This window comes from Sphingobacterium sp. Lzh-3, from assembly GCF_046764375.1.
Lineage (GTDB): Bacteria > Bacteroidota > Bacteroidia > Sphingobacteriales > Sphingobacteriaceae > Sphingobacterium.
Window position 1 is genome coordinate 4,207,214 of record NZ_CP177226.1, and the last position, 57,671, is coordinate 4,264,884.

Below are 57,671 nucleotides of genomic sequence, written 5' to 3' on the forward strand. Positions count from 1 at the left end.
TTACCCTTGATATCTTTATACTTTTCAGCACGCCCAAAATGTGCATTGATTTCATCGTCATACACCATAAATTGATAAGAATCCATCAGCTTTGGTGTTCGTGTATGTTCGGAGAAACCGTAACTACCATCATAGGTGATCGTAGGTTTATCACCATTACCGCGTTTCGTAGTTACCAAAATAACCCCATTCGCAGCTTGGGCACCATATATTGCCGCCGAAGCATCTTTTAAGACTGAAATTGTCTCGATATCGCTTGGATTTAGCCTTTCTATTCCGCCGCGATTGGCCACACCATCAATGACATACAAAGGACTGTTGTTCCCCAAAGATCCCTTGCCGCGGATATAGATCTGCGATTGATCATTTCCAGGTTCACCTGAGCGATTATTTGCCACTACACCCGGCATTCTTCCTGCTAGGGAATTGGACAAATTCGGCGCAGGAGATCGCTGCAGCTCACTTCCTGAAACCTGGCTCACCGAGCCAGTCAATGTTGCTTTCTTCTGTGTTCCGTACCCAATGACCACAACTTCTTCAAGCTGTGCGAGATCTTCCTGGAGAACGACATCAATGGCCTGTCGCTGATAGGCAATCTCTTGGGAAAGGTATCCCAAATAAGAAAATTGTAAAATACTATTTTCTTTTTCAACAACCAGCGAAAATTGGCCGTCGCTATTCGACTGCGTCATTTTATCTGTACCTTTTATACGTACAGATACGCCTGCCAAAGGTTTTCCTTGCTGGTCTTTGATCGTACCGGAAGCGATCCTGTCCTGAACCTTCGCTATGGAACGAATAATGATACGGTTTTCGCTGACCATATCCATTTCCAAGGATTCTTTGGCCAAAATAGGCAACAAAAGATCGGTCCATTTTTTATTGCGGACGTCAACCTGTTTTATTTTAATCGCATTGATCGTATTATCGTTGTAGATAAAATTGATCTTGGTCTGCTCTTCAATGGAAGTCAATAGGTTCTTGAGTCGGATCTCTTCAAAACGTAAAGAAACTGTTTTCTGCGCTTTCGACTCTTTTGCAAATCCAGTGGCAACACATGCAAATAAGAAAATGATTACAAACTTGGCCATTAACAACCATTTTAGATAATACGAGATAGGCACATGATAAAGAACATGTGATTTTTTTTTCATAATTTTGGTATTTAAGAAATAATCGATTGGCATCCTACTTTCCTAGGGTCCGATGCCATTGGTTAAAACATTGGGTATTGCTCACTATGAGGGATACCCTTTTTTTATATTACTTTACATAAAGCGTATCATTTTGGGTATAATAATTTAGTTTAGTACCTGTGCGCTTGATGACATTCAAGACTTCTTCACAGGTTGTTTCGTCAAATATACCGGTGATGGGCTCTTTTGCGAGCCGCTCATTTTCGACGACAATGGGTTTACCGAACCAACGCTCCATCTTCTTCGCAACCACTTCAAAACCTTCGCCATTGAAAACCAATCTATTTTTCATCCAAAGTGTTTCAGTAACTTCGGCATCAACGAGATCAAGCTTTGCAAAGGTCACTTTTGGTTGCAGGACTACATGCTTGCTCCGATGATCATTCGTTGATACAGGTTGATTGATCACAGACACCTTATTACCCGGCAGGAGTTCATACAACTTCTCCTGCTTATTTTCCATAACCTTCAGTCGTACTTTCCCTTCGATCAGGGAGGTCGTCGTCATGTTCTCATCCGGAAGCGCACGAAGGTTAAATTTTGTTCCTAAGACCTGTACCTCCGCGTAGGCAGTTTTGATCTTCAAGGGTAAATTGGGATTCTTGGCAATAGCAAAATACCCTTCGCCAACCAATTCCAATACGCGATCAGTTTTACCAAATCCAGCCTTCAATCGCAATACACTTTCATTGTTAAGCCATACCTCCGAACCATCGCTCAATTTGATCGATTTACGCTCGCCCTTTCCGGTAGCAATCGTCTGCCATTCCGTATCTTCAGCTACCTTTTTATCATTTTTGACAAACCAAAAGGACAATACGCCAAAAACTATAAATAGGCTAGCCGCAATGGATAGTAGCTTAACTTTATGGCGACCTATAAATGGACGGGCGGTTACATCCTCAACAGCAGTAAGTTCTATTGGTCTTGACTTTTCATAGCTTATTTCAGCTTCTAGATCTTCTTCCCCATGCTTCTGCTCTAAATAGGCCAATAACTCCCGCTTACTTTTGTCGGCACGTAGCAAGTCGTCCAGCGCGATTCTCTCCTCCGTTGTGAGTTCTCCCGCTAGTAACTTAGCCGCTAAAAATAAAAAGTATTGTTCCTCAGATGAAAACATGTGCATTCGGTCTATTTGGAGTAGAGACACCAAAAGAAACCAAAACCCCCAATAGAAAAATTATTTTTTTTCTTTAATACAGGACCACAGCTTTTCTAAGGCAATTTGAATGTGTCTATCTACCGTTTTCTTGGATATCCCCATCATTTCCGCAGTTTCCAAATACGTTTTTCTTTCCTCTTTCACCAGTTTAAAAGCCTCCTTAGTTTTGGGTGGGAGTCCTTCAACAGCCCGTTGAATACGTTGTATGCTTTCTGTGGATATTAAAATCTGTTCCGGGGTATTTTTATCGATCAACGTATCCTGATATTCCGTTCCGTCGGTAAGTATGACCTGGCGAATGCGCAGAAGGTTAAGGCATTTGTTCTTAATCGCCCGAAGCAAATAGCCCTCGACATTTGCGATGTTCATCAGATCGGGCCCCAAATACCAAATTTTCCAGAGGACTTCAGAAACTACATCTTCGGCCAGCTGTTTATCCTTGATAAAAGAAATAGCATTGCTTTTCAAAACTCCATAATTAGCCACGAAATAGGCCTTGAAGGAGCTTTCATCTCGATCAATGGCAATATTCTTCTTATTTTCAGGAGATAAAGGTTTCAAATACATTGGTTACGTTGCTATTCGCATTGCAAGTTAAACAAATTCATTCCAAGAATGCAAAAAAAAATCGAAAGCTCAGTGCCGAGGCTTGCTCCTCAAGTAAACCCATTACATGTACCAATCGTGTATAAACGACGGATCAGACAACTCGAATTTTCCGCGCCAACGCGTTCTGCAGCATTGGTAAAGTCAACAAAAAAGCCGTTAGGAAAATCCAAAACGGCCTGATATATAGCGTAAAAAAAGTTTCCATTCAGATTATTCATGCAAAACCAAAATCGCTTTAACTGATCGGTTCAAAACTTCATTCACCGTACTACTTGCAAATAAACGGTAAATCATATTGTGGTTGCGTTTGACCAAACATAGAATATCGGTCTGATTGTTTTCAACAAAGTCAATGATCGCATGCGATGGACGTGTATCGTCTTCATCCACATAATTAAAGTTAATCGCTACATTAGGAAGCAACTGACGCATTTTTTTCTCCCCGTTACGCACCAGCTTTTCGTCCAAATCCCTTTCTGAGACGTGTAGAATTTCCAACTTCTTGGGCTCCGAAAGCTTTAAAATACGATTGAGCGCTTTGACATCGCGAACAGACAATTTAGTTGTTTTATAATCCGTCGCCAAGGTAATCACAGGAATGGGCGACAAACTACTGTCAGGTGGTACGATCAGGGTCGGAATCCGCAATTTTGTCACAGCCATGCTCGCATTACTACCGACAATTTCTTTAATACCCGTTGCACCGGTAATTCCCATGACCAAAAAAGAAACATCTGTATATTCAACATACTTCGTCACCACATTACGCAGATAACCAACTTCCACAACCGTTCTCACTCTAAGGTCATCGTATTTATTTTCCCGAACAACCTGATTGGTCCATTCTTGCAAAGCAGCACGTTTTCTAGCGTAATAATCTTCTATAAAGATCGCGTTATAAGTACTGTTGTTGATCCCTTCTGTCGGGTGTATGGCATGTACAACAGCAACTTCCATATTCAAACGAGAAGCCAAAGACAAGGCGTAACGCAAAGCATGACTTGCATTGATTGAAAAATCGGAGGCAACAAGAATTTGTTTCATTTTTTAAGTTTTTAATATTAACCTGTCAATAGCCATGTGTACGCATGCAATGGATGACAAAAACATTCAGATAACAATCAACTAAATAAAAAGATGGAAGAATACAAATAGTAATAATGCCAAGCCAATTGACACGGGTAAAGTAAGTACCCAGGCAAGACCGATACTTTTGAGTGTCCCTTTATTCAGATTGCTCTTTCCTCCAGAAGCGACCATTGAACCGGCAATACCACTTGAAAGCACGTGCGTTGTACTAACGGGCAAACCCAATACAGTACTGATACCAATTGTCGAAGCAGCAACAATCTCGCTTGAGGCTCCTTGAGCATAACTCAAATGTTCATTTCCTATCTTTTCACCAATCGTTACTACAATACGTTTCCAACCGATCATTGTTCCTAAGCCTAAAGCAACTGAAATAGTCAAGATGACCCATATTGGTGCAAAGTCGGTAAGACTTTTCAATTCGCCAAGCTTACGGTTGAGCTCCAATCGATTTTCAGGATTGATATCGATCTGTTTATTGCTCTCTAATGTAGTAATGGATTTAACTAAACCTTCAACCTCTTTTCTGAATTTAAAAGTCCCGGCTTTATCCGTTACACTTTTATCCATCAAATGCAACTTGACTTGCTCAATCTCCTGATTGACTTGCACAAACATCGTTCTCTCAGCCAAATTAGTTGATGCAATTGTCTGCAATACGATTTCCGTTTGGTCGAGCGTTTTTATGACTGCTGCATCTGGAATGGTGTGATTTATTGCAAAACGGGCAGGCAGAAATGCAATTAGGATTAACATAAATAACCCCACTCCTTTTTGACCATCGTTGCTCCCGTGAAAAAAACTGACCAAAGTACAGGTTAGTATCAAAATACCACGTACTAAAAATGGAGGTCTGTCATCCTCGCCTTGTGGAATGTGAAAAAGTGCTTTATAACGGACGACATGCTTTAAAAACAACATCAATAACACCGCTAGACCAAATCCAATCAAGGGCGATAAAATCAACGAAAGACCAATTTCTTCTGCTTTATGCCAATTGACGCCACTTCCACCATAATACCAGGTAAAGCCAATACCAGCCCCGATAAGAGCACCAATCAGGGTGTGCGAACTCGAACAGGGAATACCGAAATACCAAGTTCCCAAATTCCATATAATAGCAGCCAACAATACGGAAAGTACCAGACAAGCACCTACAGAAACCGGTAGTACCATCAAGGTATCCAAAGGCACCAATTTTAAAATTCCCATGGCTACAGCTATCCCTCCAGCAAAAACACCTAGAAAATTCCAAAGACCAGACCAAGGGATTGCAACAATGGGTTTAAGTGCTTTTGTATAAATCACCGTTGCAACAGCATTTGCCGTATCGTGAAAACCATTTACAAATTCAAACGCGACGACAGCAAATAAACAAAGAGCAAAGACAATAAGAAGTCCAGTACTTAGATCGGTTTCACCCAAAAGGGGAATCATGTTGCAGAAAATTTGCATATTATTCTTTCATAAAATTTATGGTTGCCCTTTCCTGAGCTATCCTTAAGGACAACTACTGGAAGAACAAGCGTTTCATTCAGATCAAAAGTAATTTTCACATGTTAACTTTGGATGAAGGAAACATTACCTTATACCGCAGGAAAGAAAAACTTAAAACACTGTTAACGAAGGTTGTTCATACAGTTGAAAAATAATAATAGGCCATATACCTCCTAGATGGTCCCCCTAATTACTTTTAAAAAAAATAAAAAGGATTATCAAAAACGCTAAAGATAAATACAAATGTTTATATTTAACTATACGAATAAAAGCAGACCATTTAACCATGAATTCAGACCCATTTGAAACTAGTAATGATTTAAAGTTTATCATTAAAAACCTGTATACACGAACGACCTGGTTTTTTAAATTTACGCAGGAAAACTACTATGGTAAATATGCCTGGCATTTGCTCTATATCGCTGCACTCGTCAGTCAGTTGGGAAGAATATCAAGTACAAAAACAACAATAGAAAGCTGGTCAGGATTGTTTTTTCAGATCATAACTTTAGGATCTGGATTGACAGTCCTCTTTTATATTATTGGAGCGTATATTCTTTCAGCTGTTGGCAAGTTTTTTAAAGGAGAAGCGCCTGCGGCCGATACCCTTCGTGTCATTTCCTATTCTTCTCTTCCCGCTGTTTTTTCTTTACTATTCTACGTTATTGGCGCGATTCTTTATGGTCTCCCATTCTTTACAAATTCATTTTGGCAAATCGATATTAATCCTGCTCAGACTATCTTCAAATGGTTCGTAAGACTAGTAAATGCTTTAGCTGGAATCAATATGATCGTATTCCTTGTCGTTGGTATTGCCACGGTTAATAATTTCAGCATCCCGAAAGCTATTCTAACCTTACTTACCCCTATTTTTATCCTTGTGGCCATTGTCTTCGCATTGTTATTATTTTAGTCAAAGTGCTTACGGCAAAAACAAGTCTGTTCACCGAGTTAAACCGACAATCCGCCGAAAAATAGAAGCCATTGATCAAGCCAGTGGGTAAATTCGATAAAAATAAATTTATCATCGAACTCATTATGCCCAAAATCCATTCATTAAACTATTTCGTAGAAGTCTCTACAACCTTGCAGCGTATCACCCGTCATACCCTATTCTCATTTCTCGCTATTGTTTTTATACTCGCTTCAGATCGCGTACATGCACAATCGTCAGACTGGTCAACAAAGGATATCGTATTCAAAAGTGAGGGGATTAAGTTGTCCGGTTCAATGCTACAACCCCGTAAAGCTCACGCAGCCATTGTCCTCGTGCATGGCTCAGGAAAAGAAGCCAGGATGCTGGAGTTTGCCTCATTTTTAGCGAAAAATGGCATTGCTGTATTTACATATGACAAGCGCGGAGCAGGAAAATCTGAGGGAACTTATGCTGGTCCTGAAGTCGGTACCAATAATATCGATTCCGCTAATCTCAATCTACTCGCCAAAGATGCACGAGCAGCGGTACAAGTATTCCATCAGCAACTGGAAAATCCGAACATTCCAATGGGATTACTGGGATTTAGCCAGGCGGGTTGGATCATTCCCTTGGCGACTCAGCAAAATCCGTTGGTCGACTTTTTTGTATTGTATAGTGGTGCTGTTATCCCTGCACGTGAACAACTCCGATTCCAGTTCTTCACCAATGGAAGAAATGATTTTTGGGATAAACATACGGAAGCCGAGGCTCGTCAACACATCGAGAATGATCCAGATCGTTATCAATTTACAAATACCGATCCAATGGCATCGCTCAAAACGATAACAACGCCCGGTCTCTGGCTTTTTGGATCCAGAGATATCCAAATACCTGTAGGATTATCTATAGGAAATCTAAATGCGCTAAAAGTTCAAGGAAAACCGTTTGAGTATTGTCTATTTCCTTTACTAGGGCACAACACAAGCCTTTCAGCATCCGAAGAACCAAGTGCTATTGCGTTGGATTGGATCAAAAACAGGATTATTTACTTCCAATCCCAACGAACCGATTAACTTTGAATCCCAAACTGAAACAAAATCCAGGCTTGTAATCCGCTTCGTTTTAACAACGTATAAAACTAAAGGGGTTTCCATATAATATTGTATGGAAACCCCTTTAGTTTTATAGTAATTCTATTTTTCTGTAGCAACTTGCGTTCCTCTGTTCAAAGTTCGACTGGTATAAATAATATATAAGGTACCTAATATCGTTGGCATAACCCAAACTAGCGTGGAACCAAGCTGAATGCCTGCAACTAAAAACGCAGTGACTGATGCAATCAAAGCGCCTACCATACGACCTAGGTGACTCACCAGCCAGGCATTTTTCTTTTCTTTGAAAATTTTGAATAACTGAAAATCCCGAATACTCATAAATGCGCCAAAACCACCAAAAAAGACATATAAAACAGAATTTGCCACCTGTTGTACCAATCCAATTAAACCAAGACATAACATACCGGCCGATACAAGTAGCATTGTGCCGGAAATCAGTTTGTCTTTCCAATCGGCCTGTTGTTTAATTTTACTGCGTAAAGTCAATGCGCGATTACCTGCTAGGATGAGATAGATGGTAAAGATACCGATCAAAAATAAAAATATGTTTTCGTGGCCCGGCATCCTCGCAATAACGAGTGAAATTAAAGAACTAATCACCATCGCATAGGAAAATATAATCCCCATTTTCTTGTGCCCTGCTCCCCCCTTTTTTACAGCCACACTTATCAGGCCGGTAATCAATCCTATCCCACCAAAAAATGCGTGAACGTAGATCAATGTCTTAATTGTTTCTTCCATAGTTCTTCTTTAATAATTGTTTATAGCTAATAATGGTATTTAGGCAAAAAGGCCAATGGTTATGCCTTGTTCAAAATAGATAGACAAAAACAACGCTATAATGCCGTTTGCGACAATAGCCCAAATGTAAAAAAAACCTTTAATTATCTATACACTTAATTAAAAATCATTCCTTCTCCTCACGAACGAGAAAATCATAAGAGTACCAGAATTTCAGATGCCCATAGGAATCGAGACCTCTTAAGCTATAGCTAACGGGGTAATCAAAGCTATTTTGTTGCAGTTCCAGTTCATTTTTATAATCAGCCACAAGTTTTTTAATTGCGTCTAAACCTGTCGCACGTCTAATAAAACTTGTTTGACGTCCGCCACGCAGATAAACCAATACGTCGGATCCTTTTAATACCGTTTCGTCGGTTTTCGTCAGAAATTGATTGTACAGCAATTTTTCCAATACATTTTTAAGATCACCACGTGGAAAATCACTTTCTCCCATCATGATCGAGTGTGTACCGTAGTTGACTGACGAAACATAGTAGGGATTATATCCTGTCTTTTTTAACTTTCCAAGTTCATCCTTGTTAAAAGCCTTTGCATAATCCGCGGGGTCTACATGGAGACTAAAAGTAATATGTTCGCGACGCAACAGCAGGCTATTTGCTCTTTTTATCGTGGTGGAATCCTGGTGACGGACCAATTTCAAGACACTATCTACATCAGGGCTATTATTAAGATGGTAACGTATCGCCCTATAATCGAAAAATGCCCCTACTGACGACTGCTCCAAAACAGCCGGTTCGCCCTTGCTTTTCTTCGCAAAAGCTCGAACAGCATCAAATCCAGGAATGGTACGAATAGCAGCTAATGTTGGCTGCGTAGATGAAATTGCGCTTTTGAAAGGTTTAAAATGATTGCGAAGAGAGGCTAGTTTTAGCTGGGGAGTGGTATCTTTTAATCCCCAAACTGTCCCCAAATAGAAGTTCTTGTCTGTAGTACCATCCACGTAGATCTGACTAACCGAAAATCCGACGGAACGTCCTACAAATTGATATCTTTTCGCTGTAGCTCCACCATCGATCTCCATGGAGTCAAAGTCAGCCTCTTCTTTGTCACAGCTGGACAAAAAACAAATGCTTAGTAACAACAGGAAAAGATATTTCATAATTTAAAAAATTAATCGTCAGCTCTGGTGCAGCACTTCGATCTCATCTACCCGTCGGACAATGGCCTTTAGATTCTTCTCAAATATATACAAAATTCCTAATCCAACATACATAAAAATAAGAATAACAATACGATACAAAGCTAAAGGAATATAATTAACGATCCATTCCGAAGAAACCAACCCAATGATCAAAACCATAATCGGTATCGTTAAACCAAGATAATTGCGATAAACGTAGTATTTGCTCCCTCTAGGCCGATGCCGCAACACGTATACAGGAATATAAAAAACCAGTGTACCGATCATCCCTAATTTTAATCCCGTCCAAAAAGCATCTGCATCGAGCGGCACAAAATAATAGAACAATGTGAAGTACAGGATATAAATTGCACTATGCCAATGCTTGACGAATTGTAAAAAATCAGCAGGAAATTTATTGATCTGTTTACGTTCCAGATTCAATTCATAACTGGCTGCGATGCCTCCAAAGCCCGAAGGTCCAAAATTGGCATAGGCGAGATCAACGGCTCGATTGAAAGATATATTGGCATCTGAAGACATCAGTTCCTCTACCTTACAAGCAAAGTGATCCAAAATTTCAAGCTGAACATCAACATAAGGATATCCTTTAGAACGAATAAAATCCATTAGAACACCCAATTCCGCTTTGGTCAATTTCTTTTCTGTCATGATACAATTGGTTTAGTGTTCAAGATAACCTGCAACTTCTCCACAAAGGTCAACGCATCTTTCATTTTACTTACTTGAGCTTTTTTTCCCTTCACGGTCAAGGAATAATACTTTCTTGCTCTTCCATCGACTACTTCGATTGTTGTATCCAGGAGTCCTTCCGCTTCTAGCTTATGTAATGCCGGATAGAGCGCTCCCTCTGTCAGGATAAACTCCCCTTCGGTTAAGAGTTTTACCTGTTGAGTCATTTCGTAGCCATACATTCTTTTTGTTCCAGACAATAGCTTTAGAATAATCGTCTGTAAAGTGCCTTTTAATAACTTCGTATCTTTCATTTTTTCCTCTTAAACAATTAACTAAATATACCTAATTTTCTTATATATACAAAATATAAAAAAACTATGATACAGTAGGTTGTATTTTAACCGTCCCCATCAGCTATGGCCCCTGTACAGCCTTTTGACTGGACTGCTTCTGCCCTGCTTTTGGAAATAATCGACCAAATCTCTATGAATCACCTAGCGTTCACCTAGTGTTTACCTAGTTCACTAGGCAAACACTAGATCTCAGGTAAGTGCCTGCCAGATACAAGAGCGAACAAAGGCACTGGCAAGAGCGAACAATGACATAAGCAAGGATGAAGCGAAAAAGCCGCCAGAGCTGGGAACTCTAAACGGCTTTGCACTAACAATTATATATAGAATGATATGATTATCCTGCTTTCAGGAGATCAACAATTAAGCGATCCCTATTTTCATTCAACGACGGATAAAACTGATTTAAGTCCACCAATAGGATGGGCATCCCTCTATTTTCCGGTTTATACAATACGTTATCCACCAGGTCTCGACAAAAAACCAGCGACTCATTATCCGTAAATACTTCTTTTGACCTTTTGAGAAAACTATCAAAAAAACGTCTTGGATTATTGATGATTTTAAGATGTTCCTGGTTTGGAAAAACCGTACTAGAGAGATCTAAGCCACGAGAAAACACAACGTCCTTCAGTTCAGCATGACCAAAATTGACTAAGGGTGTCTTTAATGGTTTTGCTTTTTTGAGAATAAAAAGATTGGTGGAGTATAAATCTTCCGTAAAAGGAATGCCATAGAACCACGAAGAATTGATCTTTCCTTTAAAAACTACGTGCACCAAAGCAGTACCGTCAAAGGTTGTTTTGTCAAATGTATTGTGAAGAAATGACGACTTTTCAATTTTTAGATTTCCGATGATGGCTTTTGAAAAATCATTCGCTTCGAATGTACTTTCCACCCAAAGCCCAGATTCCTGAAAGACAACAGACTGAAAATTACAGTCCACAAACGTACATCGAATAAACTTGCAATCACGAAACATGGAGTTCATGAAATTTTTTCCCTTTATCGTACAGTCGATAAAGGAGCAGTTTTTTAAAACTTTGTGATTGAATTCAAAACTTTCAATCTCACTTTGCTGGAATATTTTATTAGTCAGTGCCATGCTAAATTTATTAATAGGCTAAAATTTCATAGTAGTTGCATTGCAAATGGATCTTTAACGGCCAAAATCTCCATTTATACAAGGATGACAACGGGAAAGACAAAACGTCCTAAAGAAATTTTGACTTTTTTTATTTTTTTCTTTCCAAGTCTCAAACCACCAAAAAAGATAGAATCTAGACAGCGATGAAATATAGCAATATGCTAACCAGTAAACAAAAAAAGCCGTAAGAACGGGGAGTCCTTTACGGCTTACTACCTATGAAAAACATTCACCTTAAGTATAAGGCACTATCTACTATGACAATTAAAATTAAAATGCCCCACATACACCTACAACACAACAAATTAGCGAATTAATACCGCCTATTTCCTTCTTTGAAAAAGCTTCAATCTACATTTTAGCATTTCTTGGAACCAAATATAAAGTACTAGACCAGAGATTCAGCCCACCGTTTACAATTCGCCAAAAATGATTTACGATTCGCCTGTTGTATTATTTTAATCAGCTGGTTAATTAGCCCTTTAACCTCAAAAGAAAAAAAAGTATATTGGTAGACACAATTAAAACTGTTTATGAAATTGATAAAAAATATTTTGACGGTGCTTGTACCGCTTACCTTATTCAGTGGCACGGCCTTTTCCCAAACCAAAGAGGAGCTTAAAAAAAAATATGAAAATAGCAGTATAGATGAAGAACTCAAGAAGAAGATGGCTACGGAATATGTCTATCCCGACAGTCTCATCTTACCTCCTTTACATTATACCAATTCCTATTATGTATTGGACTCTGCCGTCAATGATTTCCATTCTATTTCCATTGATATTATTGTAAAAGATGACATCCCCGACCACTATTCATTTTATATTTCACCCTTTAATATATCCCTAAATAATATCCTTTTATATTGTGGTATTCAATCGGCTGGTGGCGGTATCAGTGTTAAGACAGGCAAAGAAGAGGATATCAAATTTAATGGCATCTTTTCCCGTTGGTTTGAACGGACAAAAAAGGCATTAAAAACTACAGGATATTATGCCAGTTCAGATGCGGAGGGTGATTTTATCAGTGTCCGCAATACCGTAGGCTGGCACAAAGGTTCTTATCGCATCACATTAAAAAAAGAAGGCTATATTGCTGGCAAAGCAGTACCAGATACAATTAATCCCAAAGAAACCTATTTCAGTTGGGGCGATTATGAACATACCTGGGTCACCATGTATGTCGAAGATTTAAGCACAAAAAAAGTGGTCAATGTAGGATCCCTAGCCTTCCCAGGTAAAAAGATCCAGATGAAAGAACATATTACATCGTTCTTGGAGCAATACAAATATTTTATCGATTTCGCCCAAAGACCGCGGGACCTCGAAGGGTTGAATGTCATCCGATACGACAAATTGCCTAAGGTAACCATCATTCAAAAAAATCTACGCATCAATGGTAAATTGGTCAAGCTTGAAAAAGTGCCGACTTACCATAACCGTACACACAATCCCGAACAAAGTAAAGTAGCCGGTGAAATCCCTGTCCTATCCAAGGATAGTTATAATGCTGCAACTGGTGAACTTACACTCGAAACGGGCGTGTTTGTTGCTTGGCCTCCCAAGAAAGAGGACAGCAGGTAGCTGACAACATTTTATGATGAAATCAAAAAATGGATAAAATAGTCCAATGGAAAATTTCAAATCCTGGATTTATTTCATTTTTGACATCAGGAAGTATATTGCAAATTTTAGGGAACTACCCCTTTCAATCGTCTTTATTAGAAAGAGAAAATTATGCAAAAGCCAATAGATAAACCCATAAAACAGCAAACTGCAACAGCAATCAAAAATAGGTTCAGGAAGACTTTTATAGCGATTCTTTTCGGTACAAGCGCTCTTTCTGGGCTTGTTTATGGACAACAGACCACAAAAATCATCGCTAATCCTTTGGCATTGGAATATCGTTTTATGCCCGAAAGTCCCAGTAGACGGGAAGCAGCAGATCCCATCATCGAGCTTTTCAACGACCAATATTATTTATTTGCGTCGAAGTCCGGTGGATATTGGCGCTCCTCAGATTTAAAAGACTGGCTGTATATCCCTTGCAAAAGTATTGGCAGCATTGAAGCTTATGCACCTACTGTATTAAATTACAATGGTGCACTTTACTTTTTGGCTTCGGGTGGAAAACCCCAAATTTATAAAACAACCAATCCTGATCAGGATCAGTGGGAACCCATACCGACCAAATTTACCATTGGCATGACAGATCCAGCCTTCTTCAAGGACGATACTGGTAAAGTCTATCTGTATTGGGGATGTTCAAACGTTGATCCCATCATGGGCGTGGAGGTAGATCCTAACGATGGTTTCAAACCCATTGGTACCCCACAAGTATTGATTCAACATCATGAAAAACAATATGGCTGGGAAGTACAGGGTGAGCATAACGAACTGGGAACTTCCGGTTGGAACGAAGGGGCAACAATGATTAAACACAAAGGAGTGTACTATCTCCAATACGCATCTCCGGGCACGCAATTCAGAAGTTATGCCGATGGTGTTTACACTGCCAATTCACCTTTGGGACCGTTTCGCTATGAAGCCAATAGTCCTTTTTCTTATAAACCAGGTGGTTTTATTGCAGGCGCAGGTCATGGACATACCTTCCAGGACAAACTGGGCAACTATTGGCATGTAGCGACCATGAAAATTTCGGTGCGAGACTGGTTTGAACGACGTATCGGTCTTTTTCCAGCATTTTTTGACAAGGAAGGTCAGCTTTACGCGCAAACAGTATACACCGATCTCCCCTTTCAGATTCCCAATACCAAAGTCGATCTCGAGAAGCGAGATCTTTCTCTACCGTACAACCTTTTGTCTCAAAACAAGCCCATTCAGGTATCCAGTGAACTGGATAAATTCCCTAAAATTTACGCTAACGATGAACGGATAGAAAGCTGGTGGTCGGCAGCTTCGGGCGCTATCGGTGAATATATACAGATTGACCTCGAAAAGAACATGTCCATCCGTGCTGTACAGGTGAATTTCGCCGATCAAGATTTCCAGCTTAAAGCACCCCAGTCTTATTGCTATCAATATGTGATCGAATACTCCAGCGATGGCAAAAAATGGCTCCCAATGATAGACCAAAGCAAAAACACAAAAGATCACCCGCATGAATTATTTAACCTCGATCTCAAAGTCAACGCACGTTATGTCCGCCTGACCAATAAGAAAGAGATCCCTGGTAAATTTTCGCTTTATGATTTTCGAATTTTCGGTCATGGTTTGGGGCAAAAACCACAGGGAATCAACACCTTGATAGGGAAACGCAATACAAAAGATCGTCGCCAGATTACACTACATTGGCCGACATCGCCAAATGCCAAAGGTTATATTCTCCGTTGGGGCATTAAATCCGACAAATTATACAATGCGATCGTGGTCTATGAAAACAAATTTGATGGCCGTAGTTTCAACAGCGGTCAGGACTACTATTTTTCGGTAGAGGCTTTTAATGAAAACGGTCATTCGCAACAGCGCAAAAAATTGCTCCATATTGAATAACGTATGGCATGGCTTATCCTATTTCGTAAAAAAAAGTCCTCTCATCATAATGATGAGAAGACTCTTTAAAAAATTGAAATCTTGATCCGAAACGTTCGCCCAACGGCTTACTTAATGACGAACCAAGTTTGACTTTTTGCCGGTATATTGACCTCAAAGATCGCTTCCGAGGCTGCATTTAATGGCATTGTCCTACTGTTCTGATCTTGCTCAACCACTTGCACATTTCCTTTCAGGCCGGTATAATACAAGTTGACCTTAATTTTTCGTTTTATCGCTTCGTCCAATGGATTATAGATCATTAGTAATCCTTTTTCTTTTCCAGCCGGATTCACGTGCAAAATAGCATCATAATCCATCCCGTCAGGACGTCTCACATGGATAATATCACTGTCCAAAACTTCACGGTGTTTCTTGTAAAAATTCACCCATTTGGCCACTACGTTTTTCGTCTCTGGGGAGTCATAAAGCTGTGGTCCACGATAACAGGCCTGTACACCTGCACCAAACAAGTTGGCTAGCCGTTGCTCGTAATGCGGTAGGTGATCCTTCAAAGGCTCGATCGTCGCCTCTTTGCCTCCACCTTGATATTCTACCAAAGGAACAAACATCCAGCCCATAGACGGCGCCTTTGCCCAGGTACCATCAAAAATATTCTGTCTTTCCACAATCTCCTGTTGTGCCCTCGGTAAGGACCAGTTTGCCTCACGGTAGCCCATCCCGACTTTGTTGCCGCCATTCAAGAAATACATATCCGGAATATTCAGGTAGATTCCCTTTTCACGGCACCATTTGTAAAAATCAGTGATCCGTTTAAACTGATTCCATTGCGAGTCTTTTTCATTATGATGCCCGGGGTGATCGGTGGAATAGCACCAATCTCCAGGATAGGATCCATCGTGCTCAAATACGCCCAATCCCGAACTTTCATACAGGTTATACAGCTTTTTGAAGTAAGCCTGCCCCCATTCACTCTCAATACAGGGTGAACTTCCAAAGCGAGGGTGCATGCCTTCAGGTAGCACAACGTCATTTTTAGCATCAATATGCCGACTCGCAAGGAGCGAATAGCCCCCAAGTTCAATTCCTTTGCTATGTGCATAGTCAGCAAGCTCCTTCATACGCTTGAGATTTTCGGGAGAATCATCTTCGGCATTGAATCCAGACCAAAAGGTCATAATCACCATTTCAAAACCAACTTCCGCGGCTTGATCAATTGCCTTTTTCACCGACTCGTTGTCCGAACTCCGTACATGCATCAATATTGGATTTTCAGTCGCCCATGGCGCCATGGAGCGCAGCATTTTTCGATATCCAAGGCTCTTACGTTCGCGTTCCCAGCTATCGTTCAACAGCTCCCAAACGCGATAACTCGCAAATTCCGCACCGGCGGCAACCTGTTGTTCAGGCCCCATTTTAGGTGCAACTTCCAATAGACAGGGTGTCTCCCGGTCGTAGTGTACCTGCGTCGTATAGAGCGGGTCTTTTTTCCACTCCAGACTCGAGGAATAAACGACTTCCTCGCTCATACCGCCAAATGTATAATCTGTTTCCACGGTGATATTGGGGTATAACCAACGGCTTCTATGATCCACCGAACTTTCGGGCTCAAATACAGCCAATTGCTCACTCTTAAAGCTATTAACCACAATTTCCCGATCCGACTGATTCTGCACGGTAATCCACTTACTAAAGATCGGCATGTCATCATAAAGATCATAATGAACCTGTACCGTAACGTTTTTCATATAAGCAAGTTTACTGGACAGATCGCCTGCAAATTGGGATGGAAAATCACCGTATGCCCAAAAACCTTCTATTTTGGAGCGACCTTCCTTCGCCGAAGCCTTACCATCCTTATTCCCGCCGTTTGGATCCATTTTTCCAACACGGACCAGTTGTATCTTATCACCCGACTTTAGTGGAAGATGACCAACAGTACGCCATTGTTGTCCGTCCAAAGAGGCTTGTGCCACTAATTCTTTATCCGCTATTTCATATCTAAACCATAGCTGATCGGCTTTACCAACATCGAAAGTTCCGTTATCGCGTTTGCCATCAAAAAAAACAACCTTGCCTTCGCTTGCTCGCCAATAAAGCCTGGGAGTACCATTCGTTAGGCTTAGTCCAAAACCCAATCCCCAATCGTTGGAGTGATCAGTACCTTTATTCATCTTGGCTACGAGTACCTTTACCTCCTGAGGAACTGTTCTTTCAGCGAACACAGCTGCATTTTCAAGTGCCATAATTTCGCCCACTTTTCCTTCATTGACAAAGGAATTACGCGCATGTGATTTTGAAACCATCAACTTCCATCCGCAATCCAGATGCTGAAATTTATCTTCCAACAGCAATGCCCTATTTTGGTCACTTTTGCTCTTTGCGGTAAGCGCATCGATCGCCTGCTGATCCAATGTATAGGTAAATGTCAGCTCTTTGCCCGGCACAGGCCAAGGCATATCTTTTGGCATCCAGTTTGGTCTCTTTTTCCAGCCAAAACGGGGTTTTGTATCTTCAATTTTATAGTCATGGAATTTAAAAGCCATGGGGTTTGCCTTTAAACTTGGGATCCATTCTTTCAGTAAATAATTATGTACCTTCTGTCCTTCCAATCCGCCGACATCAAAGGTAAACCCATCGATTGTTACGCTGGCCTCAGGTCGAATCGACCGTAGAAATGCTGTATTTCCAGTCAATTCATCCAAACCAATACTGGCTACATTTGGAAAAGTCGTAAATGTACGGCTGACCAAACCATTGGAAAAGACCAAATGACCTTCTTTTGTCTTGAAAAGCCCTGCCTTCGCCTGGGGAGTTCCTATTAGCCAGTCTCCAGACAGGCTGTTGCTTTCTTTGCTAAATAGCGGCAGCTGCTGACTATAGCTCTGCTTTGCCTGGCCCAGTACGCCCAATAGACACAGGATATAGAGTTGTTTTTTAAAGTAATTCATCTTTTTATTTTGCCAATACCTGTACAGTAGCCACTTTCAAACCCTTACTCGATGCGTTGATTCGGATTGCACCCTGCGCGCCTTTTTTTGCTCTTACGATGACCAATGCCATTCCATTATACGCTTTACGCGAATGGCTTTGGAACGAGGTAAAATCAATTGCATTTCCATTATCTGTGGATACAATTTCACCTGCACCTTCGACCGAAAAATCAATCAACGCCTCCGATTGAGGCACCAAGGTTCCCTTTTTATCAGTTACTTTTACCGACACAAAAACAAGTTCAGAGCGTCCGCCATCGATCGTCGCACGATCTGCTTCCATCTGGAGTTTTTCGGCCTTTCCAGCGGTTTGGATTTCTGCTTTGGACCATTCCTTGCCGTCTTTGTAAGCAATTACCTTAACCGTTCCCGGTTCGTAACGCACACTATCCCATTGCAACCGAAAATCCTGTCCCGCAACCTTCTTCTTACGTCCTTGACTTTTTCCATTGACAAAAAGTTCTGCTTCTGTACCGGAGGTATACACATGTACCGGCGTAATCTCCCCTTTTCTGCTTGTCCATGTCCAATGCGGTAGGATATGCGTCAGTGGTAAGTCTGGTCGCCAATGGGATTGATAGAGGTAAAACCGATCTTTTGGAAAACCGGCAAGGTCTATAATACCGAAATAGCTGCTCCTTGAAGGTGGATTTTTCTTCTTCAATTCTTCCAATGCGGCTTCCAATTCAGCACGTTTCGCAGGATCCGTTCTAAAATTCAACAAATTGGTCTCCGCCGAATTATAAGGTGTCGGTTCGCCCAGATAATCAAAACCTGTCCAAACATATTCTCCCAGCAGGTTTGGATACTGAGCCAATATCCGGAACTGTGCATCCGGCGAACAGCCCCATCCCGGAGCAGCCCGATCATAAGAAGTAACCTGCCAGCCATCGTAATCGGTTCCAAAAAAATATTCGCCGCGGGAGGAAACACAGGAAGAAGTTTCACTACCCAAAGTCGGCATGTTCTGATAACGCGTATCTTTATCCCAACGCCCCTGTTGACTGAAGAAATAATTCACGCCCATAATATCCAAAGCGGTTGCTGCGCCCGACTCACGGCCGCCATCCGGGTCATTATAACCATTGGAAACTGGTCGTGTTGGATCTGCTCGACGAATAATATCGGCCAGATGCCTAGTCATGTTGACATCCTGTTGTTCAAGCACCTCATTACCAATGGACCATATAAATACCGACGGATGATTTCGGTCGCGGTGTACCATGGCCAACAGATCGCGTTCATGCCACTCATCGTACAATTTATTATAATCTTTTGCGCGCTTACCTGTACGCCAAGCGTCAAAAGCTTCATCCCAAATTAAAATTCCCATTTTATCAGCCAACTCCAATAATTCTGGTGCTGGTGGGTTGTGTGATGTGCGCAGGGAATTCATACCCATGGCCTGTAACATTTTAAGCTGACGTTCCAAGGCACTTTTATTAAAGGCAGCCCCTAATGATCCCAAATCGTGATGGTTACATACCCCTTTTATATCTATGCGACGGCCGTTTAACTTAAAGCCTTCATTTGCTGTGAATGCGATAGTCCGTACACCAAAAGGGCTGTAATAGGTATCGCTTGTTTGGCCATCAACGATGACTTCGATCTTTTCTACATAACGATTTGGCGCTAGAATATCCCATCGTTTCGGTTGATTGATACGCGTTTCAAGATTCAGTTTGCCACTTGCATTGGCGTGCAGATCTACAAATCCACTGGCGGTAGCCACCTGTTTTCCAGGTTTATCTTGTGCATCCAACTCGAAATAAGTCGCTTTGACCTCAGCATGTACTGGAAAAAAACGAAAGTTATCCAGTGTCACTTCATTCTTCACCGTTGCATATTGATCGTTGACAACAGGTGTTGTAATCGAGGTTCCCCAATGTGCGACATGTACGTCCGAAGTACGTACCATCCATACGTGACGATAGATTCCAGCTCCGCTATACCACCTTGATTCCCAATTTTCGGTATCCAAACGTACCGCCAGAACATTCTCTCCATCTTTTTTTAGGTAAGGTGTCAAGTCCATACGAAAGGAACTATACCCATAAGGCCAAGTTCCCACATAACGGCCATTTAACCAAATTTTAGCATTCGCCATGGCGCCATCAAAATCCAGATAAACACGCTCGCCAACTTGAAGGTTTTCGACTTTAAAATGTTTTCTATACCAGCCTATTCCTTTGTAAGGCAGCTTTCCGGATTCACTGGCCAACTCAATACGGAATGGCCCTTCGATAGCCCAATCGTGCGGTAGATCCAAGCTACGCCAAGTATCATCATTACATTCGGTCTTATACAAATCATTAGGTTCAGCCAATTGATTCCCATCAGCCTGCAAACCAAAGCGGGAAAACTTCCAGTCCCGATCAAAGAGCGCTACACGCGCGTTTCCCATGCGTGTAATTTCCTGCTGTTGTCCAAATAAGGAGAAGGATAACATAGCGAGAAACATTCCGAAAATTACTTTCATTTATTCTTATTTATTCGTTGATTATTTAACAGTAAGGTCCATACTAACCTTCTTCTATTTTGCCTTAATATGGTCGATACGCTGTTCCTTGCATCGTCATTTCGGTCTCGACACCTACAGATTTCCCCGGCTGACCGCCACCAACATATATTTTTACAGCGCCACCTTTTTGTATCAACTCGCCTTTTTCGCTCACCAAAGCCAGATCTTCCGGTGTCAAGGTGAAGGTTATTTTCTGCGACTGACCCTTTTTGAAAAATACGCGCTTAAAACCTTTTAAAGCACTATTAGGCACTTTATAGTTGCCTTCTTTTGGATGAACAACATATAATTGAACGACCTCATCACCGTCACGCTGGCCGTTATTTGTTACCTGTACAGTGACCTGAACATCAGTACCCGTTTCGACAAAGTTAGGCACATGCAATTGTTTATAGTCAAACTTCGTATAGCTTAGGCCGTAACCAAATGGATAACGAACCTCCCCCCTAAAATAACGGTAGGTGCGGTTTGCCATCGAGTAATCCTCAAAATCAGGTAAGTCTGCATCACTTTTATACGTCGTCAAAGGCATACGTCCTGCCGGATTATAGCGACCAAATAGCACATCCGTTATAGCATCGCCGGCCGCCTGTCCACCATACCATGCCTGCAATAGCGCATCTACATGCTGTGATTCCCAATCGAAGCTCATCACCGATCCCGACATGTTGACCAATACAAGTGGTTTCCCTGTTTTTTTCAGTTCTTTTAAAAGGGCCGTCTGCACTTCAGGAGAAGCCATCGTCGAACGGTCTCCATTCACAAAAGCGCCATATCCCGCTGCACCAGCATCACCAGCTTCACCTTCGTAGTCTGCCGTTATACCGCCAACGAAAACAATAACATCTGCTACCGCAGCTTTTTTAACAATTTCTTCAAAAGAAGGACCGCCATCAATTTTTTTCATGATTTCTGTTCCCGGAAAATAGTCTATCGCAATTTGCTTTCCATAACGCTTTTGTAAACTGCTCAGCGGTGTGACAATTTCCGAAGGCGTACCAAAGTAATTTGCTAACTGCGCATGTCCATTATCGGCATTGGGGCCGATCAAAGCAATTCTTTTTATTTTATTGGGATCAAGGGGCAGCATGTTATGCTCATTTTTCAACAGTACCATAGCCTCCTGCGCCATTTTATAGGCATGTGCCTTATGCGATTTACTTTCAATTACTTCACGACCAATCTTTGCGTATGGTACCAGTTCCTGTGGATCGAACATTCCCAATTGAAACCAGATCTGCAAAAGTCGGGCTAATGAAACATCAATATCCTTTTCGGATAATGCACCTTGTTTTACCCCCTGTTCCAACAATTGATAGAGATTACCGCATTCGAGATCTGTTCCGGCCAAAACTGCAGCACTGACGGCCGCTGTATTATCCGGATGTGTATTATGTCCGCTGGCAAAATCATTGATACCCCCACAGTCCGAAGTTACATAGCCTTTAAAGCCCCATTGATGGCGTAAGATAGTATTGAGCAACACATTATTGCCGCAACAGGGCATTCCATCCAAACGGTTGTAGGCACACATGATCCCATGTACTTTAGCTTTCATGACCAACTGCCGAAATGCAGGGAGATAGGTATCCCAAAGGTCATAAGCTGAGACTTCTGCATTAAAAGAATGTCGATTATGCTCGGGTCCACTGTGCACAGCGTAATGCTTAGCTGCCGCAACTGCCTTCAAATACTGTGGATCATCACCTTCCAGCCCGCGCACGATAGCTGTTCCGATCTGCCCTGTCAAATAAGGGTCTTCACCATACGTCTCCTGCCCTCTTCCCCAGCGTGGATCACGAAAAATATTGATATTTGGCGTCCAATAGGTCAGTCCACGATAGCGTTTACCTGTTTTTCCGGCTTTGAGATCTTCATTGAATAATGCGCGACCTTCTGTTGCCGTATAATCCCCCATCTGTTTGACAGCAGCCGTATTGAAAGTAGCCGCCATGCCTATAGCCTGCGGATACACTGTTACCTTTTCTTCTGTCCGTGCAACACCGTGCAGCGCCTCATTCCACCAATCGTATGCTGGAATGCCCAATCGTGGAATGCCCTTAAACTCGTGCTTCATCATTTGCACCTTTTCCGATAGGCTCAGTCGCGCAATCAGATCCTGAATACGTTCCTCCCGACTTCTTTTTACATCAAGAAAAGCGTAACTTTTGCTTTGCGCCATGGTCACTTGCTTTCCGCCAGCAATAATCAACAAAAACAGGACATTCAGTCTCAAAAAACAACGGTTAAATTTCATTTTATAGTTTTATTTTATCAGGTATACCTTTCTAATTCCTCAAACAGCAACAGTTCCCTACGGCTTACTAGATAGCAACCTGCAAGTAAATACGATCTCCTTTTTTCGTTGCTATACGCAAGCGATCGCCTTCCAAAGGCTGCATTATTTTTCCATTTTTGCGCCAGGAAATTTTACGTCCCGGCCAAGGATTGTCAAGAATCAAATTCCGTCCTTGCTCACTTAAGATTTCTACATAAGTAACAGCCCCATTTTCGAGTTTTGATGACACGAGGAAGGCGCCGTCCACACGTAAGTTGCCAAATTCCCCATGCTGTTGTTTGGGCCATACAGGAAATAATTTTAGCACCTGCTGATGGACACCACACAACATCTGATTAATGGTTGTCGGTACTGTACTACAATTTTCTATACCATGCGGGTTGTTCCGTTGAAATCCATTGGGATAAGTATGTTGGCTATATCGATGCAAATGATATAGTATACTATCGGCACTGTAGCCTACACGAACCGCTGCAGGAAAAAAACTATTGGTGCCATTGTTATCTGTCCAACGTCCCATTTTTTCGATCGTGTTCCGTGCAATAGTAATCCAACGCTGATCACTTTCCAGATCAATCTGCATGGCCGGGAAAATATGCTGTATGCCCAGTGTATTATCATTCCACCATGCGGGTCCCTTTTCGGTATAACGAAAGACTGATTTCCCCTCTTTTTCCTGAACCGGAAAAGTAGCGAGATTCGCCTTTACCTGTGTCCAATTCGCCGCCAACTGACGGTCCACATCCAAATAGGTACTTAAATCGGCAGCCAGCTGCAATGTCTGCCTTACCAGTCCAAGACTTAGAATTGGATTACTATCCCCGACCGTACCTTCGTGAATGGCATCGTCAAAAATCACATAACGACCATTTTCATCTTTCTTGACATAGTTGGTCCAAAACACAGCTGCACCACGCACATAAGGGTATATTTTCCGTGCATAATTGCGATCATAAGTCGTATAAAACGCTGTAGCCATATTGGTGACACCATAGGACACATTGCTTTTCTGACCAAAGAACAAACCTTTATGCTCCACCTGTCCACCTCGGATATATCCACCAAATACGCTTTCCATGATTGCATTTTGACGGGTTGTTTCCATCCCTTTCGGGCCTATTCCCACCGGATATAGCAATCCCTCTGAAATCCCTGTTATTTCTTTCGAATAGAACTTACCCCGTTCCATAAAGTCGATCAAAGGTTGCTCATACGAACCTGCTGCAGCAAGATGATTGGAAGAATAAAGTCCATAGTAAGGCGCCATATAGTTATAATTCAAATGGTAATCACCATTCCAATTGGGAATCTCCCGCGTAATCCATGTTCCAAAGATGGGTGGGGCAAATTGCGGATCGCGACTACAGGATGCCATCACATAGTGAGACAGGTAATATTGTTTTTCGATCACTTTATCAGGAATTTCAATATAAGACTCCGACCAAAAATCTGCCCAACACTTTTTATGTTCGCGTTCGAGCAGTTTTACATTTTTCAGATCTAAACCATCCACGGTCTTAAGCACCTTTTCCACACAATTCTTACTTTTGAAATTGGAAGATAAGGCACATACATACGTTAGTGACTCGCCTGCATGTAAGTTGAAATCAGCTTGCTGTTGTCCGATTATTTTTCCAGCAGCAGCAGCCTTTGTCGGAATATCTACCAGCTCCTCAAAGCCTCTACTGACGAATATTGTTCCATTACTTCTCGTCTCCTGCTGCGTGACAGCAGGGAAAAGTGACTCGGCTGGTGGATTGTTTTTAAATTGGTCTTCCGCAGGGAGAAGCAGATTAATCTGCCCGTTGATTTGTTGCTTTCCTTTGTTTTGAAATTGTAAAATCAAGCAGTCATCTTTCTCGGAAACAAATGATTTGATCTCCAGCAGCGTATCTCCTGCCTGAAAGGTTGAGGTTGCAATTGCTGTATAAAGATCCACATCAACCTGATAACTCGCCTTCTTTAACATTGGAATAGCCACTTCTACTTTACCTAATACAGCAGGATAAGACTCGTTAAATCCAGATTTTAACCGCCAAAAATCATTTCTTGCCAGGTAATAGGTCTGCCTATCAGCTGTACCCGCAATTGCTACCCCTGTACTGCCATTACCCAACAAAGGAGCATCCACGGCTACTTGGGATGGTATCCGTGTTGCAGGACGATCGAATTGGGCTACATATTGTGATACAACAGCTTTGCTCCTATCCAACATACCTGACGGTATCGGACTTCGTTGAGCCAGACTTTGTCCAAAGGAGCAAAAGCCAAGAAAATAGGTAAATAAAACGAGCTTAAGATTTGGCGATTTCATGATAATACTTTATTTAAAAGACGACTCACTCCCCGCGTTCCCTAGAACAATTGTAAGAAAATCATTCGGCTAGTTTTCGACAAGCAATAGCAGGTAATTTGACTTGTCCTAATAACCAACTTTATAATCTTTTTTAAACGCTTGACCTTGCCAAGCTTTTTTTGTTGTCCAATCCTCGGGTTTATTTGTCCAAAATGGATCATTTGCCGGTAATCCCAACGGTAAAAAACTGAGTGTGGTCATATATAAACTTCCCGTGGACGTATAGGTATCCGCCACTTCCGGCTGTGCGCCACAGAATCCCAACAGTAACCATCCGTTTGGATCAAAGTTCGAACAGGAATCGAACATTCTTCGATGCATGGCCGTCATCGCGCTTCTGATCTGTCCCGGAGACAGTCCCTCTGGATACTTACCCAATAGGACCACCTGCGCTAAAGCCTGAAAAGCACCAGTTCGATAGGTTATCGAACGACCAAAAGGCGGAAAACTTCCATCCACACCGATCATCCGTTCTTGAAATGTCGCATAACGCTGCATACGTTTTAGGACCAAATCATATTCCGTGCTACCCGTCTTCTTTACCTCCGCAAGCGTGCGATAGATATCGACCAACATCGGCTGAATGACAAAGCTATTATAATAATCCATGGCAAAATGAGGTCCATCACTGTACCAGCCGTCCCCTACGTACCACTCCTCCATTTTCTTTAGTGCGATATCAATCCGCATGGGATCAGCATCTTCACCCATCCGTAACAAAAAGGCTTCTGTCAATGCCGAAAATAACAACCAATTATTATAGTAGGCGGCACGATTGCGCAGACTTTTAAAATTATTGATAATCCTTGATTTTGTCGTTGCGTCCAAGGGTTCCCAAAGCGCTTGAGGCGCTCTTAAAAAGCCTTGAGCCATAAAGGCCGCATCAACAATCGGCTGTTGTTCCTTACTGAAATCCAAGAAATCGGGATTTTTTGGATTCACTGCATTGGCAATTCCCTTTAGCAATGCCAAGCGCAATTCTTTACGCTGTTTTCCTTCTTGTGTATTGTCATCAGGAAGTGCCAACCAAGGCGCAACACCGGCCATGGTACGCCCCACAGCTTCCAAGTAGGTAACCTGCTCAGCATTTAACATATACCCTGGAGCCTTTTCCAGCGGCATATTCTTTTTCAGTGTTCCCGAAGCGAGGTTATGGATCACTGGAGATACAATTTTGTAAAGTAGTCCTGTCCAATATTCACGATCTTGATTTCCTTGTTCAACTGTTACAGGAAGTGTAGTAGCCTGCTGAGCAACTACGGGTTGAGCTATTCCGGCATAGAACAAGGAGGCCAAGCAGGCAAGCCATCTAACATATTTCATTTGTATGGATTTGATCTAAGCGACTGGTTATCGATTCCTCCCAAAGCAATCACTTGAAAATTATTGATTAATGGGCAAGCCAAACTCTTATTGACATGCAGTCGCACCGCATCTGAGACTGGAAATTGAATATCCTTGGCCGAAGCCGCTCCTGCCAATATAATACGCTTATACCCAATTTTCTTTCCTTGGAAAACTTCAACCCATTTCCCGTCCACACGGCATTCAATGCTGTATTCATCCACCCGTTGACCGAGCGGAATGTATTCTTGCAAGATAAAACCATCAATTTTTGTTTTCTTGCCCAAGTCGATGGTTATGCTCGCTTTATCATCGCTATCATCTGTTGCGAAATAGCTATTATAATCTCCATCGTTGACCTGTGAAGCTGCATACTTTTTCGAATTGCCACGATGACCGTCGTCTGTTGCCTTTTTTTTGAATGCCGGATTACTGTTGTGCAATTGATCGACCCAGGATTTAAACGCGATCAAGGTCTTTTCTGTCGTTTCATCCATTAATCCCTGTGCATTGGGAGAAACATTCATTAAAGGCGTTGAGCCATAACCAACTGAGGTTAAATAATACTCTTTCATCTTTTCTAGGCTCACGGCAGGTTGACCAATGTGAAACCAATTGCCTTGCAAAATAATTGAAGCTTCATTGGGGTACCAGCGCATTACGCCATCGATTAATTGGCGGTAGTTTTGATCTGGCGTAATTCCGCCATGATTTCCTGGCCATGCTATACAGCGATCGGGGATAGTGTTGACCAAAACACCCGAATCATAGACCACCGCATCGGGCTGTTTCTCGACAATCATCCGTCCAATTTTAGGATAGTCCATTTTTAGGTTATCGGCATTAAAACCATCGAACCAATATTCATCGATTGGGCCATACTTGGTACTTAACTCCTCAATTTGGTTAAAGTAATAATCGCCATAGGACTGATGTTTCGGAGAGCCATATTTGTTAAAATGATGATCGATAATAGAGACATATAATCCAAAATAGAGATCATTCTTTCGACAAGATTTAGCCAGATCGCGTACGACATCTCCCTTTCCTTCTCGCCAAGCCGAAGAAGCGACCCCATGGTCGGTGGTTGAAGTCTGCCAATTTGCAAATCCATCGTGATGTTTTGTCGTTAGCACCATCCCCTTAAACCCACCTTCTTTAGCCACTTTAGCCCATTGATCGGTATTGAATTGTGTAGGATTAAAACGGTTTGGGTCTTCATCTCCAGTCCCCATGTGGTTGTCACTCGGATAAAATGTCTTCATACCAAAATGGACAAACATAATATATTCGGCTTTGTGCCATCGCAATTGTGCGGGATTTGGAATAGGCAAAAATGGTGCTGGTGCTTGCTGTCCGAATGCAGTGCCGCCAGACAGTAGAACCGCCACGAGGAAAGTTTTCAGTGTTTTTATCATAAAATAAAATCTTTAGTCATATTCTACAATAAGACGATTAACAACCATCATCTCCCTAGTATTTATTGTGTTTCAAAAGTTTTACCAAGCCCCCACTGTTTATTCGGTTCTTTCCCCATAAATAGCACCAAGGTTCCGCCTCGCATAATTTCATTGTGATCTATAAAACAGCTATTATAAGATACGCCATTAAGTTCAGCTTTTTGGATATAGCGATTTTCAGGCGAATTATTTTCTGTTTTAATTACAAACTGTGCCCCCGAATCATATTTGGGATCAAGTTTAAAGGTGACTGTATTAAATACAGGGCTTGTGATTTCATAACGTGTGTCCCCTGGGCAAATAGGATGTATTCCAGATGCTGCCAATACATACCATGCGGACATTTGCCCCACATCTTCATTACCTATCAGACCATAAACTGAATTATGATAGGCACGTGAACAAATTTCACGCGTCCATTTTTGTGTGAGCCATGGTGCTCCTAAACGATTAAACAAGAAGGGTGCATGGTGTACCGGTTCATTGGCATGGTTATAATAATTATTCCACATCATATCTTGCGGAGCGAGTTCAAAAAAACTGTTGAGATCCGCGATGGTTTTTTGCTTACCACCCAAAAGGCCTGCAAGTCCATCCACATCATGGGGGACAAACCATCCCTGTTGATAAGGATTGCTCTCAACACAGCCATAATTTTGGGTTAAGCGTCCCATTTCTGGCCATTTACTCCATGTACCATCTTGTTCTTTCGGTCGAAACCAACCAACTGTCGGATCAAAGAGATTTCTATAACTTTGCGCACGATGAGCATATAAATCCACATCAGCCGTTTTATTTAATCGTTTTGCTAATTGAGACAGGCACCACTCTGTGTAAGCATATTCCAATGTCGTCGAAATTTCTCCTGTAGTTCCCTTTTCTCCATTGCCAAATTTTTCAACCGTTTGTCGCGCATATTTATATGCCTTTTCTACATCAAAGTTGGATATCCCTTTCATATAGGCGTCCGTAATAACCGATACGGCAGGGTTTCCGATCATACAACCACTATACGCATTCAAAAATTCCCAACGTTCTAAATAATCCTGTTTACTTTCTTCGGCCAATGTCACCAAAGAATTGATCATATCGTTTACGATAGTCGGATTAATAATCGTTTGCAAAGGAAACTGACTTCGAAAAACATCCCAGCCGCTAAATACTGTTCGCTTGGTAAAATCTTTCGTTTGGTGAATATGTCCGTCACCGCCAACGTATTTTCCATCTACATCCGAGAAATCTCGCGGATCGATCATCGAATGATACAAAGCCGTGTAAAAAACAGTTTTCTCGTCTTCTGTCCAACCGTGAATCTCGATTTTCCCTAATGCATCATCCCATCGTTTCTGCGTTTGCTCCAATACATTGTTAAAGTTCCAATCTTTGATTTCTGTTTCAAGGTTATTTTTGGCTCCCTCCATACTGACAAATGAAATTCCAGCTTTCATCAATACCTGCTCATTTGCTTGTGTAGGGAATTCGGTATAAAACCCCAAATGTTTACCTTCCATAATGCCGATATTTTTTGTGACGACAGATTTGGAAACAATCTCTTGATAACTGGCACTTGTAACATCTTCCAATTTCCGTTTTTGCCCCTCTGGAAGGGCACAACTCCATACCCCCGTATCGGTAAAAGGCTTACTAAATTGGGCATAAAAATAGACCGTATAATTTGCCTTCCCATCACCATTTCCCCAACCTCCACCTTCGGGCGTGCACTTCATCCATCCTTGGATGGTATGGTTGTCCACCACTTTCACATATTGTTCCGTAGATGTACCACCTACTCGCCGCGCTAAGTCGATCTGAATCCGCGACTTTTTATGTTTGGGAAAAGTAAACCGAAGCATACCGCTATGCGGCGTAGCGGTCATTTCAGCTTTTATATTATAATCTGAAAGCACCACCTCATAATAACCTGCACCTGCTTTTTCATCTTTTTTGGAAAAACGGGAGCGGTAGCCATTTTCTGGATGTTCAGGACTACCTGCCGAAGTTTTCAGTTCTCCTGTGCTCGGCATGACTAAAAAATTACCTAGATCACCGTACCAGCCTATACCACTCATTTGTGTAAAGGCAAATCCTTCTATGGAGGTATGCTCGTAGTTGTATCCAGAACCATTATCTCCACCGGTAATCGTGTTGGGGCTAACCTGTGTTAAGCCAAATGGAGTTGCTGCCCCCGGAAAAGTTTTACCGAAGCCGTGTCCTCCCGTTTCGGCTTTTTCACCACTGGTAACCGCACCGATAAACGGATTAACATACCTGGACTGAGAATAGCAATTGAAAACTACAAAAAATAAAATGATACTAAATTGAATACGATTTATCATAAAAGGTTTAGATTACTTATTCAAGCCTACGGAATCCGATTAGATACAGACAATTGGTTATGTTCGACCAAAAGTTTGCCAAAGACTATAAATTTACTTTCTTATCAACCAACGGCAACGAATTATCACCGTTCAAATCGATTATTACTTTGCTATTCGAACAAAACGCAAAAAAGGATGCTCAACAGCATCCCGTAAGATTTTAATGGTATTATTCGGTTTCTATTCATAAATCAATGTTATTTTTTCTTCCTTCTTCCCTGCATATTCAAATGGACCTGGAGACGGATTGGATTTTTTTCGAGCTTTACCGAAGTAGTCCCGGTCAATCTGCAAAGGCCGTCCATTTCGATCCTCAAATGGCAACTCGGATATTACCGTTGGACTTAACGATCTTGAAGTCACCAAATCTCTCTTCTGTTGCAACCATTTTGCTTGAAACGGAAAGTCCAAATAGAGCTTACCTTGTTTTTCCACTAAATTGACAAGAACAGCCCCATTCGTATCGATCAACGCATTATGTTCTACCGCAAGTTTGCTCACATAAGACTTCATCTGCTGCTCGGCGTTGGCATGTATTTCCCCCATTCGTGCATTTACTTTGGCAGTTGACACAGCAATACTACCCTTAGTATAGACATTAGCATCCAACAACACGGGAAGATACGCTTTATAATAATCACTGATATCAGATCCTTTAGTAAAAATATTATTGACAAACTGCACATCACCTGCCGGATTATCCTTTAATGCAACAATTCCAGTTGCATGCGGTTTCAGATATGGCGTCAATCGGCTGTCGTATGCAATAACTTCGATTTTTCCGGCAAAAAGATTATGAGCGAAAGCCGCGCCTTGCGCATTCATTGACAGATTTTTCGGGGAAAGCATAATATTATTGGCAACCAACGCAGGCCCATGCGTTACCTCCAAAAATATATCGAGATCATTTTGATAAAACAGGTTATTCATAATCTGTGCGCCTTGCGCCATCCAGTCCAACCAAATTGCCATATTCGTCCGATAAATCCGATTATTTCGAATGCTAACATCTACAGCGCCATGAAATTTAATCCCTGCCATTTCAGCGCCGGTAAAAAGGCGCTCGATATGGATATCATGTATTGTATTGTGCTCTACCGTGCTGAATGAACAGCCCATACTGCCCACAATACCGGCCTGTTCGCAATAGGCTATCTTGTTATTTCCCACATAATGACTGCCGACACTGTCTTTGTTCCAACCAAAAGCCAACGCTCTTTTTATGGTGCCCACATACCCTTCAGCGGACTCTGTATCTTTATTATCATAGGCATCACCATATTTCCCTAGGGCAATTCCAACACATTTCGAATATTGTATGGTATTGTTGACTATACGCCAGCCCTTACTCCAATGTGTACCGATAAGTCCTTCCTGTTCGGCAGTGGGTGGTGCCCAGTTAGTCGCGGCCTGTTCCATCACAAAACCATCCACGGTGATGTAGTTGACAAAAGGACGATCCGGATAGAAGACCCGAGGTCGAACATTGATTTCTACTTGCTCCTGATTCGGATCAACCTTTGGAAACCGGGCCCATATAGCCGTTTTTTCCCCATCAACCGACGCCCACCATCCCCCTTTCGGCGAATGATCGGCTAAGAGCTGTTCTTTAGAAGAAGCTTCCATCAGCCAATGACCATGAAGATAAACTGCCCCGCGGTGATATTTTCTTTCTTTCGGTGTTGGCCAGAACCAGTCCCCGCGGATTTCCTCCTGATAGGGATTGAATGTACCAAAGAACGAATTTGGCAATTCGAGCTGCCAAATATCGTCACCGATCAGCTTCCAGCCCTTCACTTCTTCCGAGCCTTTGATAACCACTTTTTCACCTTTTGCTGCACGGTAAGTAATCGGTTGTTTTGCCGAAAGACCACCACGTGGTGGAACGATACTTTCGCGGTATACCCCTTCGTGAACCGTGATGATATCACCTGGCATTGCAAGTTTGGCTGCAGCCATAATGGTCCGGAGCGGTTTTGCCTGAGTTCCGACCTGCCCATCGTTACCTACCACAGCAACGTGATATTCTATTGGTTTTGCTTTGGTCTGAGCCGACAAAGTCCCAAAGCCCCCCAAAAAAATACATGTTAAGAAAAAAGTAATCTTCATTTTAATCAGTTTAATGCTATAAAAACTAATCCGGCCTGAATAGGCCGGATATAGTTTTTTTAATATCCTTTTGCTCTTGTCAATTTTGTTAATAGTTTCTTACCCGAACCATCCCTATTGATACGATAAAGATTCCAGTGATCTTTATCGAGTTCTTCTAATCTAAAACTCTGCGTTGGATCCACCAGATACTCTTTCACCCAGCGCGGGAAAGCATTTGCCCTCCGCGCATTTTCCCAGGTGCGGATCGCTTGGAAAATAGCATCTTTCTGTGGACAACTTTCTACCTGTTTCTGATTCAGTTTTAAACTATAAGTTGATCCCGTACCTACCGACATGGCCTGGATATGCTCATATTCCGCTACAGTAGACTTTTCGGTAATCGGGAAATTCCCGCCCATTCCGACAGGGAAAAAATTAGCGTAGGAGACATCACGTAAGTCTTTTCCTTGACTTGTCGCACTTCCCCATTCCCGCGTCTCTGCATCATATAAGTTTTTACCGCCACCTACGTTCCATATACTTTGATAATGCCATGATCCTTCGGATAAAGTAGCCCCTGTAAAACGAATATCTGCCAATCCATGTTGTTTCGCACGTTCAAACATTTTACGAAAAAAACGTTTCGCGGAATAGTAGCCATGACCATTATTAAATAAGAATTCCTGTCCATCAAAATCATAATAGCCTAAGCCATTGATTGCGCTGACGTCTGCATAATATTCGGCTATTTTATCTTGCAACTGAATATTGGGGATCAACCCATCATAACCGTAGTTGATCGTTACCTGTAACTTATATAATGTATCTAAGGCGGCATGCGCTGTAGCCTTGGAATCCCAATAGCCCCGTTTCACATTGAGTAAACGATAAGGTTTGGTATCGCTTACGCCCAAATAATGGATAAGCTCTTTCCCGATTTTAATAATATTCAAGCTTTTAACATGCCCTTCCCAACTGCCAATTTCCTCCAGATGCGTCGGGTCATCCACATAGATCAATGTATCTGTAGCACTGATTGCCTTAGCTAAAGGACGTTTTTGTTGATACCAGATGCTATCGCTCGGCACCGGACTGGCATCTTTGGTACCCGGGGCCAATGCATTTGTAATTGGCGTCCGGCCAATGACAATATTATGTTTGGCCGCCATTTGTGCATACTCTTTATGGGAATAGGCATTTCCGTTTGCAAATTTTAAAGGCTTACGTTCAAAGTTCTTGCCATCAATATAGCCTTCGTTTCTACGGTCCGGACGCAAGAAGGCCTGATCATATAAACTAATGGCCTTAAATCCAAGTCGGTCTGCATAAGCAATCATATTATCATACTGTCCGCCCTCTGTCAATACATCCGGTACAAAAGCTGCCGGATCCTTGATCCACTTTCCATTGACTGTCGGATGTGGCAAACCCTCTTTAAGCACAATATCCTGAACCACGTCCATCAGGGCTGTACTATCCGGGCTACCCCAAAAAGCGATACTAGACCCGATGTAATCCACCCCCGGAATAGGCTGTACCAGTAAATGATTGGGTTTATTGGATGCCATATTCGGAATGAGGGAGTAGTACACTTCGCGTTCTTGCCTGCGATCCCGCGATTGGTAAGAAATGGATATTCGTCCATTTTTATCCACCTCAGCTGCATTTCCGTACATGATCCGATAATAAGGTTCTTTGTGCGCATAAAAGGCGACATCGCTGATACCGTCACCTCCTAAAGAAAATATTTGGCCTTCATGCAAGTGATTTGGTAACGGAAAACGCGCTGCATCCGGCGAGTGGATAATATACTGAAACGGTGCTGCATCGCCTTGAATATCTGCTGTTCCACCCAATGTATTGTCATTGAGCGCCAACATGCCAATCGCGTAATTGACTGCTTTACTCGTATCCCGACTGACTCCAATAATCTCGCCCAGTAAATTGGTAATATTGGTATGATAGGAGCCCCATTGGATGGCTTCGATATCGGTTGAATTGGTCAATGAAAGTAATTTCATTTTGAAATACTTAGCCTGCGGTAAGATGCTGATGCGTGCGGTGGAACCGTTCGGATAAGCCAAAGTCATGATTTTATCACTTGCAGAATAACTTGCCTGCTCTGGATATGTATATACCCGCTTCTTCGCATTATATAAGACCATTAGCGGGGACGGCTTATCTGCCGGACTAAACTCCCTATTCGATTTCTTTGTAATATTCTGCATACTCGTGATATAACCTTTCTGGTCAATCACGATTTTGAAATAATTGGTTTTTAATGTTGTTTGGCTATAGCCCATTGTCGACAAAACGGTCAGTCCAGCTGTCAGTCCGAGACATCGTAAGTTAGTTTTCAGAAATTTCATTCGCTTTAATTTTAAACATTTTATATCGGTATCGCCTTTTATAACATAACAGAGACTGTTTCACCCGCCTTAATCTTAATCTTTTTATTCCAATCCAAAAAGGCATTTTCACCCAAAGGTCGCGCAGCTTCATGGGCATCCTCAGCCAACACCGTTACAGTTGCATCGTAGCTCGTGGGATTGTAGAGAGTCAGCGCCAGCCCCTGATTCGTTTTCTTTATCGCTTTGACAATGATATGGTCAAAGGCATAGGCTGTTGCCTTATCCTTACGAACATAAAGGCCCGGTATTTCAAGTGCCATTAAAGCACCATTTGTTTCGTTCCAGCCTGTTTTACCGCCATCGCCACGTGATCCCCGACTATCCGCATCACAATAGGTCAAACGTTCGGTGATCTTACCATTGGGTTGTATGCCTTCGGCGTGTGCGTGGATTACATCACGTATCAAATCGGCATATAAGCTCGTTCCAGTTTCACGGAAAAGCTTGAACAGTGCGTCGCCAGATTGTGTGCAAAACCCTGGGGCACCATGTTTGTTTTGTGTACTCGCCCAAACCGCCCCTGTAAGATTAGCGCCCAATTTTGCCAAAGCAGTATTTTCAGGTAGCTGATAAGGAAAAGATACTGTCCAGGACGCGGTATAATTCGCTAGGTTTTTAGCTTGCTCTAAGTATTCGCGTTTGCCAGTTTGTTCAAAGAGCGTCATTAGTGAAGTCGTCAATGCTATTGCAGTTTCCGAATCGGCATTTTGGAGAATATCCCCACAAGCACCGGATGTGAAACCAACCAAGGCAAAATTATCATAATATTTTTTTGCCGCATCTTTTGCTACGGCGAGGTACTGATCATTATGAAAATAAGAAGCGGCCAGGGTTAACCCAGCAACGGCCATCGCTCCACCTGTTGTATTATAGGCTGCGATTTTACCGGATTCAATCGCTAAGTAATTGCCCCAGGTCCCCTCTTCCTGCCAAGTTTTCACAAAGGCATCGGCCAATAGCTTAACATCATTGTCCCAGGATTTGGCAATGAGCGAAGATTTTCCTTGCTTTTTCAAGAGCATAAATTGCTTGATCATCCAATAGAGCACATCGGCATTTTTACGTGTTAAGCCGATACCCGGATTTGCTTTCGCCCCATCGCGATAAATGACCTGACCATCTGCGCCCAAAACATCGTAATAATAACCACTTGCTCCCCGGCCTTTTGGCAGGGCAAAATCAAAGGTATTCCTTACATGATTGAAATGCGCCGTATCGCCCAAAGCCAGCATAGGATAAGTATTGATCAATCCACCCACCCAGCCATAGGACATCCAATCCGCATTCTCTGGGCAGTAAAATCCAACACCGTCTTTTGCATAATAGCGTTCATCAATATTTTTTGCCATACGTGTAAAAACCTCACTCATGGGCATTAAATTGCGGGGAGTAGCTTCCTTGATATGCAATTTTCGCTCCTGCATAAATCGACTATACAACTGTGGTACATCTGCGGACTGAAATTCTAATCGTGTAACGCGAATCTGCAATTCATCACCTTGGGCAACTGATATTCCCCGATCAGGGCTTTCGCTAAAACCGATAAATTCAGGTTTACGCGACCGCACACCTGGCGCACTGACAACAAAACTAGCGACACTTCGATCCTCACTTTCTTCAACAATCAATGCGTGGTCTTTTACCTCATTTTTCCAAGTAATTCCCTGATCAGTAAAAAGAAAAACACCCTTATGTTGTTTTCGGTCTAAGTAGGCCATTACGGGTGTACTTGTATTACTGATATTCACTTCCAATCGTGACTTTGCACCAAATTCTGGTGAAAGTTGTGGGATCGGATTGGAGGTTAGTGCTAGATCTTTTCGGTAATAATCTGTTTTGTCGAGACCAGTCGCATATTCCCGGTTGACAATCCGTTGGCGATTACCATTATAAACTACCGCGGGAATCATCACAAAATTGTCGCTCGACCAATCATAAGTATCAAAAGCCACGGCTACCCCTGCATCCTTCATCGCTCTTTTCGCCTTAAAGGTAAATCGGTAGGTCACCTCATTCGTTCCCTTCTTTTTCAAAACCTCCTGTTTGACATCCCAATTAGCCGAATGCGCCCCTACTGCCGAGCTATGCAGCAATTTTGCGCCTTCGTACTGGCAATCCAACACGCGAAATAACGCAGTTTTATCCCGATGTTCAGGAAGCCAATCCTGTGAAAAGCTATTTAAAGCCAATGTACAAAGCAGAAAACTTCCTACTATTTTTTTCATCTTCTATTTACTTTAGTTTGACGATACGACTATATTTTTCTTCCCGTTAATGGATAAAAACCGATCTTTCATCAATTTTTTTAATTATTATACTCAACAAATGTACAACTCGAAACAGCAAAAGAGTTGGACCGCATAGCCAGCCCAACTAAAAAACACTAAAGGATACACCTAAACCACGCTATGTTAATTTTTAAATTATTGTTATTTTAAAGGGTCAAAAGTCCCGCCCCATTCTGTATTTTGTTCAATTTTTGAATTTCTATCGATAACTTCTTTATGAATTGGATAAAACCAATGCTGTAGATCCACCTTAAATTGATACTGGTTATCACCATCTAAATTTTCGACATATTCGAAACGGAAAAGCTTACGCACCGCAGGATCATACATATCTTTGGTCCAATCGAAACCTACTAAACTGCTTTCATTTTTAATCACAGCATTTAATCCCGAGCGATATTTTAGACTATTTAAAATATCATATCGCTTCCATCGGCGTAAATCTGCGAACCGCTTACCCTCGTAAGCAAATTCAATAAAACGCTCGTCCATATAAGCTTGACGGATATTTGTTTGTGAATTAGCTGTAATACCATAATTTCCACTGCCGGCCTCAATACCAGCCCTTTTACGGATATCATACAAAACTCCTAGCGCTTCCGCCGACTTTCCGGTTTCGTTAGCACATTCTCCATAGTTCATCAATACCTCTGCAAAACGAATCTCGATCCAGTCCGTTTTTCCTTCATATACTGTAGGAATCGTTAAATCTTTGTCCACTCCTTTTAACTGAAAGTAACCTGATGAACTGCCGCCAACACCTTTCCCCAACTCATTAAAGATCAAGGTCGAATACTTAAATCCAGTAGGGGAAGTTGGATCTGCTATTTTCTTCCATGCATTCCAATATTTCATTCCACCAGTCAAAACATCTTTAGCGGGGTATGTAGTACCAGGTGCAAAAATAGTTGCATAAAAGCGTGGATCACGTCCAACGTAAAAATCCGTCATAAACTGTTCATTGTAGGTCGGATCATTCGCCAGCCGGTTGAGATCCAATTTTAACGGCGTTCCATCTTTTTTAGGATAAGCCATCAACAAAGGAAAAATTGTCTGATTATCATTAGCTCCATCTTTTGTCAATGGTTCCGGACGAATATTTTTTTGATCAAGCTTATGATCAGGCATATAATATTGGTTTAGCATAATCACTTCCTTATTACGCTCATTATACCAAATATCTTCAAATTTACCTTCATACAAGCCTTTGCCCATACTCTTTAGGAAATCAACGGCATCCTTATTGGCCTTATAGGCGGCGTCCCATCTCTTTTGATCATTATTCGAATTAAACAACGGGCTGGCATAACGTAATAATACTCTACCCTTGAATGCCATTGCCGTCCCTTTATCGATACGACCATAGTCATTTCCCGTCCAAACATCCGGAAGATTTGCGATAGCATCATCAAGGTCCTTCAAAATCTGCGTCATACATTCCGTTGTAGAATTACGACTTACAAATAATGAGGGTACATTCGTTACATCCTGAAAATGGAGAATTAAAGGCACACCTCCGACGTTCCACACTTTGCCCCAATAATCCCACGCCCGCCAAAATAAAGCCTGTCCGACCATCTGCTTCTTTTCAGCATCGGAAAGTACGGTTACCGTTTCCATTTTATCTAAGAAAAAGTTGATCCGGTCGATATTGGCATAATCCAATTTTTGTCCCTGGTTATCAATAGTAATCAGTCCCCGTGCAAAGTCGCCCATACTTGTCGGTCCATTCATACCTTCGTCGGTACCGTTGGCCGAAGGGGACCATCCGGGCATCATTTTTCCATAAACATCTGTCAAATAAGAATTAATCATGGTTTTATCCATCCAGACATTGTCCGGATTGATTGCGCCTGTATTTTTATAATCTAAACTACAGCTGGTCAAAAACGCCAGACAGAGTCCATATATTAGTTTTTTAGATTTCATTTCGCAAAACATTTAAAATTTAACATCGATACCAAAATTGTAGGAGCGCAGCACAGGGAATGCATTTCCGCCCCCGATCTCCGGATCATAGTATTTATTAAAAGGACTAATCACAAAAAGATTCGTTCCGGTTGCGAAAACCCTTACGTTATCAAAAACTTTACTGTAAAATTTTCCCTTCGGTAAATCATAACTCAAAGTCAAGTACTTCATCCGCATAAAACTGCCATTTTTCAACCAATAAGAACTATTTGTTTGATAGGTATTGGAATTATTTGCACTCACGCGTTTTGGCAATGTTGCATTCGGGTTTTCCGGTGTCCAGCTGTCCGAATACCATTGCTCCCACATACGATTCCACTCTACCCCACCAGCAAGGTCGTTCATCCACTTTTTCTCGCCTAAACGTCCGGAAAGCATCATATCTAAGTGAAATCCCTTCCAACTTCCACCTAAGTTAAGACCATATACAATGGGGTAGTTATTTGGTTTTAGCATCACGCGATCCCAATCATCGATATTTCCGTCGGGCTTGCCATTGGGGCCGCTCAAATCCTTATAAACCATCATCCCTAACGCGGGTGATAACCCATTATGCTTATAATTCGGATTTGCAGCAACAAAGGCATCTACATCTGCTTGAGTTCTCAAGATACGATCATATTGCCAACCTGTGATATAACTCAACGATTTACCAACAGGAACATCAATCGCCTGTGCATTCTGCGCATAATCTTGTGTAATCACCTTATTCCAGCCATAAGACATCGTTAAATTGGCATAATATGAGAAATCCGGTCGATCTTTGCGGTATCCCAACTGTAGATCGAATCCTTGGGCCTTAACTTTTGCATAGTTTTCGGCTGGCATAGTTAAACTAAAGGTCGATGGTAAAGTCGTTTGGCGATTCCTTAAAATATCGTAGGAGTTACGATACCAATAATCCAGTGAAAAATTCCAATTCTTCAAAAAGTTCATATCCACACCTGCATTGTAGCTCAATGCTTTTTCCCAAGTTAGATTAGGATTAACTACACTTCCATAGCCGAGTCCGACGGATTGTGAAGGACTCGTACCAAAATAAGCCGAACTTCCAGCTTGATAAGATTCTTGCCATTGCCAACCGCCAACGGCATCATTACCTGTTAAACCTACTGATCCTCTGAATTTCAAAAATTGAACCACAGACTTGTTAAAGAATTTTTCTTCCGACGCTACCCAGCCCACTGATCCAGCAGGAAAGAATCCCCAGCGCTTGTCGGGAGCAAAATTCATCGAACCATCTTCACGGAAAGAGAAATTAAACAAGTATTTGTTTGCATAACTGTAGTTAAACTGTCCAATATATGACATACGGCCGCTGACCCAATCGGTATCCCCATTGGCCCATCCATCCGCTCGCGCGCTACTAGCTGCCCAAAACTGGTCGGTTAGGTAAACCGGAAAAGTTTCTCTTCCTCCCGTAATACCAGATCCGGCACCTTCATACCATTCTGTTACTAAAGCCGCGGAGACACTGTGCACATCATTAAATACATGATCATAATTCAATTGGACATTAAACTGTTTGTCATCACTATAGGTTGATTTCCGTTCAATATAATCTTTTCCTACCCAACTTGATTTTCTCATTCCAATGATATCACTATCCGCTGTGGAAATAATTCGATTGTTAGGGCCACTTCTTTTCATCGAAAATACCGGATAGTTCTTATAAAATTTCCGATTTAATTCGTTCGCCCAACTTCTTGCATAGGAGACTTTAGCTTTCAATCCTTCCAAAAAGGGTGCTTTATACGTTCCGCTCAAAATTAATTGCGGTTTCAACATCTGGGATTTATTGTAACCTGCCATACCATCCACGCTAGCCCCCATATTGGCAATCCACCCATAATCTACATATTGACCGTTATCTGTATACACAGGCTGATCAGGTTGCCAAACTCTCAACTTACCATAATTAGCTTGAGCGTCTTCAAAAACAGCATTTCCCGTAAAATTATTGTATAGTGCAAACCCCGAAAAAATTTCCAGATCTTTCGTAATATCTGCAGTTACATTCATCCGAATATTATACTTATCATATTTCAACGGATCCAGAAAACCCGTTTGCTTAACATATGATGCAGCACCGAAATATCGAACTTTATCACTTCCACCATTCACACTGAGGTTATGTGTTTGTGTGGATGGATTACGCCAAACTGTTTCCAGTTGATCGTAGCCCCAGCCATTATTAATCGTTTTATAATGATCTAACTCCTCTTGTGACCATGCCCACCCAGCAGGGTCAGCAGATCCATTGATACGCGTATAGAGCTCACCAGCCTGAACCGCACTTGTCAAAGCAACATTTTTTGTCCGTGTATCGACACTAAATCCTGTTGAATAATTAAATACAGGCTTGCCAGAATTTCCCTTTTTTGTAGTCACCAAGATTACCCCTCCTGCCGAACGCGAACCATAAATCGCTGCAGAAGCAGCATCCTTTAACACCGAAATCTCATCGATTTCATTTGGACTCAGGTTATTAAAATCGCCTGCACCTCGAACAACGCCATCAATCACATAGGTCACATTCTGGTCATTGAGAGAAGACTTGGTACGAATACTAATACTTGGTTGTGATCCCGGAATCGCATTTACTGTACTCACATTAACACCCGGCAATCGACCGATAAGAAGATTTCCAGCAGAAGTTGTTGGGATTGCATTCATTCGCTCGTCGACCTTCATTGTCGAAATGGCCCCTGTGAGCAATGATTTTTTCTGCGTGGTATATCCGACAACCACTACTTCGTTCAGATCGTTTCTTCCCTCTTTCATTGAAACGTCGTGCGTCTTTTGCCCTCCTACAGCTTGTTCGATGGTTTCATGTCCAACATAGGTAAAAACCAATACTCCAGATGACGATACTTTGATCTGATAACGCCCATTTTTATCCGTAGTCTGTTGATTTCGCTTCCCCTTTTCAGAAACGGATACCCCAATCATCGGTTGCCCATCCTTGTCAACCACGCGACCATTTACAATGATGTCTTCCTGAGCGTGTTCAGATGCAAGCATTTCCTGGTGCTCACCCTCCATTAATAGTGCTCTTGCTTCAGCCTCGATGGGACTGCAGGCGACAGCCAAAGCACAAAAGAGCACGACATTTTTTGTGCTTTTGTGCCAATTTTGAAACTGTGTTAATTTCGCTTTTTTCATAATTATCTGTATTCAGGGTCCCCTAGTCTCGAAAGAAAAGACAATAGTGAACTTGGTTATTTATAAGTCTTTATTTTTCACAAATGATGACAGGAATAAATCTCAGGATATTATATAGCGAGAACCACCAGTAATTTGCTCTTTTGTAATGTTTTTTTGCACTAAAGATTTTACAGACAAGATGCGCCAATTTTATACTTTCATACTTTTTTTTCTTACCTTTAACTAAGTTATGCAACCGGTTGCTATAAAATGATAATTTTTAAACCCTTTTAAGGCTTTTATTATGATGCAGCATATTTATGAAAACTTTACTTTCCCACCGGATCAGTCATTTACTGTCCGTAGCGAAGAACTTGAAATCAAAAAATACACTTCATTAAAGTCACATCGAAATTTTGAGATTGTCTTATTGGGTAATTGTATGGGGAAACGATTCATAGGGGATCACATTGAGGATTTTGAAGGTGACGAACTGGTATTGTTAGGAAGCTATCTTCCGCATTGCTGGCAATATTACAATACACTCGATAAGGATAAACCGGCCACGGCATCCATCGTTCATTTTTATCCTGATTTTTTGGGTAAAGATTTTCTGACCAAGCCCGAAGCAATTCTTCTGAATCAGTTGTTTATTAATGCAGCAAAAGGAGTGTTGTTTTCAGGGCCTATAGTTAGACAGGCTAAAGATATTCTCAATGAGATGTTGGTTGCCTCAGGGCTGTCCCGTGCGGTATTGATGCTACAGCTTTTAGACAAATTGGCCTTATCCAATTCCTATAGGACATTATCTTCGCCATCCTTCAATATCATTGAAAATTCGACAGATGCCAATCGTATTAACCGAGTTTTCGACTATATATTCAAGCACTTTAGAGAGGATATAACGCTACAGGATGTGGCTTCTATAGTACCTATGTCTTCCTCTGCCTTTTGTCGATTCTTCAAAATGCAAACAAACAGGACCTTAGTAGATTTTATCAAAGAGATACGCATTGGTCACGCGGCAAAATTATTGATGGAAGGGCAATACAATATCACAGAGACCTGCTACAAAAGTGGTTACAATAATATTTCAAATTTTAACAAACATTTTAAAGATGTTAAGGGTAGTACGCCCCGAGATTTTCTAAAGCAGTATCGCACACCGGAAGCTATCTGCGTTTAAATTGGTAAAAAAGTTTCGTTTCAGCCCATTTTTGTCCTGCTTCGGTACCGCTGACACCTTGTTGATAGGTATTCATCAACGCGTTCCATTCGGCGCATTTCGGACTGTAAGATTCGGCAAGCTTCCCCATCTGATCAAGGTTAGCCCCCTCAGGGACACTAACTGTCATGACAATCAGCTTATCGAAACGATATAATGCGATCCGTTCATAGCCTGCTTTCTTAAAACCTGCCTCCACTTCTGGCCAAACATGACTATGGTAAGTCAGGTATTCCTTTAATTTTTCTGGATTGTCGACAATATTAACCACAAAGACATGCTCTTCGTATTTCGGTATAGTCGATTTTGGCCCCTCCCCTTTGCACATAGTAAATGCCATTGAAGTGCATAATATAAGTAGGCGAATAAGCATTTTCATCGTTACTTTTGTTTAATTTTTTACTAAATGAGCCTCCTTCTATTCAATCGTTCCTTCGCCATATTATTAACTGGCCAGCTACATTATCCACGAATAAGGTCAGTTAAAATAAATATAAATCAGGATCATGACGAAGGCCAGTCCAACCCAAGTCAACCAAACTGAACGGGATTGACCAGCCTCTTTTGCATTCGATCCATCAAATAAGGTCGGCAGCTGCGAATTTGCATTGGATTTGGTCAAGAAAGAGACCAGCACAATGATCACACTCAAAGCTACAAAAATATAAAAAGATAGCATTAGAAAATGCGGCCAAAAGCCTCGATAAGGATAATTTAAGACATGACAAACACCTAGTATTAAACAAATTAGACCACCTCCATATAAGACAGCTTCGGCTGCTTTCCCATTAATTCCACGCCAGACCACTCCCCACAGAAAAACGACTGCCAATGGTGGTGCTAAAATGGAAACCAAACCTTGTGTTAGGTCAAAAAAACCTTTTCCAGAATAGGAAAATAGCATCGCTATGCCAATTCCCACCAACGCAACTATAACCGTTACCCATTTCCCCATACGCCGCTGCTGATTATTATCCAACACTTTAAATTGCGGTACAACATCCAACGTAAACACGGTACAAAAGGAATTCAAGCTTGATGATACCGTATCTACTAAAGACGCAATCAGCGCTGCAATACTCAATCCCAAAAGACCATGCGGCATCAATTGTTTGATCATAGTTATATAGGCGTTATCCGGCGCGGTATCTTTGAATAATACAAAACACATGATACCAGGCAAAATAAATATAATCGGCATGATAATCTTAAGTGCACCGATAAATAGAGTTCCATACTGTCCCTCTTTTAAGTCTTTCGCAGCTAAAACTTTCTGTACGATCGTCTGATCAGCGCACCAATAATATATGGCTACGACAGGATAGCCTAACACGATCCCAACCCATGAGTATTCGGGATTTGATGCTGGTAAAAATAATTTCCAATAGGATGCTGGAGTTTGACTGATCAACGTATCTAGATGTCCAATCTTCTGAAAACCAAGGAAGGTCAAAATGATAGACGATACAATAATAATAATGGACTGGAAAACGCCAGTACGGACAACAGCTTTCAATCCCCCTATCGCAGTAAAACTTGTTGCGATGACACCAATAATGACGATTGCTGTAAACAACTGACAGCCGAAAATACCTGAGATAAGCAAACCGCCAGCATATAGGGCACTGCCCAGCCAAACGACTAAAATGGAAATCAGGCTATAGACGATCAGAAAATTATAAGACCTTTTACCAAAACGGATCAACAGAAACTGTGGTATTGTACTAATCTTGGTTTTTAGATAATAAGGCAAGAATACCATGGCCAATAACATCAGAAAGATCCAAGCCAATAATTCGAAATTACTTGCGACAATTCCATGGGAAAATCCAATGCTGGCAAAGCCAATTAACATCGTTGGTCCGGCATTAGCTCCAAAGATAGAGAATCCAATCTGCCACCATTTTAACGAACGTCCGCCCAGAAATATATCCTGTTGATTTTTCTCTTTTCTTGAAAAACGAAATCCCACATACAAAAGAACTAAAGCATATATTGTTAAAACTAGATAATCAATATAATTAAATGTTAAATTCATAATCAGGTTCGCTTTTTATTGTATTACATACTAACCAATGGATTATATCCTGGGACATCCTGCTTTAACCAGACCTGCTCCCTTACCACCTTATTCTCCTTCAGGCAATATTCCCAATCGATACGTACAGGCAATCCATCCGATTCTGGTAAATGGAACTGCCCGTTTTCCAATGATGGGCGAATTAAAAAATACTTTTCCAAGCCATACATCAGTGAATACAGGTATTCTATCATGCCAGTTTCGTTAGCTGTAGTCATTAAAAAGCTCGAATATAAGGAATAACCACCAGAAGAAAGTTGCAAATTGCGATCCGCGCATAAATCCCGGACTTCCATCCATTCCTTAATTCCGCCGAACTGTGTCGGAACAGGTTGTAAATGTTGTATTCCACAATTGGCCAGCATGGGAAATATTTTAGAGGTCCGCTCAGATTCGCCATAAGCTACAGGAACAGAAGTATGCTTACAAAGCTCCTCAATCTGATCATAGGCCGCTGAATGTATCGGTTCCTCAAGCCAGGCCAATTCATTTTCACCAATGGCATCCAGAAATCTAAATACATCCTCACAAGACCAGATCTGGTTGACATCCACGGCGATCTGCATATCTTTTCCCGCCAGTTTGCGTACATGTTTTACACGTTCAATATCAGCAGCCACATTTGTACCGAAGTCCTTCCCAATCTTCATCTTATAGCAATCTACTCCAGCATCCAGGAAAAGCGCAACTTCCTTATCCAGTTCCTGCAATGTATAATTGGTTCCACCACCGCTTCCATAGATTTTTACACTATTCCGATTGCCTCCGATATAACGATATAATGGTAGATTGCGGCGCCTGGCTGCCAAATCATATAAAGCCATATCTACCTGTCCCAGTAGCGCCGACGCCGCACCTTTGAATCCTTCATTTCGAATAGACCAATATAGCTTAGGAAAAAATTCTGCATAGGTTAAACCTTCACAATGAAACAATATGGGGAATATACAGGTTTCCAAGATATTGGTATAACTATTATAAACAGGTGCTTCGCCGACAAATCCCTCTGCATCTTCAATGCGAATAACGGATATGCCAAAACTTGAAAATGGTCCCATTGTTGCATCCTGAAAAGGAGTTATGTTAGCTACAGGTTCCAAAACTCGAATACTGACTTTTTGGATATTAAAAATCTCCTGATCTATTTTATTCATTTATTATCATTAAACGTTTGAAGGATTTCTTTATAAATTTTGACTGGCAATTTGCCCTGATTGATTGCGCCTAAAGAATTCTGCAGTTGTTGCCTGTTAGCAGCTCCCAGGACTAATTTAAATTCGACATTCAAATTCAATAGAAACCGTAATGCGAGCACTTCCAATGGTAAGTTATTCCGTTCTGCAATAGCCTGAATTCGTCGTGCCTGTTCAACCGTCCCAACTTCGAGCCAATCAGGTATGCACCGTGAAAACTCTTGAAACTTACAGCCTAAAAGTCCCATATTCAGTGGGCTCGCCGCATAGTATTCCGTTTGGGTCTGCTGGCATCTCGGTATACTATTTTGGAGCGCGTCTACACGACAAGCATTCAGCTTATTGTACTCCATCAGAATATCAAATCGACCTTCTTCCAAAAATGGCAGGAACCAATCGGGGGGATTTCCGCCAATGCCAATTTTTTTGGCAAATCCCTTTTCTTTAAAATGCTCTATGGTTGAAACTACCCTTTCAGCGTTATTTACAGTTAGTACAGCAGGTTCATGTAAAAAAAGTACATCAACAGTTGATACCCCAAGTGTCCTTAAGCTCTCGTCGACGCTACGTTGCATACCAGCAATCGAGTAATCATATTTTGCTTCGGTAGCGACATAACTTTTTAATCGACCAACTTTTGTGCTAATTACAGGCCTTTCACCGGTCCATAGCTCTAGAGCCTGACCGACAATGGACTCCGCATCGCCATAAGCCGGAGCGGCATCCAAAGCACCTATGCCATGAGATAAGGCCTCAAGAATAGTCTGCACAGATTCTTCAGGATCTACTTTCCCCCATACACCACCCAGTCCCGCTGTACCTAATATTACTTTATCGATTCCTAAATTATACATTGCATTCTATTTGAATTCTAAGATCTAAATTACTAAGAAGCAACCGTATAATCCTTCAAATTTACAGTTAGGACTTTAAGTGCCTTTGTAATATGATATTCCACCCCTTTTACGGAAATCCCCATTTGTTGAGCTATCTCTTTACCACTGATGTATTGATGACGGCTCAGTTCAAACACCTCCCTTGTTTTTGTAGGCATCTGCTCTAAAGTTTGAGCTGTAATTTTCTGGATTTCTTTGAAGAAAATACGGCCCTCATTTAATTCATTCAAGCCATCAATACGCAGTTGAAGTTCTCTTTCATCACAATTGTCCAACGGTTCTATCAGTTGGCGATGAATGCGTTGGTGTTTCAAATAATCTAAGGCCTTATTTTTAATAACACGCAATAAAAAACATTTTGGAGAGAGTAAGGTCTCCACCTGCATCCGTTCCCAGGTCGCCAGTAAGGAATCAGCAGTAATATCCTCTGCCACGGCATCAATATGGACAAAAGATTTCGCAAACAAAAAGGATTGCTGATGATATTCTTTAAATAATTGATCAAAATGCTGTGCTACCTGTTTCATTACATCATTGGGGAATAGGAAAGGGCAAACCAAATCCCATCTATTTTTATGTAAAGTTTAAAATATACACGCGACACAACTAGCTCAAATTTGACCATTATCGGTGTTTTATTTGCAAGCGCAAATTACACCGCTCCATATTATTTAACGTTTCAATTAAAAATAAACTAGGGATATAGGTGCTCAAATCGACCTTTATTAAACCAATTAGATAGAATTTAAAATAAAAACAGACCAAAACAATCAAAATGAGCACTAAGTTCAAAATTAACTTTATGAAGAAAATAAGCCTATTCAAACAAACAAGGTCACTGTCTCAACTAGTAACAATTCCAGTGATCGCAATACTGTCTCTCCAATTGGCACAAGCTAATTATTTCTCATCTTTACAAGACTCCACTGGAAATTACACTGTATCGGGGAAATTAAAGGACTACGACAGTGGCTGGATCTACCTCCGACATGGTGAGGGGTTAAAACAGGGACAGCAAATTGACTCTACCAAAATTATTCATGGAGAATTCACATTTAATGGAAAAGTGAGTGGTATTGAACCCTTTATGTTGGGGGTTCATTTCAAAGATAATAAAGGCAATATACTTCCATCGAGGCAATATCAAGGGCCATTTATACTGTCGCCTGGAAAACTCTATGGGGAAGGTAAATTTGAATCACCCAATTTTTGGACTTTTTCGGGCACAAAAGAGCAGGATGAATACAACAGTTATAAATCCAAACTGCACGTCCTCTTTGAGAGATCACAGCAAATCAAAAGAAAAAAGAATAATTTAAAAAAGACCGAAAGTAAATTAAGTGATCAACTAAATGCAGAATTAGTATCCATTGAAAATGAAATTAATGATGCTATTCGGATGCATGTCAGCCAGAATTCGTCTTCACAAGTTGCTGCTTACATCGCAAAGTCAAATCTAGCCAATACAGATCCCCTTATCAGCCGAGCCATATATGAACTTCTCGACAGTACTGTCAAAGAATCAAAATATGGGAAAGAGCTACTGCAGTTTGTTTTGTTAAAGGAACCGACTGGAATAGGGCATACTGCGCCGCCATTTAATTTACCAGACTACAGCGGGCAGTTACATGCATTGTCAAACTATCGGGGATCGTATGTACTTATCGATTTTTGGGCGAGCTGGTGCGGTCCTTGTCGGCTCGAAAATCCGAATTTAGTCAAGGTCCAGCATACTTATGCTCCTAAAGGTTTAAAAATCATCAGTATCTCTGTAGACACCGATATGCATGCCTGGCAGAAAGCAGTCTCGGAAGATAAACTTTCCTGGTTACAACTTTCAGACCTAAAAGGAATAAAAAATGAAACAGCAAAACAATACGGCATAACACATGTTCCGATGAATTTTTTAATGGATAAGGAGGGGAAGATTATTGGACGGGATCTAAAAGGAAACGAATTATGGGAGAAATTAAAGGAAATTCTCTAGTCATCCTTCGTATAACAGTTCTCTATTTTTTGCTATCCATCGGTCATCCATGGTTTTATTAAAAAAATGGAAAGGAGCAAAATAGAAAAGGAAAAGACCATAATAGCAAAAAAACAGCTGCGAACAAAGACGTCCACAGCTGTTTTGAATTGTTAAGGTTGTATGCTTTTATTTTATTTTATTTTATCCAAGACCAATACTGCACCGGCATTGGGCTCCAATGTTGTGGTAAAAATTCTGGACGTAAGTCCAAATTCTTTCTTATCGACCGTATTTTTAGCCAATTCCTGCTCATCTTGGCTCCACAACTGCGCTTTGAAACGACCAGGTGTTCCAAGAAAGGGAAGATCAATTTTGATATCCTGTTTTATCTTTGCTCCGAGCATCGCAATATACCAGCGATTACCCGAGCGACGTGCAATAATACCACATTCACCAATGTCCGATTTGAGCACTTTAGTTTCATCCCATGTGACAGGAAGGCTACGATAGAACGCTACTGCGTTTTCGGATTCATCGATCAGCGTTTCGTGCTCTCCTCCCGCTCCCCCCGCTTTATGTGGCGCATCTGACGGGCGATCGTACCAATAGATAAATTGCCATGGACTATACAACATCACCGCTTTAGCCATTTGGGCAGCCTTCCCCCCCATTTTGGTCGTTACGCGAACAGCATGGTAACAGTTGGTATAGTCACCAGCGCCCGCAATAGCACGTGTAAACATCGTGATCAGACTTTGCTCGGAGCTCGGTGATTCTTCATCGCCACGGATGCCTTCTTGCGTAATGAGATTGGGAAAAGTCCGTGAATATCCGGTAGGTCGGTATTCATCGTGTACATCTACCATTAACTTATATTGGGCGGCCTTACGGATCGCTTCGTGTAACCAAGCTGTAGCCTGTTGACTACCGACATTGACAAAACCAAATTTAAGTCCCTTGATACCACATTTCTGATAGATCGGTAGGATTTGGTCCAATTGTGTTTCCAAAGCTTTTTTATTGACATAAAGTAAGATGCCTATATTTTTCTTACGCGCATAATCAATTATCGATTGTAAATCCAATGGACCTTTGGAACGTGCTGGGTCGACATTTACACGAGACGCATCCGACGCAGTAGACTCTTCAGGGCCATACCATCCCGCATCGAATTCGACATAGTCAATCTGGTTACGTGCTGCGAAGTCCACCGCAGCAATCCCACCAGCTGTCGTTAATGTCACTTCACGTAATACTTTACCTGGTTTTATCCAGGAGCTATCCGTTATCTCATTCGGCTTATTTAAATTGAGGACGAAATAGTTATTCTCGACCAATTCTCCCGCTGTCTTTGCAACCATTACATAGCGCCACGGACTTTCATAGGCTGCTTTATCAAGCGCTACGGGGCCAGACAATGCAGATTGAACGATATAACTTTTCGCACCAGCCTGATAAGTAAACTTCATGCGTGCAAAATCAACCAAAGCAGCCTCACCAATCGCCATAAATAATTGCGGCGCGGGATTAACCACCAAAGGTCTTTCAAACTCACCCTTCAGCTGGCTCAAGGTTGTTTTTGTATAAGCACTTTGTGCCGCTCCCGCAACCCAGGTTGTAGCATCGCTACTAAAATGGAAAGCCGTAGATTCGGATTTGATGGTTAATCCAGAAAAGTCATTTTTGTCAAATCCATATTTTAACGCGATTCCTTCATCGTAAAGCCTTACATAGAGACGCATTTTTTTATGATTTCCGCTGGACTGTAATTGTAACTCAATTTCATTATAGTTGTCTTTGATAGTGTTACGCTCGCCAAAAAGAGGCTTCCATTTACGGCTTACTGTCCGTTTATCGCTCTTTATCAGCTGCCAGTCACCTTGGACTATATTTTCGGTCCAGTCAAAATTCAAGATCCTGATGTCCGTCAACGTTTGGGAGGCTGAAGATAAATGTATCGTATTGTTACCCGAAGCAAGGTGGACCTCGGCCGACAGAACCTTATTCGGGCTTTCCAATCTTAATTTTTGACCTTGCACAATTATAGCACAGGATATAAATAAGGTTATTAAAATCGATCTAAACATAAATTAGCATTGAATATATTGATGTATATTTCTTATCAATAAGAAATTCTTAATGTTAAGACGCATTAAACCTGTCATACCCTAGTAAATGGTAGGAAAATAAAATAATCCAGCTCGAATCAGTTTCAGAAATAATAGGTCTTTTGAAACATCTTATAACAGGTATTATTGCACTATTTTAAAAGGCAATTCCCCAACATAGACTTTAAAATCCTTGAACCAGCCAGGTGCATCCTTTTCCATTCTCGGTAATAGACGGATTCCGGCGATGGACTTTACCGCCCCCAGATCAATGACAATCTGATGTGGATAAGCATCCGCTTTCCTCGTTTTCCAATAGGTAGACTCCTGCAGATCAAACACTTTATCGGCCGTATAGTTTCCATCTTTTATTTCCTCACTATCGGCATAGAGGACTTTCCAATTTTCTCGCGAGATATCATGACCATCTGCTCCAGTCAGATTAAGTTCGGCGATTGCCAAAGCACTTTTTTCTTGCTGGCCGGAAAGCAATTCAAGACAGACATAACGTCCTTTGGCCGATTGTGGGAAACGGATCATTTTCCAGCCATTTCCCGGTTCAGCTTGTCCCTTATAAATTTCACGTTCACCGCTCAAGTCTAAGGTCTCACCAACCTTCCGATGCAGATTTGATTCCGTGAGACGAAGCTGATCCAGGATCGGTTGATCCAGTCCTTGTATAATAGGTGATTTTGTACCTTTCAAATCGAATACGATAATTTCATTCTTCCCTTTTTTCAACCAACAGCCCGGCATGTACAAAGTCTGCTGCGGGCCTATTTCCCAAAACCGGCCAATCGAATGCCCATTGACCCATACCATACCTTTTCCCCAATGCTCCATATCAATAAATACATCACCTACCTTTTCAAGTGTAAAACTCCCTTTATAATAGGCTGGGGACTGAACGCTGAGGGACTTATTTTTAGTATAATTCTTTTTCTTTACGAAATCATAATCAGGCGGGAATGAATAAACCTTCCAATTTTTAATCTCCTGGCGCCCCTTGACTGTAATTAATTCTACTTTTTCGGTAACACCTTTCCGATCATAAATTGCGTCACCAAAATTAACACGCCCCATTGCTTCAACCAGAATATCCAGTTGGGAGGTCTTTTCTGTTCTTGGAAGTTTTACGGTATTTTCGCCCTTACGACGATCGAGCGTTCCGATCAGCTGTCTATCCAAAAATACCTGCGCCCAATCATGTACTTCATTTATTTCAAGTGAACATTCTCCCGTAATCACAGGCAACGATGACCGGTACAGGATTGTCCCCCACCCCTGATCAAAAAACTCCATGGGTTGAATATCATGGGACACTCGGGGAGAAGGCAGATTGTCGAAAAGTAACGCTGACTCAACTAATTTGAATTCAGGAATACGGATAGTAGGAATCTGATCAGGAACAGCTGGAAGTTCTTTTTTATCATCGGAATAATGCCCCAGCAGCGCGCGAAGTTCTGTATATTTTGGTGTTACCCAACCAGCCTCACTTATTGGTGCATCGTAATCATAGGAGGTACACATTGGTGAATAGGCTGGACTGTTCGCTCCGCCCCAATGTCCGAAAGTTGTCCCACCATGGGTCATATACAAACTAAAGGAAATGTGGTTATCCAACATTTCTTCAATACCTTGAATCATCGTTTTTGCATTTCGAGTTTCATGCTTGCGCCCCCAATTATCAAACCATCCGCTCCAAAATTCACTGCACATCAGGGGTTGTGTTGGAGCCGCCTTTTCCAATGCAGCAAACTGTTCTTTGATATTGGCACCTGTACCAAAATTAACAGTCCATAGCAAGCCATCCAATGCATTGTTTTGAAAAGTAGATGACCAGTCACATTGAAATAAAGGAACGGAAGAAAAGCCAGCATCTTTAACAATATCCCTAATGGAAGCGATATAGGCTTTATCAGTATTAAAAGCACCATATTCATTTTCCACCTGTACCAAAATAATATTTCCACCACGATTAATCTGGAGATCCGCCAATTCCTCGCCAATCTTATGCAAGAAAATGGAAGTACGTTGAAGAAAATAAGGATCCTGAGTTCTCAACTTGATATCCTTTTTCTTCAGTAACCACCACGGCAATCCCCCCATCTCCCACTCGGCACAGACATAGGGACCAGGACGCAGGATAATATACATGCCATGCTTCTGCGCCAAGCGACAGAAGGCAGCAATATCATTTTGTCCCGAAAAATCAAATTGATCGGGCCGTTGCTCATGTATATTCCAAAATGCGTACAAGCAAATCGTATTCATACCTAAAGCCTTACACATTTCGATGCGATGCTCCCAATAAGCTCGCGGAATACGAGTATAATGCAATTCGGCTGCTTTAATCAGAAAGGGTTTTCCATCCAATAGAAACGTTTTGTTTCCAAGTTCAAAATTGGGAATGGTACTGGCGGGGCCTTTAATTTGACCAAAGACCAAATCGGGTATACCAAAGACTAATAGGAAAAAGAAAATGAGATTAATTTTCTGATTGAAGTGCAAATACCTTTTAAGTTTAATAGGTTTCATTATGTATTTAAAATTTATTTATTTCGTTTATTTCGGAATCTACCATCCTTCTGTTCAGTGTAAAGTATACCTGATCCATACCACGGTCGGCCATCAATATGACTACAGCAACGGTTATTCTCTTATTATTATAGCATTTTAGGTTGATTAAAAAATCCTGATATTATTATATGAATATCAGGATTTTTATACATAATAGGTATTTTACATTGTTTTTTTTACTTATTGGTAAACCTAAACCAATTAAAGTCGGCATAACCATTTATCCCCTCTGCTGTTTTACTATAATTGAACAATGCAAAACGATTTGCTGTCCAAGGTAGCCCTAGTTGCATCGTTAAATCATTTCCAATAACATAAAAATTTTCACCATCAGTACTATAATAAAATTTTGCTATGCCCCCCCTATCGGTAATGCGTGCCCGCACCCATAGTTTATCGCCATCAAAATTTTCTTTGCTCTCGACAATCTTGTCATCATTGCTCATAATAATTTTCCGTTTGCCATTGACCTGCTCCACAGCCACAAAAGCATATGGAAATTCAAAGACGCCAAAGCCGGCCACATTACCATTTTTCAATCCTTTCAGATCGATTTCAACAGTACCTTCCGAACTTGGTCCCTGTACCCGCTGTGTCAGCGTATTGCGGGCGGTTTTCAAAGAATCAGCACGGGAGGCATGCAAGCGCATATATCCCTTACGTTCTTGAAGCGACCATTTGCTATTGTCAGGGTTATGATTCCATTGCCATTGTAATCCCAGTTTTGTCCCATTAAACTCATCAGTCGTAGCCGGAGTTTTTATGGGGTAAGTCTTTCCGACATTTGGTTTCTTATAGGTAATCACATCCTTGTTACCAGTTCCGAGCATTGGCCATCCATCCTCCCATTTGACAGGTAAAAGATGGGGAACCCGACCAATTGCACCACGATCTTGCATAATAATAAACCACCAGTCCCCGTTTTTCAATTGCACCATTCCACCTTGGTGTAGGCCGTTATCAGGATAGGAACTGTTATCATTGAGAATCAATTTATGCTCATAAGGTCCATAGATATTATCTGAGCGCAAGCAGATCTGCCAGCCCTGTGTTCCTCCCGCCGGACAGGTGATATAGTACTTGCCATTGATCTTGTACATATGCGCTCCTTCCATTCCAAAATGACCACCAAGTTCATTCGCATTTTTGAAGCTACCTTGCCAGATTTTGACTTTATCACTCTTGACCGATTTAACATCTGCATTCAGCTCTGTTAGGTATAATGTACCTTGACCATGTACGACATAAACTTTACCGTTATCATCAAAGAACAATCCAGGATCATACAGGTATTCGGGAAAGATTGTCCGTTTCCATGGCCCTTCTGGCTTATCCGCTTCGCAGATCGAGAAATTACCCTTTTCACGACCCCAACCATACGGCGTACAGAATCCAGCATAGAACTTCCCATTGTGATGCTTTAAGGTTGCTGCCCATGAACCATTGAGATACAATGTACCGCCCTCCATATTATAGCGCGGATCTTCATCATAATGATCAAGAGCGTAGCCCACCATTTCCCAGTTTACCAAATCTTTGGATTTCACAATCGGAGCTCCCGGCACATAATGCATACTCGTCGAGATCATGTAAAAATCGTCACCCACGCGGATCACATCGGGATCGGGCCAGTCGCCCCAAATCAAAGGGTTGGTAAATGTTCCATTGCCATTGTCAGGGCTCCATACCTGCTGCGCCGACACTTGTCCAAAAAGTGATAGTGTCAAAACCAAAGTAAGCCCCAGCTTCGTGGATGGCTTACCATAGCGCTTCGTTATAATCGTATTCATATTAGCGTAATTCGGTTTTATCATGAACAAAGCAACTTCAGTAATCCATTCCATACTGCATTGCACGCTATGCTCATGATCCTTTTTTGTACTTTTATTTTTTAACTAAATTCAATGGTTCTCCTGTCATCCGAGTATTGTACCTTACAATGACCTCCGGTTTTTCATCCCCGTTTATATCACAAGAAAATGCTACTGCGGAACCGCTTTTTGGTAGAATGGCCGTCCCTTGTACAGTCAGATCAGCAATAAAACCATAATTCTTGTCTGTCAATGTTGCTTTCCCTTTATGATCCAACAGGATATATTGGTCCTTTTCTAATTTCCCAAAGATTTTGACAATTCCCTTATCCGTTTTAAAAGATGGATTTTCGATAGTACCGTCACCTTCCACTTTTATCCGTAAGGCGAATGAACTCTCTTCCGGAGATTCCCATGACCAGTCTGCTCCCCCAGGTTGTCCCGGCTGCATCGAAGAGAGGTCACAATGGTATCTTTTGGAGACAAATAAAGGATACAACATGAATTTGGTCTCATCCATCTTCTCCAAATGCCATTCGGTCTTTGGATCCTTCAACCTGAGCTTTTGTTCGTCCGTAAAAACATCGGCAAGCCGCAATTGATCCCAATTCTTCATGCTTTCCAATAACAAATCTATCTGTCCATGCTGTTGTAAAGTCTTCATATCAATACTCATCGCATACCCCGAGTCAAAACCTGCAGATTCGGAGAGAGCCCATTCGAGATCTTCGAGGGAAGTAGCCTCAAATTTACGATCCGCTAAACGTACCAAAAACCAGCCAAGCATGCGCGGAAATAGATTCCGCTGAAAGTAAGCCTGATTCTTGATTCGATTTTCAACCTGTCCAGCACGCATCTCCTCGCCCCAGGGTTCCCCCCAGTTCATCCGCGTATGAATATGCCATAAGTAATGATCGAGACGACTGGCATCGTTGATCAGATCAGTCTTATTCGTAAGACCTTGATAGAAATCAGAAACGAATTTGCCCGTTGCATAGTAATCCTGCCCCGTATACATACACCCCTCAAGACCATCAAATGAAATCTGTTTCACCCCGGTTTTATTAAAAATATCCGTCAATCTTTTGGCATATTCGTCCTGAAGTGTTAAATCTGGAAATAAAGTCTTATAGGGATAGTCCCACAATTTGTAAACGACTTTTTCTACCCCATGACTGGCCTTATGCGTACCAAAAGCACCACGTACGCAGTTTGTCAATACCCATTGTTCGCCGCTCTTCTCGGCCTTACCATACGTGATCAGCTCGTCTTCTATCTGAAGTGTATTGAGTGTCAAAGGCAGCGAAAATAACTCGCTATTCTCTACTATAATCTGC

At 41.6% G+C, this 57,671-nt stretch carries 37 protein-coding genes and 1 pseudogene (2 of these 38 running past the window's edge); 7 read left to right on the forward strand and 31 right to left on the reverse strand.

Annotated elements, in window-relative coordinates:
- From ACLCDV_RS17930 to ACLCDV_RS17950, 5 genes are all read right to left on the reverse strand, one after another.
- Positions 1–1,154, reverse strand: the start of a protein-coding gene (locus tag ACLCDV_RS17930; protein ID WP_411971817.1) for a SusC/RagA family TonB-linked outer membrane protein. It extends 2,182 nt beyond the left edge of the window; 1,154 of the gene's 3,336 nt are visible here — the first part of the coding sequence; it begins with the start codon at positions 1,152–1,154; its stop codon lies off the left edge, out of view.
- 109 nt (positions 1,155–1,263) lie between these two features.
- Positions 1,264–2,316 carry a FecR family protein gene (locus ACLCDV_RS17935; protein WP_411971818.1) on the reverse strand — a complete coding sequence of 351 codons (1,053 nt, stop codon included), beginning with the start codon at positions 2,314–2,316 and terminating at the stop codon, positions 1,264–1,266.
- Between the two features lie 60 nt (positions 2,317–2,376).
- Positions 2,377–2,925 carry a sigma-70 family RNA polymerase sigma factor gene (locus ACLCDV_RS17940; protein ID WP_317665242.1) on the reverse strand — a complete coding sequence of 183 codons (549 nt, stop codon included), beginning with the start codon at positions 2,923–2,925 and terminating at the stop codon, positions 2,377–2,379.
- A gap of 252 nt (positions 2,926–3,177) precedes the next feature.
- Positions 3,178–4,011: a universal stress protein gene (locus tag ACLCDV_RS17945; RefSeq protein WP_333574639.1), complete on the reverse strand. Its 834-nt coding sequence runs from the start codon at positions 4,009–4,011 to the stop codon at positions 3,178–3,180.
- 81 nt (positions 4,012–4,092) lie between these two features.
- Positions 4,093–5,493 (reverse strand): inorganic phosphate transporter, encoded by a 1,401-nt coding sequence (locus tag ACLCDV_RS17950; RefSeq protein ID WP_411971819.1) that lies wholly within the window; start codon positions 5,491–5,493, stop codon positions 4,093–4,095.
- A 346-nt stretch (positions 5,494–5,839) separates the two neighbouring features.
- On the opposite strand from ACLCDV_RS17950, the gene ACLCDV_RS17955 reads away from it, so the two are divergent.
- The 3 genes and pseudogenes from ACLCDV_RS17955 (at position 5,840) to ACLCDV_RS17965 (ending at position 7,580) form a co-directional block, all read left to right on the forward strand.
- A complete protein-coding gene (locus ACLCDV_RS17955; RefSeq protein ID WP_411971820.1) occupies positions 5,840–6,466 on the forward strand; it encodes a YIP1 family protein in 627 nt (208 codons plus the stop codon).
- 317 nt (positions 6,467–6,783) lie between these two features.
- A pseudogene (locus ACLCDV_RS17960) lies at positions 6,784–7,293 on the forward strand (alpha/beta hydrolase); the annotation flags it as partial.
- Positions 7,294–7,493: 200 nt separating this feature from the next.
- The gene (locus ACLCDV_RS17965; RefSeq protein ID WP_411973952.1) at positions 7,494–7,580 is read left to right on the forward strand and encodes a RagB/SusD family nutrient uptake outer membrane protein; all 87 of its coding nucleotides are present in this window, start codon (positions 7,494–7,496) and stop codon (positions 7,578–7,580) included.
- A gap of 82 nt (positions 7,581–7,662) precedes the next feature.
- On the opposite strand, the gene ACLCDV_RS17970 is transcribed toward ACLCDV_RS17965, so the two are convergent.
- From ACLCDV_RS17970 to ACLCDV_RS17990, 5 genes are all read right to left on the reverse strand, one after another.
- Positions 7,663–8,325, reverse strand: coding sequence for a hypothetical protein (locus ACLCDV_RS17970; RefSeq protein WP_411971821.1), 663 nt, complete (start codon positions 8,323–8,325; stop codon positions 7,663–7,665).
- Positions 8,326–8,491: 166 nt separating this feature from the next.
- Positions 8,492–9,487, reverse strand: coding sequence for a hypothetical protein (locus tag ACLCDV_RS17975; protein ID WP_411971822.1), 996 nt, complete (start codon positions 9,485–9,487; stop codon positions 8,492–8,494).
- Positions 9,488–9,505: 18 nt separating this feature from the next.
- Positions 9,506–10,180, reverse strand: coding sequence for a hypothetical protein (locus ACLCDV_RS17980; RefSeq protein ID WP_411971823.1), 675 nt, complete (start codon positions 10,178–10,180; stop codon positions 9,506–9,508).
- On the reverse strand, positions 10,177–10,515 hold the full coding sequence (locus tag ACLCDV_RS17985; RefSeq protein WP_317665226.1) for a PadR family transcriptional regulator: 339 nt from the start codon (positions 10,513–10,515) through the stop codon (positions 10,177–10,179). The genes ACLCDV_RS17980 and ACLCDV_RS17985 overlap by 4 nt, the downstream gene beginning before the upstream one ends.
- A gap of 376 nt (positions 10,516–10,891) precedes the next feature.
- Positions 10,892–11,659, reverse strand: coding sequence for a pentapeptide repeat-containing protein (locus ACLCDV_RS17990; RefSeq protein WP_317665224.1), 768 nt, complete (start codon positions 11,657–11,659; stop codon positions 10,892–10,894).
- Positions 11,660–12,234: 575 nt separating this feature from the next.
- On the opposite strand from ACLCDV_RS17990, the gene ACLCDV_RS17995 reads away from it, so the two are divergent.
- Together ACLCDV_RS17995 and ACLCDV_RS18000 are read left to right on the forward strand one after the other, a co-directional pair.
- Positions 12,235–13,284, forward strand: a complete 1,050-nt coding sequence (locus ACLCDV_RS17995; protein WP_411971824.1) for a hypothetical protein — start codon at positions 12,235–12,237, stop codon at positions 13,282–13,284.
- A 153-nt stretch (positions 13,285–13,437) separates the two neighbouring features.
- Complete coding sequence (locus tag ACLCDV_RS18000) at positions 13,438–15,213, forward strand: family 43 glycosylhydrolase (protein WP_411971825.1); 1,776 nt, start codon at positions 13,438–13,440, stop codon at positions 15,211–15,213.
- 107 nt (positions 15,214–15,320) lie between these two features.
- On the opposite strand, the gene ACLCDV_RS18005 is transcribed toward ACLCDV_RS18000, so the two are convergent.
- The 12 genes from ACLCDV_RS18005 to ACLCDV_RS18060 all read right to left on the reverse strand — a co-directional run bounded on the left by ACLCDV_RS18005 (position 15,321) and on the right by ACLCDV_RS18060 (position 42,490).
- Positions 15,321–18,164 (reverse strand): hypothetical protein, encoded by a 2,844-nt coding sequence (locus ACLCDV_RS18005; RefSeq protein WP_411971826.1) that lies wholly within the window; start codon positions 18,162–18,164, stop codon positions 15,321–15,323.
- A 4-nt stretch (positions 18,165–18,168) separates the two neighbouring features.
- Positions 18,169–20,685, reverse strand: coding sequence for a beta-galactosidase GalB (gene galB, locus ACLCDV_RS18010; RefSeq protein ID WP_411971827.1), 2,517 nt, complete (start codon positions 20,683–20,685; stop codon positions 18,169–18,171).
- 64 nt (positions 20,686–20,749) lie between these two features.
- Positions 20,750–22,984: a glycoside hydrolase family 3 C-terminal domain-containing protein gene (locus ACLCDV_RS18015; RefSeq protein WP_411971828.1), complete on the reverse strand. Its 2,235-nt coding sequence runs from the start codon at positions 22,982–22,984 to the stop codon at positions 20,750–20,752.
- A 67-nt stretch (positions 22,985–23,051) separates the two neighbouring features.
- Positions 23,052–25,340 (reverse strand): glycosyl hydrolase family 95 catalytic domain-containing protein, encoded by a 2,289-nt coding sequence (locus ACLCDV_RS18020; protein WP_411971829.1) that lies wholly within the window; start codon positions 25,338–25,340, stop codon positions 23,052–23,054.
- A 108-nt stretch (positions 25,341–25,448) separates the two neighbouring features.
- Positions 25,449–26,705 (reverse strand): DUF2264 domain-containing protein, encoded by a 1,257-nt coding sequence (locus ACLCDV_RS18025; RefSeq protein WP_411971830.1) that lies wholly within the window; start codon positions 26,703–26,705, stop codon positions 25,449–25,451.
- Positions 26,702–28,144: an alpha-L-fucosidase gene (locus ACLCDV_RS18030; RefSeq protein WP_411971831.1), complete on the reverse strand. Its 1,443-nt coding sequence runs from the start codon at positions 28,142–28,144 to the stop codon at positions 26,702–26,704. The genes ACLCDV_RS18025 and ACLCDV_RS18030 overlap by 4 nt, the downstream gene beginning before the upstream one ends.
- Positions 28,145–28,206: 62 nt before the next feature.
- A complete protein-coding gene (locus tag ACLCDV_RS18035; protein ID WP_411971832.1) occupies positions 28,207–30,522 on the reverse strand; it encodes a GH92 family glycosyl hydrolase in 2,316 nt (771 codons plus the stop codon).
- A gap of 222 nt (positions 30,523–30,744) precedes the next feature.
- Positions 30,745–32,673: a right-handed parallel beta-helix repeat-containing protein gene (locus tag ACLCDV_RS18040; RefSeq protein WP_411971833.1), complete on the reverse strand. Its 1,929-nt coding sequence runs from the start codon at positions 32,671–32,673 to the stop codon at positions 30,745–30,747.
- A 59-nt stretch (positions 32,674–32,732) separates the two neighbouring features.
- Positions 32,733–35,024 carry a hypothetical protein gene (locus ACLCDV_RS18045; protein WP_411971834.1) on the reverse strand — a complete coding sequence of 764 codons (2,292 nt, stop codon included), beginning with the start codon at positions 35,022–35,024 and terminating at the stop codon, positions 32,733–32,735.
- A gap of 38 nt (positions 35,025–35,062) precedes the next feature.
- Positions 35,063–37,291 carry a hypothetical protein gene (locus ACLCDV_RS18050; RefSeq protein WP_411971835.1) on the reverse strand — a complete coding sequence of 743 codons (2,229 nt, stop codon included), beginning with the start codon at positions 37,289–37,291 and terminating at the stop codon, positions 35,063–35,065.
- Between the two features lie 204 nt (positions 37,292–37,495).
- Positions 37,496–39,283: a RagB/SusD family nutrient uptake outer membrane protein gene (locus ACLCDV_RS18055; protein ID WP_411971836.1), complete on the reverse strand. Its 1,788-nt coding sequence runs from the start codon at positions 39,281–39,283 to the stop codon at positions 37,496–37,498.
- A gap of 12 nt (positions 39,284–39,295) precedes the next feature.
- A complete protein-coding gene (locus ACLCDV_RS18060) occupies positions 39,296–42,490 on the reverse strand; it encodes a SusC/RagA family TonB-linked outer membrane protein (RefSeq protein ID WP_411971837.1) in 3,195 nt (1,064 codons plus the stop codon).
- Positions 42,491–42,776: 286 nt separating this feature from the next.
- Between ACLCDV_RS18060 and ACLCDV_RS18065 the strand changes: the two genes are divergently transcribed.
- Entirely contained in the window at positions 42,777–43,658 is an 882-nt protein-coding gene (locus ACLCDV_RS18065; protein WP_317665192.1) for an AraC family transcriptional regulator, read from the forward strand.
- On the opposite strand, the gene ACLCDV_RS18070 is transcribed toward ACLCDV_RS18065, so the two are convergent.
- The 5 genes from ACLCDV_RS18070 to ACLCDV_RS18090 all read right to left on the reverse strand — a co-directional run bounded on the left by ACLCDV_RS18070 (position 43,645) and on the right by ACLCDV_RS18090 (position 48,393).
- Entirely contained in the window at positions 43,645–44,037 is a 393-nt protein-coding gene (locus ACLCDV_RS18070) for an L-rhamnose mutarotase (RefSeq protein ID WP_411971838.1), read from the reverse strand. The genes ACLCDV_RS18065 and ACLCDV_RS18070 overlap by 14 nt on opposite strands.
- A gap of 138 nt (positions 44,038–44,175) precedes the next feature.
- Positions 44,176–45,735, reverse strand: a complete 1,560-nt coding sequence (locus tag ACLCDV_RS18075; protein ID WP_411971839.1) for an SLC5 family protein — start codon at positions 45,733–45,735, stop codon at positions 44,176–44,178.
- Positions 45,736–45,758: 23 nt separating this feature from the next.
- Positions 45,759–46,931: an enolase C-terminal domain-like protein gene (locus ACLCDV_RS18080; RefSeq protein ID WP_333574619.1), complete on the reverse strand. Its 1,173-nt coding sequence runs from the start codon at positions 46,929–46,931 to the stop codon at positions 45,759–45,761.
- Entirely contained in the window at positions 46,928–47,824 is an 897-nt protein-coding gene (locus ACLCDV_RS18085; RefSeq protein WP_411971840.1) for an aldo/keto reductase, read from the reverse strand. Before ACLCDV_RS18085 ends, ACLCDV_RS18080 begins: the two co-directional genes overlap by 4 nt.
- Before the next feature lie 32 nt (positions 47,825–47,856).
- Positions 47,857–48,393 carry an RNA polymerase sigma-70 factor gene (locus tag ACLCDV_RS18090; protein ID WP_317665182.1) on the reverse strand — a complete coding sequence of 179 codons (537 nt, stop codon included), beginning with the start codon at positions 48,391–48,393 and terminating at the stop codon, positions 47,857–47,859.
- 275 nt (positions 48,394–48,668) lie between these two features.
- Here ACLCDV_RS18090 and ACLCDV_RS18095 point away from each other — a divergent pair, with 275 nt between their 5' ends.
- Entirely contained in the window at positions 48,669–49,853 is a 1,185-nt protein-coding gene (locus ACLCDV_RS18095) for a redoxin domain-containing protein (RefSeq protein WP_411971841.1), read from the forward strand.
- Positions 49,854–50,026: 173 nt separating this feature from the next.
- Here the strand turns inward: ACLCDV_RS18095 and ACLCDV_RS18100 are convergent, their stop codons facing one another.
- From ACLCDV_RS18100 to ACLCDV_RS18115, 4 genes are all read right to left on the reverse strand, one after another.
- Positions 50,027–51,922: a glycoside hydrolase family 97 catalytic domain-containing protein gene (locus tag ACLCDV_RS18100; RefSeq protein ID WP_411971842.1), complete on the reverse strand. Its 1,896-nt coding sequence runs from the start codon at positions 51,920–51,922 to the stop codon at positions 50,027–50,029.
- Positions 51,923–52,087: 165 nt separating this feature from the next.
- Positions 52,088–54,481 (reverse strand): beta-galactosidase, encoded by a 2,394-nt coding sequence (locus tag ACLCDV_RS18105; RefSeq protein WP_411971843.1) that lies wholly within the window; start codon positions 54,479–54,481, stop codon positions 52,088–52,090.
- Positions 54,482–54,699: 218 nt separating this feature from the next.
- The gene (locus ACLCDV_RS18110) at positions 54,700–56,313 is read right to left on the reverse strand and encodes a glycoside hydrolase 43 family protein (protein ID WP_411971844.1); all 1,614 of its coding nucleotides are present in this window, start codon (positions 56,311–56,313) and stop codon (positions 54,700–54,702) included.
- A gap of 94 nt (positions 56,314–56,407) precedes the next feature.
- Positions 56,408–57,671, reverse strand: partial view of a hypothetical protein gene (locus ACLCDV_RS18115; protein WP_411971845.1) — the 3' portion only. Its footprint extends 1,184 nt past the window's final position; only the last 1,264 of its 2,448 coding nucleotides appear in the window; its start codon lies off the right edge, out of view — the gene reads right to left on this strand; its stop codon occupies positions 56,408–56,410.

Excerpts from the sequence above, each read along its gene's own strand:
- ACLCDV_RS18070 (WP_411971838.1), bottom strand. The coding sequence starts at position 44,037 with ATGGCATTTACTATGTGCAAAGGGGAGGGGCCAAAATCGACTATACCG.
- ACLCDV_RS17935 (WP_411971818.1), bottom strand. The coding sequence starts at position 2,316 with ATGTTTTCATCTGAGGAACAATACTTTTTATTTTTAGCGGCTAAGTTA.
- ACLCDV_RS18105 (WP_411971843.1), bottom strand. The coding sequence starts at position 54,481 with ATGAAACCTATTAAACTTAAAAGGTATTTGCACTTCAATCAGAAAATT.
- galB (WP_411971827.1), bottom strand. The coding sequence starts at position 20,685 with ATGAAAGTAATTTTCGGAATGTTTCTCGCTATGTTATCCTTCTCCTTA.
- ACLCDV_RS18020 (WP_411971829.1), bottom strand. The coding sequence starts at position 25,340 with ATGAAATCGCCAAATCTTAAGCTCGTTTTATTTACCTATTTTCTTGGC.
- ACLCDV_RS18110 (WP_411971844.1), bottom strand. The coding sequence starts at position 56,313 with ATGAATACGATTATAACGAAGCGCTATGGTAAGCCATCCACGAAGCTG.
- ACLCDV_RS18040 (WP_411971833.1), bottom strand. The coding sequence starts at position 32,673 with ATGAAGATTACTTTTTTCTTAACATGTATTTTTTTGGGGGGCTTTGGG.
- ACLCDV_RS18075 (WP_411971839.1), bottom strand. The coding sequence starts at position 45,735 with ATGAATTTAACATTTAATTATATTGATTATCTAGTTTTAACAATATAT.
- ACLCDV_RS17945 (WP_333574639.1), bottom strand. The coding sequence starts at position 4,011 with ATGAAACAAATTCTTGTTGCCTCCGATTTTTCAATCAATGCAAGTCAT.
- ACLCDV_RS17975 (WP_411971822.1), bottom strand. The coding sequence starts at position 9,487 with ATGAAATATCTTTTCCTGTTGTTACTAAGCATTTGTTTTTTGTCCAGC.
- ACLCDV_RS17980 (WP_411971823.1), bottom strand. The coding sequence starts at position 10,180 with ATGACAGAAAAGAAATTGACCAAAGCGGAATTGGGTGTTCTAATGGAT.
- ACLCDV_RS18095 (WP_411971841.1), top strand. The coding sequence starts at position 48,669 with ATGAAGAAAATAAGCCTATTCAAACAAACAAGGTCACTGTCTCAACTA.
- ACLCDV_RS18055 (WP_411971836.1), bottom strand. The coding sequence starts at position 39,283 with ATGAAATCTAAAAAACTAATATATGGACTCTGTCTGGCGTTTTTGACC.
- ACLCDV_RS18065 (WP_317665192.1), top strand. The coding sequence starts at position 42,777 with ATGATGCAGCATATTTATGAAAACTTTACTTTCCCACCGGATCAGTCA.
- ACLCDV_RS17950 (WP_411971819.1), bottom strand. The coding sequence starts at position 5,493 with ATGATTCCCCTTTTGGGTGAAACCGATCTAAGTACTGGACTTCTTATT.
- ACLCDV_RS18025 (WP_411971830.1), bottom strand. The coding sequence starts at position 26,705 with ATGAAATATGTTAGATGGCTTGCCTGCTTGGCCTCCTTGTTCTATGCC.
- ACLCDV_RS18100 (WP_411971842.1), bottom strand. The coding sequence starts at position 51,922 with ATGTTTAGATCGATTTTAATAACCTTATTTATATCCTGTGCTATAATT.
- ACLCDV_RS17970 (WP_411971821.1), bottom strand. The coding sequence starts at position 8,325 with ATGGAAGAAACAATTAAGACATTGATCTACGTTCACGCATTTTTTGGT.
- ACLCDV_RS18015 (WP_411971828.1), bottom strand. The coding sequence starts at position 22,984 with ATGAAATTTAACCGTTGTTTTTTGAGACTGAATGTCCTGTTTTTGTTG.
- ACLCDV_RS17990 (WP_317665224.1), bottom strand. The coding sequence starts at position 11,659 with ATGGCACTGACTAATAAAATATTCCAGCAAAGTGAGATTGAAAGTTTT.
- ACLCDV_RS18080 (WP_333574619.1), bottom strand. The coding sequence starts at position 46,931 with ATGAATAAAATAGATCAGGAGATTTTTAATATCCAAAAAGTCAGTATT.
- ACLCDV_RS18030 (WP_411971831.1), bottom strand. The coding sequence starts at position 28,144 with ATGATAAAAACACTGAAAACTTTCCTCGTGGCGGTTCTACTGTCTGGC.
- ACLCDV_RS18035 (WP_411971832.1), bottom strand. The coding sequence starts at position 30,522 with ATGATAAATCGTATTCAATTTAGTATCATTTTATTTTTTGTAGTTTTC.
- ACLCDV_RS17985 (WP_317665226.1), bottom strand. The coding sequence starts at position 10,515 with ATGAAAGATACGAAGTTATTAAAAGGCACTTTACAGACGATTATTCTA.
- ACLCDV_RS18085 (WP_411971840.1), bottom strand. The coding sequence starts at position 47,824 with ATGTATAATTTAGGAATCGATAAAGTAATATTAGGTACAGCGGGACTG.
- ACLCDV_RS17995 (WP_411971824.1), top strand. The coding sequence starts at position 12,235 with ATGAAATTGATAAAAAATATTTTGACGGTGCTTGTACCGCTTACCTTA.
- ACLCDV_RS18060 (WP_411971837.1), bottom strand. The coding sequence starts at position 42,490 with ATGAAAAAAGCGAAATTAACACAGTTTCAAAATTGGCACAAAAGCACA.
- ACLCDV_RS18090 (WP_317665182.1), bottom strand. The coding sequence starts at position 48,393 with ATGAAACAGGTAGCACAGCATTTTGATCAATTATTTAAAGAATATCAT.
- ACLCDV_RS17955 (WP_411971820.1), top strand. The coding sequence starts at position 5,840 with ATGAATTCAGACCCATTTGAAACTAGTAATGATTTAAAGTTTATCATT.
- ACLCDV_RS18000 (WP_411971825.1), top strand. The coding sequence starts at position 13,438 with ATGCAAAAGCCAATAGATAAACCCATAAAACAGCAAACTGCAACAGCA.
- ACLCDV_RS18005 (WP_411971826.1), bottom strand. The coding sequence starts at position 18,164 with ATGAATTACTTTAAAAAACAACTCTATATCCTGTGTCTATTGGGCGTA.
- ACLCDV_RS18045 (WP_411971834.1), bottom strand. The coding sequence starts at position 35,024 with ATGAAATTTCTGAAAACTAACTTACGATGTCTCGGACTGACAGCTGGA.
- ACLCDV_RS18050 (WP_411971835.1), bottom strand. The coding sequence starts at position 37,291 with ATGAAAAAAATAGTAGGAAGTTTTCTGCTTTGTACATTGGCTTTAAAT.
- ACLCDV_RS17940 (WP_317665242.1), bottom strand. The coding sequence starts at position 2,925 with ATGTATTTGAAACCTTTATCTCCTGAAAATAAGAAGAATATTGCCATT.